At 72.8% G+C, this 45,400-nt stretch carries 40 protein-coding genes and 1 pseudogene; 20 read left to right on the top strand and 21 right to left on the bottom strand.

Annotated features, from left to right (window positions below):
* The first annotated feature begins 208 nt into the window (after positions 1–208).
* Both ACWFR1_RS06730 and ACWFR1_RS06725 read left to right on the top strand, forming a co-directional pair.
* The gene (locus ACWFR1_RS06730) at positions 209–907 is read left to right on the top strand and encodes a hypothetical protein (protein ID WP_453547256.1); all 699 of its coding nucleotides are present in this window, start codon (positions 209–211) and stop codon (positions 905–907) included.
* Between the two features lie 31 nt (positions 908–938).
* Entirely contained in the window at positions 939–1,766 is an 828-nt protein-coding gene (locus tag ACWFR1_RS06725) for an EI24 domain-containing protein (RefSeq protein WP_453547253.1), read from the top strand.
* Between the two features lie 138 nt (positions 1,767–1,904).
* Here the strand turns inward: ACWFR1_RS06725 and ACWFR1_RS06720 are convergent, their stop codons facing one another.
* Positions 1,905–2,876 carry a LysR family transcriptional regulator gene (locus ACWFR1_RS06720; RefSeq protein ID WP_453547251.1) on the bottom strand — a complete coding sequence of 324 codons (972 nt, stop codon included), beginning with the start codon at positions 2,874–2,876 and terminating at the stop codon, positions 1,905–1,907.
* 147 nt (positions 2,877–3,023) lie between these two features.
* Here ACWFR1_RS06720 and ACWFR1_RS06715 point away from each other — a divergent pair, with 147 nt between their 5' ends.
* Positions 3,024–5,240, top strand: coding sequence for a M4 family metallopeptidase (locus ACWFR1_RS06715; RefSeq protein ID WP_453547249.1), 2,217 nt, complete (start codon positions 3,024–3,026; stop codon positions 5,238–5,240).
* A 104-nt stretch (positions 5,241–5,344) separates the two neighbouring features.
* Here the strand turns inward: ACWFR1_RS06715 and ACWFR1_RS06710 are convergent, their stop codons facing one another.
* Together ACWFR1_RS06710 and ACWFR1_RS06705 are read right to left on the bottom strand one after the other, a co-directional pair.
* A complete protein-coding gene (locus tag ACWFR1_RS06710; RefSeq protein WP_453547247.1) occupies positions 5,345–6,058 on the bottom strand; it encodes a carbon-nitrogen hydrolase family protein in 714 nt (237 codons plus the stop codon).
* A 22-nt stretch (positions 6,059–6,080) separates the two neighbouring features.
* The gene (locus ACWFR1_RS06705) at positions 6,081–6,992 is read right to left on the bottom strand and encodes a LysR family transcriptional regulator (protein WP_453547244.1); all 912 of its coding nucleotides are present in this window, start codon (positions 6,990–6,992) and stop codon (positions 6,081–6,083) included.
* An 86-nt stretch (positions 6,993–7,078) separates the two neighbouring features.
* Here ACWFR1_RS06705 and ACWFR1_RS06700 point away from each other — a divergent pair.
* Positions 7,079–7,513: pseudogene (locus ACWFR1_RS06700) on the top strand (NAD(P)-dependent oxidoreductase); the annotation flags it as partial.
* 79 nt (positions 7,514–7,592) lie between these two features.
* Here the strand turns inward: ACWFR1_RS06700 and ACWFR1_RS06695 are convergent.
* Entirely contained in the window at positions 7,593–8,168 is a 576-nt protein-coding gene (locus ACWFR1_RS06695) for a TetR/AcrR family transcriptional regulator (protein ID WP_453547241.1), read from the bottom strand.
* A 144-nt stretch (positions 8,169–8,312) separates the two neighbouring features.
* Between ACWFR1_RS06695 and ACWFR1_RS06690 the strand changes: the two genes are divergently transcribed.
* Entirely contained in the window at positions 8,313–10,811 is a 2,499-nt protein-coding gene (locus tag ACWFR1_RS06690) for a glycoside hydrolase family 3 protein (RefSeq protein ID WP_453547239.1), read from the top strand.
* A gap of 70 nt (positions 10,812–10,881) precedes the next feature.
* Here ACWFR1_RS06690 and ACWFR1_RS06685 read toward each other — a convergent pair whose 3' ends face one another.
* The gene (locus tag ACWFR1_RS06685) at positions 10,882–11,832 is read right to left on the bottom strand and encodes an SGNH/GDSL hydrolase family protein (RefSeq protein ID WP_453547237.1); all 951 of its coding nucleotides are present in this window, start codon (positions 11,830–11,832) and stop codon (positions 10,882–10,884) included.
* Between the two features lie 258 nt (positions 11,833–12,090).
* Here ACWFR1_RS06685 and ACWFR1_RS06680 point away from each other — a divergent pair, with 258 nt between their 5' ends.
* Entirely contained in the window at positions 12,091–12,585 is a 495-nt protein-coding gene (locus tag ACWFR1_RS06680) for a DUF3145 domain-containing protein (protein WP_453547234.1), read from the top strand.
* Between the two features lie 65 nt (positions 12,586–12,650).
* Positions 12,651–14,261, top strand: a complete 1,611-nt coding sequence (locus ACWFR1_RS06675) for an outer membrane protein assembly factor BamB family protein (RefSeq protein ID WP_453547232.1) — start codon at positions 12,651–12,653, stop codon at positions 14,259–14,261.
* Between the two features lie 62 nt (positions 14,262–14,323).
* Here ACWFR1_RS06675 and fabF read toward each other — a convergent pair whose 3' ends face one another.
* From fabF to fasR, 5 genes are all read right to left on the bottom strand, one after another.
* Positions 14,324–15,586, bottom strand: a complete 1,263-nt coding sequence (fabF, locus tag ACWFR1_RS06670; RefSeq protein WP_453547229.1) for a beta-ketoacyl-ACP synthase II — start codon at positions 15,584–15,586, stop codon at positions 14,324–14,326.
* A 79-nt stretch (positions 15,587–15,665) separates the two neighbouring features.
* Entirely contained in the window at positions 15,666–15,914 is a 249-nt protein-coding gene (locus ACWFR1_RS06665) for an acyl carrier protein (protein ID WP_453547227.1), read from the bottom strand.
* A 58-nt stretch (positions 15,915–15,972) separates the two neighbouring features.
* Complete coding sequence (locus tag ACWFR1_RS06660; RefSeq protein WP_453547225.1) at positions 15,973–17,004, bottom strand: beta-ketoacyl-ACP synthase 3; 1,032 nt, start codon at positions 17,002–17,004, stop codon at positions 15,973–15,975.
* Between the two features lie 18 nt (positions 17,005–17,022).
* Positions 17,023–17,940, bottom strand: coding sequence for an ACP S-malonyltransferase (locus ACWFR1_RS06655; protein WP_453547223.1), 918 nt, complete (start codon positions 17,938–17,940; stop codon positions 17,023–17,025).
* An 89-nt stretch (positions 17,941–18,029) separates the two neighbouring features.
* Positions 18,030–19,211, bottom strand: coding sequence for a fatty acid biosynthesis transcriptional regulator FasR (fasR, locus tag ACWFR1_RS06650; RefSeq protein WP_453547220.1), 1,182 nt, complete (start codon positions 19,209–19,211; stop codon positions 18,030–18,032).
* 105 nt (positions 19,212–19,316) lie between these two features.
* Between fasR and ACWFR1_RS06645 the strand changes: the two genes are divergently transcribed.
* A complete protein-coding gene (locus ACWFR1_RS06645; protein WP_453547217.1) occupies positions 19,317–20,069 on the top strand; it encodes a pirin family protein in 753 nt (250 codons plus the stop codon).
* 4 nt (positions 20,070–20,073) lie between these two features.
* On the opposite strand, the gene ACWFR1_RS06640 is transcribed toward ACWFR1_RS06645, so the two are convergent.
* A complete protein-coding gene (locus tag ACWFR1_RS06640) occupies positions 20,074–21,249 on the bottom strand; it encodes an Ig-like domain-containing protein (RefSeq protein WP_453547215.1) in 1,176 nt (391 codons plus the stop codon).
* Positions 21,250–21,456: 207 nt separating this feature from the next.
* Between ACWFR1_RS06640 and ACWFR1_RS06635 the strand changes: the two genes are divergently transcribed.
* The 5 genes from ACWFR1_RS06635 (at position 21,457) to ACWFR1_RS06615 (ending at position 27,260) form a co-directional block, all read left to right on the top strand.
* Positions 21,457–22,647, top strand: coding sequence for a lipid II:glycine glycyltransferase FemX (locus ACWFR1_RS06635; protein WP_453547213.1), 1,191 nt, complete (start codon positions 21,457–21,459; stop codon positions 22,645–22,647).
* Between the two features lie 74 nt (positions 22,648–22,721).
* A complete protein-coding gene (murJ, locus tag ACWFR1_RS06630) occupies positions 22,722–24,341 on the top strand; it encodes a murein biosynthesis integral membrane protein MurJ (protein WP_453547270.1) in 1,620 nt (539 codons plus the stop codon).
* A gap of 50 nt (positions 24,342–24,391) precedes the next feature.
* On the top strand, positions 24,392–25,075 hold the full coding sequence (locus ACWFR1_RS06625) for a response regulator (RefSeq protein ID WP_453547211.1): 684 nt from the start codon (positions 24,392–24,394) through the stop codon (positions 25,073–25,075).
* 8 nt (positions 25,076–25,083) lie between these two features.
* A complete protein-coding gene (locus ACWFR1_RS06620; RefSeq protein ID WP_453547209.1) occupies positions 25,084–26,664 on the top strand; it encodes an ATP-binding protein in 1,581 nt (526 codons plus the stop codon).
* On the top strand, positions 26,661–27,260 hold the full coding sequence (locus tag ACWFR1_RS06615; protein ID WP_453547207.1) for a hypothetical protein: 600 nt from the start codon (positions 26,661–26,663) through the stop codon (positions 27,258–27,260). Before ACWFR1_RS06620 ends, ACWFR1_RS06615 begins: the two co-directional genes overlap by 4 nt.
* Before the next feature lie 9 nt (positions 27,261–27,269).
* Here the strand turns inward: ACWFR1_RS06615 and ACWFR1_RS06610 are convergent, their stop codons facing one another.
* A complete protein-coding gene (locus ACWFR1_RS06610) occupies positions 27,270–28,103 on the bottom strand; it encodes a serine hydrolase domain-containing protein (protein WP_453547204.1) in 834 nt (277 codons plus the stop codon).
* 51 nt (positions 28,104–28,154) lie between these two features.
* Between ACWFR1_RS06610 and ACWFR1_RS06605 the strand changes: the two genes are divergently transcribed.
* Together ACWFR1_RS06605 and ACWFR1_RS06600 are read left to right on the top strand one after the other, a co-directional pair.
* Complete coding sequence (locus ACWFR1_RS06605; RefSeq protein WP_453547202.1) at positions 28,155–28,562, top strand: MerR family transcriptional regulator; 408 nt, start codon at positions 28,155–28,157, stop codon at positions 28,560–28,562.
* Positions 28,559–29,587 carry an aldo/keto reductase gene (locus ACWFR1_RS06600; protein WP_453547200.1) on the top strand — a complete coding sequence of 343 codons (1,029 nt, stop codon included), beginning with the start codon at positions 28,559–28,561 and terminating at the stop codon, positions 29,585–29,587. Before ACWFR1_RS06605 ends, ACWFR1_RS06600 begins: the two co-directional genes overlap by 4 nt.
* 8 nt (positions 29,588–29,595) lie before the next feature.
* On the opposite strand, the gene ACWFR1_RS06595 is transcribed toward ACWFR1_RS06600, so the two are convergent.
* From ACWFR1_RS06595 to ACWFR1_RS06565, 7 genes are all read right to left on the bottom strand, one after another.
* Positions 29,596–30,813, bottom strand: coding sequence for an acyltransferase family protein (locus tag ACWFR1_RS06595; protein WP_453547198.1), 1,218 nt, complete (start codon positions 30,811–30,813; stop codon positions 29,596–29,598).
* Complete coding sequence (locus tag ACWFR1_RS06590; protein WP_453547196.1) at positions 30,810–31,799, bottom strand: alpha/beta hydrolase; 990 nt, start codon at positions 31,797–31,799, stop codon at positions 30,810–30,812. Before ACWFR1_RS06590 ends, ACWFR1_RS06595 begins: the two co-directional genes overlap by 4 nt.
* Before the next feature lie 215 nt (positions 31,800–32,014).
* A complete protein-coding gene (locus ACWFR1_RS06585) occupies positions 32,015–32,695 on the bottom strand; it encodes a response regulator (RefSeq protein WP_453547194.1) in 681 nt (226 codons plus the stop codon).
* Positions 32,696–32,733: 38 nt separating this feature from the next.
* On the bottom strand, positions 32,734–34,056 hold the full coding sequence (locus ACWFR1_RS06580; RefSeq protein ID WP_453547192.1) for a sensor histidine kinase: 1,323 nt from the start codon (positions 34,054–34,056) through the stop codon (positions 32,734–32,736).
* Positions 34,057–34,242: 186 nt separating this feature from the next.
* Positions 34,243–35,148 (bottom strand): DUF4429 domain-containing protein, encoded by a 906-nt coding sequence (locus tag ACWFR1_RS06575; RefSeq protein WP_453547189.1) that lies wholly within the window; start codon positions 35,146–35,148, stop codon positions 34,243–34,245.
* 74 nt (positions 35,149–35,222) lie between these two features.
* A complete protein-coding gene (locus ACWFR1_RS06570) occupies positions 35,223–36,437 on the bottom strand; it encodes an alpha/beta hydrolase (RefSeq protein WP_453547188.1) in 1,215 nt (404 codons plus the stop codon).
* A gap of 75 nt (positions 36,438–36,512) precedes the next feature.
* Positions 36,513–37,169, bottom strand: a complete 657-nt coding sequence (locus ACWFR1_RS06565; protein ID WP_453547186.1) for a TetR family transcriptional regulator — start codon at positions 37,167–37,169, stop codon at positions 36,513–36,515.
* Positions 37,170–37,285: 116 nt separating this feature from the next.
* Between ACWFR1_RS06565 and ACWFR1_RS06560 the strand changes: the two genes are divergently transcribed.
* Together ACWFR1_RS06560 and ACWFR1_RS06555 are read left to right on the top strand one after the other, a co-directional pair.
* Positions 37,286–38,908 (top strand): MFS transporter, encoded by a 1,623-nt coding sequence (locus tag ACWFR1_RS06560; RefSeq protein ID WP_453547184.1) that lies wholly within the window; start codon positions 37,286–37,288, stop codon positions 38,906–38,908.
* 142 nt (positions 38,909–39,050) lie between these two features.
* The gene (locus ACWFR1_RS06555) at positions 39,051–39,530 is read left to right on the top strand and encodes a peptidase inhibitor family I36 protein (protein WP_453547181.1); all 480 of its coding nucleotides are present in this window, start codon (positions 39,051–39,053) and stop codon (positions 39,528–39,530) included.
* On the opposite strand, the gene ACWFR1_RS06550 is transcribed toward ACWFR1_RS06555, so the two are convergent.
* Positions 39,511–40,329, bottom strand: a complete 819-nt coding sequence (locus tag ACWFR1_RS06550; protein WP_453547179.1) for a potassium channel family protein — start codon at positions 40,327–40,329, stop codon at positions 39,511–39,513. The two genes, ACWFR1_RS06555 and ACWFR1_RS06550, sit on opposite strands and share 20 nt — an antisense overlap.
* An 80-nt stretch (positions 40,330–40,409) precedes the next feature.
* A complete protein-coding gene (gene aceE, locus ACWFR1_RS06545) occupies positions 40,410–43,142 on the bottom strand; it encodes a pyruvate dehydrogenase (acetyl-transferring), homodimeric type (RefSeq protein ID WP_453547177.1) in 2,733 nt (910 codons plus the stop codon).
* 436 nt (positions 43,143–43,578) lie between these two features.
* Between aceE and ACWFR1_RS06540 the strand changes: the two genes are divergently transcribed.
* The 3 genes from ACWFR1_RS06540 (at position 43,579) to ACWFR1_RS06530 (ending at position 45,297) form a co-directional block, all read left to right on the top strand.
* On the top strand, positions 43,579–44,001 hold the full coding sequence (locus ACWFR1_RS06540) for a DUF3052 domain-containing protein (protein WP_267043389.1): 423 nt from the start codon (positions 43,579–43,581) through the stop codon (positions 43,999–44,001).
* Between the two features lie 124 nt (positions 44,002–44,125).
* Positions 44,126–44,584, top strand: a complete 459-nt coding sequence (locus tag ACWFR1_RS06535; RefSeq protein WP_453547174.1) for a peroxiredoxin — start codon at positions 44,126–44,128, stop codon at positions 44,582–44,584.
* A gap of 137 nt (positions 44,585–44,721) precedes the next feature.
* Positions 44,722–45,297, top strand: a complete 576-nt coding sequence (locus ACWFR1_RS06530; RefSeq protein ID WP_024761283.1) for a TerD family protein — start codon at positions 44,722–44,724, stop codon at positions 45,295–45,297.
* The last annotated feature ends 103 nt before the right edge of the window (positions 45,298–45,400 follow it).

Raw genomic sequence — 45,400 nt, 5'->3', positions numbered from 1 at the left:
TCGGGACGACCCTCCGCCTTGCGATCGCACGCACCAGACGCCGCCCGGCCTGCCCTTCGGGCAGACGACGCTACTTTCGAAACACGCCCTAGCCGCGTGCGCCGCGGGGGAGGCCCCGGCGAACGGGCCGGCGGCACCCGCCCCGGCGCCGGGCGCGTCCACCCCGACGTTCCACGAGGCCGACACCCCACGCGCCGACGCGTCTCAGATGAGCGACCTCCCGGGCGGCCTCCCCGGCGGGCCTGTCGCGAGGCCGCCCCGGCGCCGGGGCGGCCTCGCGGTGCCTGTCGTCGTCGCGGCCGTCGCGGCCTGCGTCGGCGCGGTGACGGCCGCGGTCCTGATCGCCGGCCGGGACGAGCCGTCGACGGGCGCGGGCCCGACCGCCCAGGGCAGCCCCCGTACGACCTCGGCAGCCCCCGCGCCGGCCCCCGGCTCCGTACCCGACGGCTACACGGCGGTCGACGACGAGCGAGGCTTCACCGTCGCCGTTCCCACCGGCGCACGGCGCTCGACCGACGGCGAGCGGATCTTCTACACGACGGGGGACGGAGCCGTCTGGGTCGGGATCAGGATCCGGGCGATCCCGCCCGGCGGGGCGATCGGCGCGATGCGGACCGCCGACGCGAGCGGCCCGGACAACAACCCGGGTTACCGCGAGGCCGTCGTCGAGGAGACGCGGCACAAGGGACTGCCTGCCGCCCGCTGGGAGTTCACCTGGGACGGCTTCACCCGCGCCGAGGGACCCCGGCGCACCGTGGACCTCTGCTGGGAGCAGGCCGGGACCCTGTACGACGTGTGGGTGTCGGCCCCGGCGGGCCGTGCCGGCGAGGCCGACGAACACTTCGGCGCGGCGCTCGACTCCTTCCGTACGTCGGGCCGTTCGTCCGGTGGTCCGGCGGGCGGATGACCCGTCCGACCAGCCAAGTAGGGTGACTCCCATGCGTGATCTCGGGGTGGGTTTCAGATACCTGGTACAGGGCCAGAAGTGGGTGGGCCGACACGGACGGTGGTTCGGATTCGGGCTGTTGCCCGGGCTCGTGACCCTCGTCCTCTACGTCGGCGCGCTCGTCGGCCTCGGCTACGGCGCCGACGACCTGGCGGCCTGGGCGACGCCGTTCGCCGACGACTGGACCTCGCCCTGGCTCGGGCTCCTCCGGAACACGCTCACCGGCCTCGTCTTCGTCTTCGGGCTCTTCCTCGCGGTCATCACCTTCACCGCCGTCACCCTCCTCATCGGCCAGCCCTTCTACGAGTCGCTCTCGGAGGAGGTCGACCGCAGCCAGGGCGGCGACGTGCCCGAGTCCGGGCTGCCGCTCTGGCGCGAGCTGTGGATCTCGGCCCGTGACAGCCTGCGGGTCGTGCTGCGGGTCGCGTTCTACGGCATCCTGCTCTTCGCCTGCGGTTTCATCCCGGTGGTCGGCCAGACCGTCGTCCCCGTCCTCGGCTTCTGCGTCTCCGGCTTCTTCCTCGCCGAGGAGCTCACGGCCGTCGCGCTCCAGCGCCGGGGCGTCGAACTCAAGGAACGCCTCGTGCTGTTGCGCGGGCGCCGCATGGCCACCCTCGGCTTCGGCGTGCCGCTGACCCTCGCCTTCCTCGTGCCGTTCGTCGCCGTCTTCCTGATGCCGGGCGCCGTCGCCGGAGCCACCCTGATGGTCCGCGACCTGCGCGGCGAGACGGCCGACGACAACGACAACGACGACGACCGCGACCACGATGGCGAGTCCGAGGGGAGCGGCGCCCGCAAGAGCGGCGGCCTCCCCCGCTGAGCGAAGAGCACCCAGCCAAGAGCACCCAGCCAAAAGCACCCGCCAAGAGCACCCGCCAAGAGCACCCGCCAAGAGCGCCAGCCAAAGCACCTGCCACGAGCACCCGGCCCTCGGACGTCCCGGACGCCCGAGGGCTTCTCAGCCCTCGAGGACCGGGTGCAGTTCGGGCCGCGCGTCCCACCAGGTGCGGTAGAAGGCGTTGTTGTCGACGTTCGCCAGATAGGCCCGGCCCGCCGCCCGGTACAGCAGTTCCGCGTGCGGGGCCGGGACCGCCGCCCGGTTCCAGGCGAGCCGGATCCGCCCCAGGACGGGATCGCCCTCAAGCGGGCGCAGGACCGTGCCCGTCGCCGGCGGGGCCGTCGGCTGGCTCATCGAGATGGCCCGGCCCGCCGCGATCAGGTCGTAGTGCATCTTCCGGTCGGCCACCCGGTGCCGCAGCGAGGGCGTGAACCCGGCCTTCGCGCAGGCCGCGACCAGCGCCTCCGGCCCGCCGTCGTCATCCTCCACCAGCGTCATCCAGTCCTCGCCGGCCAGCTCGGCCAGGGCGATCCTGTCCTTCCCCGCCAGCGGATGCGCGGCCGACAGCCGTACGCAGAAAGGCTCCTTGGGCACCAGGGTCCGGGCCGTCGTCCCCTCCGGCAGCGGCACCTCGTGGTCGTTGACCTCGCCGTACAGGACGGCGTCGTACCGTCCCGCGCCGAGCTGCCGGGTCAGGGTCGTCGCCGAGTGCTCCACGGTCACCGCGATCTCCTGCCCCGCCATGACCTCCTCCAGCTGCCCGAGCTGCCCGAGCAGCCCGTCGACCAGGACGAGCAGGATGCAGCCGAGGCGCAGCGGGGTGTGCGGGGCGACGGCCCGCGCCCCGGCGGCCAGCGCGTCCATCTCGCCGAGGACGAGCCGCGCCTTGGAGAGGACGAACTCGCCGAGCGGAGTGGGCTCCACACCGTGCCGGCCGCGGAGGAACAGCTCGCCGCCCGCGACCCGTTCGATCCGGCGCAGCTGTGCCGAGAGAGCCGGCTGCGAGACCCCGAGCCGCCCGGCCGCGCGCCCCAGACTGCCCGCTTCCGCTATCCGGCAGACGGCCTCCAGATGCCTCAACTCCAGCTGCATTTCAGCAGCGTACGCAGCACGGGACGGCCGCACCATAACCCGCGTCTTATGCCGGATGAGATGTCCCGAACTGGCCATGTCCACGCCCATACTCGGCGCGACGATCCGTCTCCCCCACCCTGATCCCCACCCCGATCGGAGCGTACGTTGCACCCCACCAGACTCACGGCCACCAGAGTCACCGCGGCCGTGGCCGCCCTGGCACTCTCGGCGAGCCTCGCGACCGCCCTCGCCGGTATTGCCGCCGCCGCCCCCTCCGCCGCGGCACCGCAGGCGCAGCCCGTACCGCCCGGGCACGGCAAGTCCCTCGCGCTCGCCGCCGCCGACCGGGCCGCGGACAGTGGTCTCGACGAGCTGCGGCACGGCGCCGACGAGGAACTCGTCCGGACGTCCGTCACCCCCTGGGCGAACGGCCTGTACTTCGCGGCCTACGAGCGCACCTACCGCGGCCTCCCGGTCGTCGGCGGGGACGCGGTCGTCGTCTCCGACAGCGCCGGCAAGGTCCGCGAGGTGACCGGCGCCAAGGCCCCCGCCATCAGGGTCTCCACGCAGGCCAAGGTGACCGCCGACGCCGCCCTCGCCACCGCCCGCGCGCAGCTCGCCTCGGTCGAGTCCGCGAGCGCCCCCGAGCTGACCGTGCTCCTCAAGGGCGGCAAGGCCGTCCTGGCCTGGCACACCCGGGTCGTCGGCCGCACCACGGGGAACGCGCCGAGCGCCCTCGACACCTACGTCGACGCGCGTACAGGCTCCGTCGCCCAGGCCGTCGACAAGGTCCAGCACGCCGACGGCCGCGGCTACCACAACGGCAACGTCACCATCGACACCGCCGCGAGCTCCATGACCGACACCAGCCGCGGCGGCTTCAAGTGCGGCGGCCAGAACGGCAGCGCGTACACGGGCTCCTCGCCGTGGGGGAACAACGGCGCCAACGACCTCGTCACCGCCTGCGTCGACATCATGTACGCGGCCCAGCGCGAGTCCGACATGCTCAAGGAGTGGCTCGGCTACAACGGCATCAACGGCCAGGGCGGCATGGTCCCGGCCCGCGCCGGACTGAGCCAGGTCAACGCCTACTACGACGGTACGAAGACCACGTACGGCCGCAACCAGAACGGCACCAACCAGCTCACCGGCATCGACGTCGTGGCGCACGAGTACGGCCACGAGATCTTCGACCGGACCCCGGGCAGCGCCGGCTCGTCCAACGAGAACGGCGGCATGAACGAGTCGACGGGCGACATCTTCGGCGCGCTCACCGAGCACTACGCCAACAACCCGAACGACACCCCGGACTACACGGTCGGCGAGAAGCTCAACTTCACCGGCAACAACCAGCCGATCCGCAACATGTACAACCCGTCGCTCATCAACAACGACCCCAACTGCTACACCCAGTTGACCTCGGGCACCGAGGTGCACGCGGCGGCGGGCCCGCAGAACCACTGGTTCTACCTCCTCGCCGAGGGCTCCAACCCGGGCGGCGGCAAGCCCAGCAGCCCGATATGTTCCGGCGGTCCGTCCTCCGTGACCGGCATCGGCATCCAGAAGGCCGGCAAGATCTTCATGGGCGCCCTGTTGATGAAGACCTCCTCCTGGAACCACCTCGCCGCCCGCAAGGCCACCCTGACCAGCGCCAAGAACACCTACGGCAGCGTCGAGTGCAACGCGGTGAAGGCGGCGTGGAGCGCCATCGGCGTCCCGGCCCAGTCCGGTGAGACCGACTGCGGCGGCACCACCACCCCGGACTTCTCGCTCGCCCTGAACCCGTCCACGGGCTCGGTCCAGCCGGGTGCCTCCGTCACCTCGACGGTGAACACCAGCACCACCGGCGGCAGCGCGCAGACCGTCCAGCTCTCCGCGAGCGGCGCTCCGAGCGGCGTCACCGTCTCCTTCAGCCCCACCTCGGTGACCTCCGGCTCCTCCTCCACGATGACCGTGCAGGTCGCGGCGGGCACCGCCAACGGCACCTACCCGATCACCGTCACCGGTACGGGCTCCGCCACCCACACCGTCACCTACCAGCTGTCGGTCGGCACCACGACCCCGCCCACGGGCTGCGCCGACACCGAGTACGGCTACCAGGGCACCCTGACGTCCGGCCAGGCGGCGGCCCAGCCCGACGGCTCGTACTACTACTCGGCCACCTCCGGCACCCACGTGGGCTGCCTGCGCGGCCCGGCCGGCACCGACTTCGACCTCTACCTGCAGAAGTGGAACGGGTCGGCCTGGGCGGACGTGGCGGTCGGCGGCACCGCGACCGCCGACGAGAACACCAGCTACTACGGCACCGCGGGCTACTACCGGTACGTGGTCCACGCGTACAGCGGCTCCGGCGCGTACACGCTGGGCCTGAGCGCCCCGTAACGGGGGCGGGGCACCGTCACGGGCCGGGGGTCCCGTGACGGTCTTCCCGGAGCCGGGCGGTCTCAGGGCCTGTCCGGCTCCGACGCGTTCACGGTCGAACGACCTCAGCCGACCTCGGCGAGCACGAACCCCGGCCCGTCCGTCCCCGCGTCCGCGAGCCGCTCCCCGTCCGGGCCCCAGACCCCGGCCCGGCCGACCCCCACCCCGTCCTCGTTGGCCCCGAGGACGTTGCCGAGGACCACGTACAGACCGAAGTCCCGGGCCCGTACCGGATACACCTTCTCGAACGAGTCGTTGCCGGCGGAGAGCACCGAACTCGCCAGGTACACCGCGCAGTCGTCGGCCACCGCCCGCTCGGCCAACTCCGGGAAGCGGTTGTCGTAGCAGGTGGCCAGGGCGAACCGGACCCCGTCGAGCGCGAACCGCCCGTCGGCGGCGCCCGGTGCGAAGACCTCCTCCTCGATCCCGTACAGATGCTGCTTGTCGTAACGGGCGAGGAGCACGCCGTCGGGCCCGATGACCAGGGTGGTGACCCCGGTCCGGCCGTCGGCCGTCCGCACAGGGCCGTTGACCACGGCCGCCGCCGAGACCTCCCGGCAAGCCTCCCGCACGGGTGCGAGCCGCGGGTCGTCCTCGGTGAGGACGAGACCGGGGGTGTCGCGGATCAGGGACGGCTCGTACCCGCTCAGACAGAGCTCGGCGAAGACGACCACGCGGGCCCCCTCGCCCCCGGCGGCCCGGACGAGCCCGGCGACCGTACGGACGTTGGCGTCGATGTCCCCGGCGACCGGGGCGAACTGCGTGGCTGCGACGATCATGACCGCCATCATCCCGCACCCCCTACGGACGCCCGGCCTGGGCTTCCCCCAGCGCCTCCGCCGTCTCCCGCAGCTGCTGGAGGAACGCGGTCGCCGCCACCGTCGGCGTCGGCGGGGTCGCCGCGCAGATCCGGCGGTACGGGACGTCGTCCGGGTGGATCGTGACGAGCGTGACGTCCCGGCGCACGGCCGCCGCCGCGAGCGCCGGTACGAGGGTGATGCCCAGACCCGCGGCGACCGCCCCGAGCTTGGCGATCCAGTCGTGGGCCATCAGCCCCGTGCGCGGCCGGAACCCGGCGGCCACGGCCGGCCGGAAGAGGGTGTCCTCCAGGCGCTCGGCACCGACGATCCACTCCTCGTCGGCGAGCTCGGCAAGCCGCACCGCCCGCCGCCCCGCGTACGGATGGCCGCACTCCAGGGCCACCAGCATCGGCTCGTCCAGGAGGTGGTGGAGCGTCACGCCCTCCGGCGGGGGAGCGGCCAGGGCGGGGCTGACCACCGCCAGGTCCTGCTCACCGGCGGCCAGCTGCGCCAGGTGCTTCACCGACGGACCCTCGGTGCGGGTGACGGTCACCTTCGGATGCCGGTCGCGGAACGCGGCCTGCGCGCGGGGAACCAGCGCCGCGTTGGCGCTGGAGAACGAACCCAGCCGGAGCAGCCCGCCCTCCAGGGTGCGCAGCGCGTCCAGTTCGGCCCGGGCCGCGGCCAGCCGGTCCCGCACCGCCTCGGCGTGCGGCAGCAGCACCCGGCCCGCCTCGGTCAGCCGCACCCCGCGCGGGAGCCGCTCGAAGAGCGCCGCGCCCGTCTCGTCCTCCAGGGACTGGACCTGGCGCGAGATCGCGGACTGCGTGTAGCCGAGGGCGCGGGCGGCGGAGGTGAAGGAACCCTCGCGGGCGACGGCGAGGAAGACCTCGTACAGGACATGACCGTTCACCCGGCCATTGTGCATGCCCACGCCGCATGGAAACCATGCGAGACATTCGCTTGTCGCATGTCAGCGCCGGCTCTAGCGTCGACGACATGGACAACACGAAGCGGAAGATCGCCTTTCTCGGTCTTGGAACCATGGGCCTGCCGATGGCCCGCCGCCTCCTCGACGCCGGTCACCCGCTGACCGTCTGGAACCGCACCGCCGCGAAGGCCGACGCCCTCGTCGTCGACGGCGCCGTCCGCGCCGCGAGCCCCGCCGAGGCCGTCCGTGACGCCGACGTCGTCGTCACCATGCTGGCGGACCCGGCCGCCGCCCTCGCCGTCGCCGACGAGCTGATCCCGGCGCTGCGCCCCGGGACCCACTGCATCGACACCTCGACCGTCGGCCCGGACGCCGTCCGCGCGCTCGCCGCCCGCCTCCCCGAGGGGGTCACCCTGATCGACGCCCCGGTCATGGGCAGCGTGGACCGGGCGGCCGCCGGGGAGCTGATCATCCTCGCGGGCGGCGACACCGCTCCGGTCGCCGCCGAGCGGCCGGTCGCCGGGCCTGGCGGCCGGGCCCCGCGGGTTCAAGTCCCGTCCGCCCCGCATCCGAACGTCCGCCTCAGGCCTGCGCCTCGTCCCCGCGCAGCAGCCGCAGGAAGTCGCGGAAGGCGCCCGGCATGTCCACCGCCGCCGGGTCGAGGAGCCACTGGTACTGGAGCCCGTCCAGGACGGCCGTCAGGAGCGGCGCCGCCTGCTCGGGGGTGAGCCCGCTCGGCAGCCGGTCGCCGAACTCCAGGCGCAGCACGTCCGCCATGCTCGCCCGCACCTGCCCGTACCGCTCGGTGAAGAACTCCCGCGCCGGGTGCTCGTCCGTGACGCTCTCGCCGAGCAGGGCGGAGAAGGTCTGCACGATGCCCGGCCGCATGGCGTTGTACTCGACGAGGGATTCCAGCAGGTCGAGCCGCCAGTTCTCGCGGTCCCGGCCGCCGCTGGTGTCCCAGCGGTCGCGCTCCTCCAGGACGGCGATGAGCAGCGCCTCCTTCGTCGGGAAGTAGTGCAGCAGCCCCTGCTGGGTCAGCCCGACGCGCTCGGCGACGGAGCCGAGGGTGGCGCCCCGGTAGCCGCGCTCGGCGATCACTTCGAGGGCGGCGCGCAGGATCTCCACGCGCCGTTCCCCGCTCCTGGCCCGCACCATCGCCGCGGCCCCTCTCTCCTGACACGTCCTGCCGAGACCGTACCCCCTCGTTAAAATTAACAGATAGATAACGTCACCTACCGATCTACAGGTAGGTGGGTGCACGATGGGGCCATCGGGGTACGTCAACGAGGAGGTACGGCCATGGCGGAGACGACCACGGGCACCAGCGCGGGCACCAGCGCGAGCATCGGCACGGACACCGGTACGGACACCGGCGCCGAGGCCCTCAGGGAAGCCGCCGTCGAGACGGCGCTCGCCAAGCTCGGCCTGGACGCCAAGACCCGGCTGCTCGCCGGCCAGGACATGTGGTCCCTGCCCGCGCTGCCGGAGATCGGGCTGAGCTCCCTGGTCATGTCCGACGGCCCCATCGGCGTCCGCGGCGTCCACTGGACCGCCGACGACCCGTCCGTCGCCCTGCCGTCCCCGACCGCGCTCGCCGCCGCCTGGGACCCCGCGCTGGCCCGCCGCGCCGGCCGGCTCCTCGCCCAGGAGGCCCGCCGCAAGGGCGTCCACGTCCTCCTCGCGCCCACCGTCAACCTGCACCGCACGCCGCTCGGCGGCCGCCACTTCGAGGCGTACAGCGAGGACCCGTACCTCACCGGCGAGATCGGCACCGGCTACGTCCAGGGGGTCCAGGACGGCGGCGTCGGCACCACCGTCAAGCACTTCGTCGGCAACGACGCCGAGACCGACCGCTTCACCGTCGACAACAAGATCGCCGCGCGTCCGCTCCGCGAGCTCTACCTCGCCCCCTTCGAGGCCATCGTCAAGAACGCCCACCCCTGGGGCATCATGACCGCCTACAACCAGGTCAACGGCGTGACGATGACCGAGCACCGCTACCTCGTCAACGAGGTCCTGCGCGGCGAGTGGGGCTTCGACGGCTACAACGTCTCCGACTGGATGGCCGCCCGCTCCACCACCGGCGACATCGAGGGCGGCCTCGACGTCGCCATGCCCGGCCCCTTCACCGTCTACGGCGACGCCCTCGCCGCCGCCGTCCGCGCCGGTGAGGTCGAGGAGTCCACCGTCGACACGGCCGTCCGCAACGTCCTGCGGCTCGCCGCCCGCGTCGGCGCCCTCGAAGGCGCGCCCGCGGCCGTCACCGCGTACCCGGCCGCCATCGACGGCGACGCCCTCGCCCGCGAGATCGCCCGCCGCGGCTTCGTCCTCGTCCGCAACGAGAACGACGCCCTGCCCCTCAAGCGCGGCACCGTCGCCCTCTCCGGCGCCGCCGCCCGCGACGCCCGCGTCCTCGGCGGCGGCTCCGCCCAGGTCTTCCCCGAGCACATCGTCTCCCCGCTCGCCGGCCTCACCGCCGCCCTGCCCGACGGCGCGCTCACCTTCACCGTCGGCGCCGACCCGAGCGAGGAACTCGCTCCCGCGGACCAGGGCTTCACCCTCCGCGCCCGCTGCCGCGACGCCGAGGGCCGGGTCCTCGGCGAGGGCACCCTGCCCAACGGCCAGGTCCAGTGGCTCGGCGACCTGCCCGAGGGCGTCGACTACGAGGAGCTCGCCTCCGTCGAGGTCCTCGGCACCTTCACCCCGCGCGAGTCCGGCGAGCACGCCTTCGGCACCCGCGGCCTCGGCGCCTTCACCCTCGCCGTCGACGGCGTCACCGTCTTCGAGGGCGTCCAGGCGATGGGCCCCGAGAGCGACCCCTTCGAGGCCTTCTTCGGCTCCCCGGTCGAGCGCGCCAAGGTCGCCCTCACCGCGGGCGAGACCGTCGAGGTCTCCCTCCGCCAGACCCTGAACAAGGAGTTCTCCGGCCCGCTGCCGGCCGTCATGTTCTCCTTCGTCCACCTCGGTCCGCGCCGTGACCCCGACGAACTGATCGCCGAAGCCGTCGAGGCCGCCCGCACCGCCGACACCGCCGTCGTGGTCGTCGCCACCACCGAGCGCGTCGAGTCCGAGGGCTTCGACCGCAAGGACCTCGCCCTCCCCGGCCGCCAGGACGACCTCGTCCGCGCCGTCGCCGCCGTCAACCCGAACACCGTCGTCGTCGTCAACGCCGGCTCCCCGGTCGAGATGCCGTGGCGCGAGGACGTCGCCGCGATCCTGCTCAGCTGGTTTCCCGGCCAGGAGGGCGGCGACGCCCTCGCCGACGTCCTCACCGGCGCCGAGGAGCCCGGCGGCCGTCTCCCCACCACCTGGCCCGCCGCCCTCGCCGACGTCCCCGTCACCGAGGTCACCCCCACCGAGGGCGTACTCGACTACACCGAGGGCGTCTTCATCGGCTACCGCGCCTGGGACAAGGCCGGCACCATCCCCGCGTACCCCTTCGGCCACGGCCTCGGCTACACCACCTGGTCGTACGACACCCTGACCGCCGGCCCCGGGAAGGTCACCGTCCGGCTCACCAACACCGGTGCCCGCACCGGCCGCGAGGTCGTCCAGATCTACCTGGCGCCCGCCGCGACCGCGGGCACCGCGGACCGCCCGGCGCGCTGGCTGGCCGCCTTCGCGAGCGTCGAGGCCGCGCCCGGCGAGACCGTCGAGACCGAGATCGCGCTGCCCCGCCGCGCCTTCGAGATCTGGGACGAGGAGAAGAGCGACTGGGCCCTCGTCCCCGGCGCCTACGAGGTCCTGGCGGCCCACTCCCTCATGGACGCCCGCCTGACCGCCACCCTGGAGATCTGACCCCCGATCCTCACTGCGAGGCCCCAAGACCGGGCCCCGGGACGGCACCTGACAACCGTCCCGGGGCCCCTCACTCCTTCGTGATCCTCCGGTACGCCAGCTCCGCGAGCCGCGCCTGCCCGTCCCGGCTCGGATGGAACCAGTCCCACGGGCTCAACTGCCCGCCGTCGAAACGGAAACCGAAGACCGCGCCGTCGTCGTACCGGCAGCGCTCGTCCTCGGCGCAGACCTCCTCCAGGACCTCGTTGTACGCCACCACCCGCTCCCGCACCGTCGTCCGCCGCCGCTCCGCCGCCGGACCCAGGTCCTCCGCGTCCGCCAGCATCGAGCCGCAGATCCCCAGCTCCCACACCTTCGGACCCGCCGGGCTGAGCCGCCCCGTCGACCACAGGTGCTTCAGGTCCGGCACGCTCGACACGTACACCTGCGCCTTCGGCGCGCCCGCCCGCAGCCGGGCCAGCGCCGTCTCGAAGGAGAAGCGGAAGTCGTCGACCGGCGTCATCAGTTCCGGCGTGGCCCGGCAGGCGTCGTTGGCGCCCATCATCACGGTCACCAGCTCCGGCTTCTCCGCCGCCGCCCCGGCCATCTGCTCCGGCAGTTCCGCCATCCGCGCACCCGTCCGCGCCAGGTTCCAGCTGCGGGTGGCCAGCCTCTCCGGGCCGAGGAGCCGCAGCGCCAGGCTGTTGACGGCCGCGTCCGTCCCGGTCGCCCAGGACACCTCGGGGCAGTCGGCGAGGAGCGCGCAGGCGTCGAAGGCGCGCGTGACGGAATCGCCGACGGCAGCGACGGAGTCGGGGGAGACGTCCCACAGGGAGTCAGGAGACGGCGTCGGCGTCGGAGTCGGCGTGGGTGTCGGCGCGGGCGTCGGTCTCGCTGCCGCTTTGCCGCTCGGGGCGGGAGCCGAGGCGTCCGGACCGCTCCCGGCCGTGCAGCCCGAGAGCACCCCCGCGCACAGCAGCACCGCCGCGCCGGAGGCGACAGCGGTCCGGACAGTCGTACGGAATCTGCGTCGGCCGCGCATCCCCGGCCCCTCCTTCGGCGTCCTGGCGGGTGAAAGGTTCGTGTTCACCCGCCCCCGGACCGACCGTACGTCACACCGATGACGGTGCGGCACGGTAGCTTTTCCCCCGTCGAACCAGAGGCACCTTCGCCGACGGGCTCCGGTAAATTACCTCACGTCACATGCTGTCCCCTTTTCGAGGGTTTGCGACGCTTTACTCCGGATGCTGTTAACTGAGGCCGCTGGGAAGGCGAACCTCGTCCCACACTGGAGGTCCCGGTGACGACACGTGGAGTCCTGTACGTACACTCCGCACCGCGCGCGCTGTGCCCGCACGTCGAATGGGCGGTCGCGGGTGTCCTCGGCGCGAGGGTCCAGCTCGACTGGATCCGCCAGCCGGCGTCCCCCGGCACCTGGAGAGCCGAGTTCTCCTGGCAGGGGCAGACCGGCACCGCCTCCAGACTCGCCTCCGCGCTGCGCGGCTGGCAGATGCTCCGCTTCGAGGTGACCGCGGAGCCCTGCCCCACGGCCGAGGGCGAGCGCTACAGCGCCACCCCCGAACTGGGCATCTTCCACGCCGTCACCGGCATGCACGGCGACATCCTCATCCCCGAGGACCGGCTGCGGGCCGCCCTGGCGCGCTCCCTCCAGGGCGAGACACAGCTGGAGGCCGAGGTCGCCAAACTCCTCGGCAAGCCCTGGGACGACGAGCTGGAGCCCTTCCGGTACGCGGGCGAGGGCGCCCCGGTCCGCTGGCTCCACCAAGTCGTCTGACGGGCTTCATCCGCGCGCTGTAGATTCCGCCCGGGCGTGCAGGGGGCACGCCGGGCGGGAGAGAAGTGAGATCTGAACGCGGAGGGCCCTCCACGGGCGCCGTCGCATGGTCCGGCGCGGCGTTCGGCGCGGCGGCGGTGTTCCTCGGGGCGGGGGTCGTCGGCGACGACAGGCCGACGGGCTGGGCGGCGGCGGTCTGCGCGCTGGCCCTCGCGGCGGTGGGGGCGACGATCCGCGCGGCCGGCAGCCGTACGGACGCGGGCCCGGGCACCGGGCCGGAGGACGCGAGACCGGGCGACGGCCCGAGCGTCGGCAAGACCACCGGCACCAACAGCACCACCAGTACCACCACGACACTGCCGGTTGCCGCCTCCCGGCGCCGGCCCTCTCTCGTGGCAGCCGCCGCCGTCTGGGCCCTCGCGGTGCTCGCCGCCGGCATCTGGGCGATCACGTCCGGGGACGGCGAGGACGGCGACGAGGCGCCGAAGGACGGCGCTCCCGTGGCCTCGGCCTCGCCGACGACATCCGCTTCCGCCTCTTCCTCCGCCGCCGCCTCGGAACTCGACGAGACGCCGGCCGTCGCCTGGTCGGTCCCGGCCGTCGGCCCGCGGGGCGACACCGGAGTCGGCTACTGGAGTCTCGGCTCCGCCGTCGCCCAGGGGCGGGTCGACGGACTCTTCGCGTACGACGGCGCCGACGGCTCCGTCCGGTGGAGCGTGCCGGCGCCCAGCCGGGAGGCCCTGTGCGCGATGAGCCCGGACATCGGAGAGGGCATCGGGCTCGTCGCCCACGGCCGGCACGAGAAGCCCTGCGCGACCGTGCTCGCCGTCCGCACCTCCGACGGCAAGGTCATGTGGAAGCGGAGCCTCGGCGGAAAGGGCCTCGTCGAGGGCGCGCTCGCCGTCGGCGGCACGACCGCCGTCACCGCCGAGGACGGAGCCGTACGGGCCCGCTCCGCCGAGTCCGGCGAGCAGCGCTGGGAGCGAGCGCACCCCCAGGGGTGCACGGCCCTGGCGCTCGACGCCGACGCGGCCCGCACCCTCCTCGTCGAGCAGTGCGGCAAGGGCGCGCGGCTCCTCGCGCTGGACACCCGTACCGGCGCCCAGCGGTGGAGCCGGGACCTGCCCGTCGAGTCGGCGGCCACCGCGTCGGTGGTCTCCGTCTCCCCGGTGGTCGTCGCGGTCGACGAGGACGACGTCCGTGGCACGCAGGCCTTCCTGGGCTTCGACGACAAGGGAGCCCCGACCGTGACGGTGCCGCTCGGCGGGTCCGAGGGCATCCTCTCCGCCCCGGGGGACGTGGGCGACGGCCGCACCGTCAGGCCGCTCGTCCGCGACGGCCTCCTCGTCACCTTCGCCGAGAGCGCGGCGACCACGCCGAACCGGGTCGTCGCGTACTCCCTGGAGAACGGCCGGCCGGTGTGGGTGCACAGGGACGAGGGCCAGCTGACGGCCTTCGCCGCCGCGCCCGAAGGCCGCGTCGCCTACCTGAAGTACGACGCGACGGTCACCGTCCTCGACGGCGCCACGGGCAAGGTCCACGCGGTCCTGGAGCCCGACCCGGCCCAGCGGGTGGGGATCTCCATCGAACCGGAGCTCGTCGCCGTCCCCGGCGGCCATGTCGTCCTCAACCAGATCCTGGTCGCGGGCGAACCGGCCGCGCTCGGACTGCGCTGAGCCGGTACACGACGGAGGCCCACCCCCGTGCGGGGGGTGGGCCTCCGTCGTGTCGTGCGGGATCAGACCGTGCGGAACGCCAGGACCACGTTGTGGCCGCCGAAGCCGAACGAGTTGTTGATCGCGGCGATCGTGCCCTGGGGGAGCGGGCGGGGCTCGCCGCGGACGATGTCCGCGTCGACCTCGGGGTCCAGCTCGTCGATGTTGATCGTCGGCGGGGCCAGGCGGTTGTGGAGCGCCAGGACCGTGGCGACGGTCTCGATGCCGCCCGCGCCGCCCAGGAGATGACCGGTCATCGACTTGGTCGCGGAGATCGCGACGTGGTCGAGGTCCTCGCCCAGGACCTTCCGCAGCGCCTTGATCTCGGCGACGTCGCCCTGCGGCGTCGACGTGGCGTGCGCGTTGAGGTGGACGACCTCGGAGGGCTTGAGGTCCGTCGCGTCGAGCAGGTTCTGCATCGCGGCGGCGATGCCCCGGCCGGTCGGCTCGGGCTGCGCGATGTGGTGGCTGTCGGCCGACAGGCCCTGGCCGAGGACCTCGCAGTAGACGCGCGCGCCGCGCGCCTTCGCGTGCTCCTCGGACTCCAGGATGACGACGCCCGCGCCCTCGCCGAGGACGAAGCCGTCACGGCCCGTGTCGTACGGACGCGAGGCCTTCGTCGGCTCGTCGTTGTTCTTGGACATCGCCATCATGTTGGCGAAGGCGGCGATCGGCAGCGGGTGGATCGCGGCCTCGGTACCGCCGGCGACGACCACGTCGGCCCGGCCGGTACGGATCATCTCGACGGCGTAGCCGATCGCCTCGGCACCCGACGCGCACGCGGAGACCGGGGTGTGGACGCCCGCCCGGGCGTTCACCTCCAGACCCACGTTGGCGGAGGGGCTGTTGGGCATGAGCATGGGCACGGTGTGCGGGGAGACGCGGCGAACGCCCTTCTCCTTCAGCACGTCGTACTGGTCGAGCAGCGTGGTGACACCGCCGATGCCGGAGGCGATGACGGAACCGAGCCGCTCGGGCGCGATCTTCTCGTCCTCGCCGGCGGGGGCGGTGTAGCCCGCGTCGGCCCAGGCCTCGCGGGCCGCGATCAGCGCGAACTGCGCCGAGCGGTCCAGCTTGCGGGCGAGCGGGCGGGGCAGGACGTCACCGGGTTCGACGGCGATCGTCGCGGCGATCTTGACGGGCAGCTCCGCGAAGCGCTCGCCCTCGAGGGGCCTGACGCCGGAGCGCCCCGCGAGAAGACCTTCCCAGGTCGACGCGGAGTCGCCACCCAGCGGTGTGGTTGCGCCGATACCGGTGACGACCACGGTGCGATTGGTCGAGCTCACAGGAATTCGTTCTCCATGTGTGTGATGGTCGGAATACGGCGCCACCGCCGGGTGGCGGACCGAGTCAGCAGGGGCCGAATCAGGCCTGGTGCTTCAGGATGTAGTCGGCAGCGTCGCCGACCGTCTTGAGGTTCTTGACGTCCTCGTCCGGGATCTTGACCTCGAAGCGCTCCTCGGCGGCGACGACGACCTCGACCATGGACAGGGAGTCGACGTCCAGGTCGTCGGTGAAGGACTTGTCCAGCTGGACGTCCTCGACCGGGATGCCGGCGATCTCGTTGACGATCTCGGCGAGGCCCTTGAGGATCTCTTCCTGGGTGGCGGCCATAGTGGTGCTCCTTCTTGCTGTTACTTCGGTAAAGGGGCTTCCGGAGGATCCGGTGTGCCTAGGGGAGGGTAACGACCGTCGCGGCGTAGACGAGACCCGCCCCGAAGCCGATGACGAGCGCGGTGTCGCCGCTCTTCGCCTTCCCGGTCGCCAGGAGCCGCTCCATCGCGAGCGGGATCGAGGCGGCCGAGGTGTTGCCGGTGGTCTCCACGTCACGGGCGACCGTCACGTGCTCCGGCAGCTTCAGAGTCTTCACCATCGAGTCGATGATCCGCATGTTCGCCTGGTGCGGGATGAAGACGTCCAGGTCGTCCGCCGTGATGCCGGCGGCGTCCAGGGCCTGCTGGGCGACCTTCGCCATCTCGAAGACGGCCCAGCGGAAGACCGCCTGACCCTCCTGCGTGATGGCGGGGAACTTGATCTCGCCGGCCTCGTTGAGGGGCAGCTTCGACGTGTCACCGGCGTGGAACTCGTTCCACGGCACGGTCTGCTTGATCGTCTCGGACTTGTCGCCCTCGGAGCCCCAGACGGTCGGGCCGATGTGCGGCTCGTCCGAGGGGCCCACGATCACGGCACCGGCGCCGTCGCCGAACAGGAAGGCCGTCGCGCGGTCCTCCAGATCCGTCAGGTCGCTGAGCCGCTCGACACCGATGACCAGGACGTACTCCGCCGAACCCTCGACGATCATGCCCTTGGCGAGCGTCAGGCCGTAGCCGAAGCCCGCGCAGCCGGCGGAGATGTCGAACGCGGCGGGGTTCCCGGCGCCGACCTTGTCGGCGATCTCGGTGGCCACGGCCGGGGTCTGCTTGAAGTGCGACACCGTGGAGACGATGACGGCACCGATCTGCTCCGGGGTGATCCCGGCGTCGGCGATGGCCTTGCCGGAGGCCTCCACCGACATGGCGGTGACGGTCTCCTCGGGGGACGCCCAGTGGCGGGTGGAGATGCCGGAGCGCGAGCGGATCCACTCGTCGGACGAGTCGATCGTCTCGAGGATCACCTCGTTCGGCACGACCCGGGTCGGGCGGTAGCCACCGACACCCAGGATCCGCGCGTACGGGGCGCCCTTGCTGGGCTTGATCTTCGACATGCTTCTCGACACTCCTTCTCAGACGGCCGCGTGCTCGGCGATGAGCGTACGGGCCGCGTCGAGGTCGTCGGGGGTCTTGAGGGCGACGGTGGCCACGCCCGGCAGCGCGCGCTTGGCGATCCCGGTGAGGGTGCCGCCGGGGCAGACCTCGATCAGGGCGGTCGCGCCGAGGCCCTGGAAGGTCTCCATGCACAGGTCCCAGCGGACCGGGTTGGCGACCTGGCCGACCAGACGCGCGAGGACCTCGGCGCCGGTGCCGACGGTCTGCCCGTCCTTGTTGGAGACATACGTCACGGTCGGGTCGGCCGGGGACAGCTCGGCGGCCGCCTCCTCCAGCTTCGCGACGGCGGGCGCCATGTGGTGCGTGTGGAACGCGCCGGCGACCTTGAGCGCGACGACCCGGCGGACGCCTTCCGGCTTGTCCGCCTCCAGGGCGGCCAGCTGCTCCAGCGTGCCGGCGGCCACGATCTGGCCCGCGCCGTTCACGTTGGCCGCGGTCAGGCCGAGCTTCTCCAGGTGCGGGACGGTCACCTCGGGGTCGCCGCCGAGCAGCGCCGACATACCGGTCGCGGTGATCGCGGCGGCCTCGGCCATCGCGAGACCACGGGTACGGACGAGACGCAGCGCGGCGGTGTCGTCGAGGACACCCGCGAAGGCGGCGGCGGTGAACTCGCCGACGCTGTGACCGGCGACGGCGCCAGGGGCCACCTCGCCGAGGGCGGCGGCCGAGAGCAGGCCGGCGGCGACGAGCAGGGGCTGGGCCACCGCGGTGTCACGGATCTCGTCCGCGTCGGCCTTCGTGCCGTAGTGAGCGAGGTCGAGCCCGATGGCCTCGGACCACGCCGCGATGCGGTCGGCGGCACCGGGGAGTTCGAGCCAGGGAGTCAGGAAGCCGGGCGTCTGGGCGCCTTGGCCGGGAGCGACGAGTACGAGCACCCTCACACTCTCTCTTGGGGACGGCTCCCGGCGCCCGTGAGGACAAGGACGAAGAACCGTCGGGGGAATTGTTGGTCTTCGACAAAAGTCTAGGACTGGGTATCCCCGTCGGCCAAGCGTCCCAGAATGAGCGCGATCCGCAGCGTGAACGCGGAGCGGACATCAGAGGGTGACCAGCCGGTGACGTCGGTCACACGTCGAAGCCGGTAGCGCACGGTGTTGGGGTGCACGAACAGCATCCGTGCCGCGCCTTCGAGACTGCTCGCCTGCTCCAGATAGACGCTCAGCGTCTCCAGGAGCGCCGAGCCGGCCTCCTCCAGCGGTCTGTAGATCTCCTCCACCAGCTGCTCGCGCGCCGAAGGGTCGGAGGCGATGGCGCGCTCCGGGAGGAGATCGTCCGCCAGGACCGGGCGGGGCGCGTCCTGCCAGGCGAGACCCGCCTTGAGGCCGGCCGCGGCGGCCTGCGCGGAGCGGGTCGCCGCCAGCAGGTCGGGTACGACGGGACCGGCCACGACCGGACCCGGCGCGTACGGTCCGATCAGCGACTTCGCCACGGCGAGGGGGTTGTCGTTGCCGCCGGCGATGACGACGAGCCGGTTGCCGAGGACGCCGGTGAGGACCTGGAGCTTGGCGTGCCGGGCGGCCCGCCGGATCGCCTCCACGGTCAGCTCGCTGTCCCCGTCGGGCGCGGTGCCGAGGATCACGCAGACATGGTCGGGGGAGTTCCAGCCGAGGGCGGCGGCCCGGGAGACGGCGCCCTCGTCGGCCTCGCCGGAGAGCACCGCGTTCACCACGAGCGACTCCAGGCGCGCGTCCCACGCGCCCCGGGCCTCGGCGGCCTGCGCGTACACCTGGGCGGTGGCGAAGGCGATCTCCCGGGCGTAGACGAGCAGCGCCTCGCGGAGCACGGACTCGTCGCCGGGGGCGGCGACCTCCTCGATCGCCGACTCCATGACCTCGATCGTGGTGCGGACCATCTCCACGGTCTGGCGCAGGGTGATCGCCCGGGTCAGCTCGCGGGGCGCCGTGCCGAAGACGTCCGTCGAGATCGCCTGCGGCGTCTCGGGGTGCCGGAACCACTCGGTGAACGCGGCGATACCGGCCTGGGCGACCAGACCGATCCACGAACGGTTCTCCGGCGGCATCGCCCGGTACCACGGCAGCGTCTCGTCCATGCGGGCGATGGCGCCGGCGGCGAGCCTCCCGGAGGACTGTTCGAGGCGCTTCAGGGTCGCGGCGTGGGGATGAGCGGCGTTCGTGGGTTCTGGCACGGGGACAAGACTGCCTTATCGGGGCGCCGACATGCGGGGGCGGGGCGGATTCGTCCCCGGGCCCGGTCGTCGGGCCGGGCCGAGGTCCGCACTACCGTACGTACCGTGACACGCATCCAGCGGGCGGAGCAGCGGTATCCCGGGGGCGACCCGGCGGCCGGGATCGAGACCCGGCACGCCCTCTCCTTCGGGCCGTACTACGACCCCGACAACCTCCGCTTCGGCGCGCTCCTTGCCTGCAACGAGGAGCGGCTCGCGCCCGGCGCGGGCTTCGACGAGCACCCGCACAGCCACACCGAGATCGTCACCTGGGTCGTCGAGGGCGAGCTCACCCACCACGACACGGCCGGGCACACCACCGTCGTCCGCCCTGGCGACCTCCAGCGGCTCGGCTCAGCCGGGGGCGTCCGGCACGTCGAGCGCAACGACGCCGGCGTCCCCCTGGTCTTCGTGCAGATGTGGCTCGCACCGCTGACACCGGGCGGGGAGCCCTCGTACGAGGTGGTGCGCGCGCTCGACGGGGCGTACGACCTGCCGGAGGCGGACGCGCGGCTGCACGTCCACCGCCTGGAGCCGGGCACCCGCGCCGCCGTACCGGACGCCGACTTCGCGTACGTCCACGTCGTACGCGGCACGGTCCGTCTCGACGGCGACGGCGACGACGGTGACGGCGGCGGCGAAGGTGACAGCGGCAGCGGCAGCGGCGGCGACAGTGACAGCGCCGCCGACCGCGAGCTCCGCCCCGGCGACGCCGCCCGGATCACCGACGCCGAGGGGCACACGCTCCTCGCGACGACCGGCGCGGAGGTCCTGATCTGGGAGATGAGGGACTGGCGCAAGGGCCTGGCCGCGGGCTGATCCTTCAGGCGAGGGCGCTCTTCGCCTTCCACTGCGCCCAGCTCAGGTTCCACGCCCCGTAGCCGTTGCCCTCCGCGACCGTGCCCTTGGTGTCGCGGCCGGTGATCTCGAAGGGGTCGCCGACGTTGACCTGGGCGTAGAACGACGCGGCGTTCTCGTCGCTCATGCCGATGCAGCCCGAGCTCTTGTTGGCCCTGCCGAAGTACGGCGCGTTCCACGGGGCCGCGTGCGCGTACATGCCCGACCAGGTCAGCCGCATCGAGTAGTCGACCATCTTGTCGTAGGCGTCGCCGAGGCCCACCGTCTCCGAGTTCATGTTGATGGTGCCCTCCTTCGCCATCAGGACCGCCGTGCCCCGCCAGGACCGCTTGTCGCCGCCCGGGGTGCCGCCGGACACGGGGATCGTGCGCACCGCGCGCCCGTCCCGCTCCACGGTCAGCTTCTGCCGGTCCAGGTCGACCTTGACGACCTGCGCGGCGCCGACGGTGAAGCCGGTGCGGTAGTCCCGTACGAACCAGCCGCCGCCCGAGTCGGTGCCGTCGAGGTCCGCTTCGAGGGTGACCTTCGTGCCGGGCTTCCAGTACTCCCGGGGCCGCCAGTCCGCCCTGTCCCGGCCCGAGTAGTCCTTCACCCAGCCCCAGGAGCCCTCGGTGGCGTTCGAGGTGGTGACCTTCAACTGCCGCTCCACGTCCGCCTTCCGCGTCACCGGCAGGTCGAAGACGATCGACAGGGGGTGCCCGACGCCCACCGTCGTGTTCTTGCCGGGCGCCAGCGTCAGCTTGTTGACCTCCTTCGGCTCCGCCGTCTCGAAGGAGGACCGGGTCGTCGCCTCCTTGCCGTCGGCGGTACGGGAGACCACCTCCACCGTGTACGAGGTACCCGGCACCGCCTTGCGGTCCGAGATCCAGCTCGTCCCGCCCGACCCCGTACGGCCGGTGAGGACGCCGCCCTCCGCGTCGGCGACCTTCACCGTCGCGAGCGTGCCGCCCGACGCGGTCACCGAGACCGGGCGGCCGGCCGCCGGATCCACGACGGTCACCTTCGCCGGGGCCGCCGCCGACGCGGGGCCCCGCGTCGTCGACGGGCCGGGGCCGCTCGCCGCCTGGGCGGAGCAGGCGGTGAGCGAGACGCCCAGCGCGACGGCCGCGAGAAGAGAACGGGATGTGCGTATCGGCAGCACGGAAGACCTCCGCGGAGAGGGAAGGAAAGGGGGATGTTCCGGACTGTAAGCCGCCCGGCCGCCCCGCGGGCCGCCGGAAGCCCGTGTGACGAGGGCTGCGGCGCAACCGTCATCGTCCGGTCACAATGACCGCGCGACTCCGTCGAATTCGGCTGTGAGCCTGCTGTGCGCCCCACGACCGAGGGGCGGAACCAGGAGGCTCCCGTTGTGTCAGCGCTGCTCGTGACGGCCGCACCCACCGACCGCCGTGCCCCCGCGGGCCCGGTCAGGCTCGGCCCCGTGACCCCCGAGACGTACCGCGCGTTCCTCGCCTCCCGGGCAACCGGAGCGGACGGACCCAGCTTCCTCCAACTCCCCTCCTGGGCTCAGGTGAAGGACGGCTGGGGGCACCAACTCCTCGGCTGGGGCCCGGAGTCCGGCGACCTCACGGGCGTCGCCCTCGTCCTGCTCCGCCAGTTCCCCGGCACCCGCAAGTACTTCGCCTACCTCCCCGAGGGACCCGTCGCCGACTGGTCCGACCCCGACATGGACGGCTGGCTCACCCCGCTCCTCACGCACCTCCGCGCCTCCGGCGTCTTCGCTGTACGCATGGGCCCCGGCCCCGCGTACCGCCGCTGGAGCGCCGCCACCGCCAAGGCCGCCACCGGCCCCGGCCGCCGCCTCGCCGACGTCCTCGCCGACGAGGTCGACCCGCTCGGCACCGTCGTCGCCGAACGCCTCCGCGCCCGCGGCTGGCGCAAGTGCGGCGGCGACTCCGAGAACGGCGCCGACGCCCAGCCCCGGCACGTCTTCCAGGTCCCGCTCGCCGGCCGCTCCACCGACGACCTCTGGTCGGGCCTCAACCAGGAGTGGCGGCGCAACGTCCGCAAGGCCGGCAAGTCCGGCGTGGAGATCACCATCGGCTCCGCCGCCGACCTGCCCGAGTTCTACCGGCTGCTCCGCATCACCGAGGAGCGCGACGGCTTCCGTCTCGGCCGCTCCCTCGCCTACTACGAGCGCCAGTACGCCGTCCTCAACGCCGAACAGCCCGGCCGCATGCGGCTCTACCTCGCCCGCCACGAGGGCGAGATACTCGCGGCCCACACCATGGTCACCGTCGGCGCCCGCGTCTGGTACCAGACCGGCGCCTCCGCCGACCACCGCCGCGAGGTCCGCCCCTCCAACGCCCTCCAGTGGCGCATGATGCTCGACGCCCACGCCCTCGGCGCCGCCGTCTACGACCTCCGCGGGGTACCCTCCACCCTCGATCCGGGCGACCGCGCCCACGGGCTCCTGCGCTGGAAGCTCGGCACGGGCGGACAGGTCGTCGAGACGCTGGGGGAGTGGGAGATTCCGATGCAGGGCACGACCAACCAGGCGCTGTTCCGCGCCTTCCAGGCGTATCTGGCCCGCCGGTGACGAGCCCGGCCGCCACGCTCACCGCCGAGCGCCCGAAGACGAAGGCCCCCTCCGCGCTCCGCAGCGGCGCGCTCATGGCGGCGGGCTCGCTCGTCTCCCGCGCCACCGGCTTCGTCCGGGCCTCCGTCGTCGCCGCCGCGCTCGGCGCGGCCGCCGTCGCCGACGGCTACGCGGTGGGCAACTCCGTCCCCACCATCATCTACATGCTGCTCCTCGGCGGCGCCCTCAACGCCGTCTTCGTCCCCGAACTGGTCAGGGCCGCCAAAGAACACGAGGACGGCGGAGTCGCCTACACCGACCGGCTCCTCACCCTCTGCGCGCTCGCCCTCACCGTCCTCACGGCGGCCGCCGTGTTCGCCGCGCCGCTGATCGTCGACACGTACACCGACTACACCGGCGCGCAGCGCGGGATGACGGTCGCCTTCGCGCGGGCCTGCCTGCCGCAGATCCTCTTCCTCGGGCTCTTCACCCTCCTCGGGCAGGTCCTCAACGCCCGTGGCCGGTTCGGCGCCATGATGTGGACCCCCGTCCTCAACAACGTGGTCGTCGTCGCCGTCTTCGGCCTCTTCCTCGTCGTCGGCGACGGCGGCGAGCTCACCTCCGGCGAGACCGCGCTCCTCGGCTGGGGCACCACCGCCGGCATCGCCCTCCAGGCCCTCGCCCTCGTGCCCTCGCTCCGCGCCGCCGGCTTCCGCTGGCGCCCCCGCCTCGACTTCCGCGGCAGCGGCCTCGCCGCGCCGCTGCGCGCCGCCGGCTGGCTGGTGCTGCTCGTCCTCACGAACCAGGGCGCGTACTGGGTGACCACCTGGCTCGCCACCTCCGCGGGTACCGGCACGTCCGGCGGCGGCGGCCTCGCCGCGTACAACAACGCCTACCTCCTGTGGAGCGTCCCGCACGGCATCATCACCGTCTCCCTCGTCACCGCGCTGCTGCCCCGGATGAGCGGCGCCGCCGCCGACGGCGACCTCGCGGGCGTCCGCCGGGACGTCGCGTACGCGCAGCGGACCAGCGCGGCGGCGGTCGTCCCGGCGGCCTGCGCGCTCCTCGCGCTCGCCGTCCCGCTGATGACGGTGGTCTTCCGGTACGGGGCGACCGACGGCGACGACATCCGGGCGATGTCCTGGATCCTGATGGCCTTCGCGCCCGGCCTCGTCGCCCTCTCCGGCCAGTACGTGTGCACCCGCGCCTTCTACGCCCTGCGCGACACCCGTACGCCGTTCCTCCTCAACCTGGTGATCGCGGGCCTCAACGCCGGACTCTCCCTGGCCGCGTACCACTACCTCCCGACGCACTGGGCCGTCGCGGGCATGGCCGCCGGCTACTCGCTCGCCCTGTGGGCCGGCTGGGGCCTCACGGCGTACGTCCTCGGGCGACGGCTGCGGGGCGGCACCGACGCGGCAGGAGCCGGGGCCACGTCCGGGGAGGCCGCCCCCGGCGCGGCGGGAGCCGGGGAGAGCGGCGGCGCGGGCTCCGCGCTCGCCCGGCTCCTCGTCGCCGCCGTCCCCGCCGCCGGGTACGGCCTGTTCGTCGCCGACCTGACGGGCGCGGCCGGGGCCGTCGCCGCCGGGCTCGCCGGCGGCCTCACCGTCCTCACCGTCTTCGCCCTCCTCGCCCGCCCCCTCCACCTCGTCGAGGTACGGTCCCTCCTCACCACCGCCACCACCCGCCTCCGCGCTCTCGCGCACCGGGGCTGACCTCCCGCCCCCACCTCGGGGGCCCCGAACGATCCTGGGATACTCCACAGATGCCCCGCGTGCTCCTCATAGAAGACGACCCCTCCGTCCGCGAGGGCGTCGAGCTCGGGCTGCGCCGCCGCGGGCACGAGGTGCGGACCGCGGCCACCGGGGAGGCCGGCCTGGAGGCCCTCGCGGAGTTCCGGCCGGACCTGCTCCTCCTCGACCTGATGCTCCCCGGCATGAACGGCGTCCAGGTCTGCCACCGGGTCCGGGAGAGCAGCCAGCTGCCGATCATCATGCTCACCGCCCGCGGCGACGACTTCGACGTCGTCATCGGCCTGGAGGCCGGCGCCGACGACTACATCGTCAAGCCAGCCCGTACCGAGGTCATCGAGGCGCGGATACGGGCCGTGCTGCGGCGCATCGAGGAGCCAGGCACGGGCCGCCCGGCCGTCGAGTTCCACGGACAGCTCGCCGTCGACCGGGCCGGACTCACCGTCGCCAAGGCGGGGGAGCGGCTCGCCCTCGCCCCCTCCGAGCTGAAGCTGCTGCTCCACCTCACGGCCGCCCCCGAGCAGGTCTTCAGCAGACAGCAGCTCCTCGAACACGTCTGGGAGCACAGCTACCACGGCGACGCCCGGCTGGTCGACGCCTGCGTCCGCAGACTGCGCAACAAGATCGAGGACACCCCCGGCGAACCCCGCTACATCCAGACGCTGCGCGGCTTCGGCTACCGCTTCGGACCCCTGTGAAGACCTGTGTGGCCGCCGGGGCGGACCCGGAGACGGGCCTGGGAACGGGGGCGGAGACGCGGGCCGGGCACGAGCGGGCCGGGCACGGGCGTACCGACGGCTCCGCCGCCGCACCGGAGTCCTGGCGCGGGAGGAGAGCCCGCCGCTCCCGCCCGCGTCCCTTCGGCCTGCGCACCCGGCTCGTCCTGTCGTTCCTGCTGGTCGCGGCCGTCGGCTGCGGCACCACCGCCGCCCTCACCTACCGGGCCGCCCGCAACGCCGTCCTGGAGCAGACCCAGGACACCGCCGTCTCCGCCTTCCGCGAGCAGGTCGAGGCCCTCAGCGTCACCCTGCCGCCCGAGGCGGACACCCTGCGGAGCCACGTCCTCCTGATCGCCCGGCAGGGGAAGCCCCGCCCCTGGCGCGTCTACGCCGAGTACGGCAGCACGCTCCGGGTCTCCTCCACCGACCGTCCCACCTCCTCCGTCATCACCCCCGAACTGCGGGCCCGGGCCAACGAGGCCGGCGCAGCCCCGCACGCCGGCTTCCAGCGCGTCGTCAAGAACGGCGTCCCGTACCTGACGATGGCCGTCCCCGCCCTCTTCCACGTCTTCTCGGCGCAGGACGCGGCCCGGCCCACCGGCCTCGTCTACTACGCGGTCATGGAACTCGACGAGGAGGAGGCCAACATCGAGGCGATGGTCACGGCCGCCCGCGACGGAGCCCTCCCCGCCCTCGCCGTCGCCCTGATCCCCGCCCTCCTCGCCGCACGGGGCGTCCTCCGCCCCGTACGCGAACTGCGGCTCGCCGCCCACAACATGGGCCGCGGCCGGCTCGACACCCGGATCCACGCCAAGGGCAGCGACGAACTCTCCGACCTCGCCCGGACGTTCAACGAGTCCGCCGCCGAGCTCGAACGGTCCGTCGCCGAACTCCGCCGCGCCGAGGCCCGTGCCCGCCGCTTCGCCTCCGACGTCTCGCACGAACTGCGCACCCCGCTCGCCGGCATGCTCGCCGTCACCGAGGTCCTCGACGAGGACGCCGACGCCGGGACCCTCGACAGCGACACCGCCCGCGCCGTCCGTCTGATCAGCGCCGAGACCGGCCGGCTCGCCGTCCTCGTGGAGGACCTGATGGAGATCTCCCGCTTCGACGCGCGCGCCGCCGAGCTCCACACGGACGAGGTCGACGCCGCCGACTGCGTCCGCAAGACGCTCCAGAACCGGCACTGGACCGACCCCGCGTCCGTCGTCCCGCACCTCGTCCCCGGCATCAGGGCCCGACTCGACCCGCGCCGCTTCGACGTCGTCGTCGCCAACCTCGTCGGCAACGCGCTGCGGCACGGCGGCGCGCCGGTGACCGTCCGGGTGTACGAGGAGGGGGACCGGTTCGTGACGGAGGTCGCCGACCGGGGGCCGGGCATCCACCCCGACGTCCTGCCGCACGTCTTCGACCGCTTCTACAAGGCGGACCCGGCCCGGACGCGCTCGGCGGGCAGCGGACTCGGCCTCGCGATCACCCTGGAGAACGTCCACCTCCACGGCGGCACCGTGGAGGCCGCCAACCATCCCGATGGTGGTGCCGTCTTCACCGTGAGGATGCCGCTGTGACCCGCCGCCGGGTGGCCGCCGCGGCCGTCGCGGCCCTGGCCGGGCTCCTGCCACTGGCCGCCTGCGGCATCCAGGGGACCGATGTCGTCGAGGCGGGCGGCGCCGCGACCGTCCTCGTCGCGCCGAACCCCGAGGCCCGGATGGTGCTGTACTTCGTCGGACCGGACGGCCGCTCCATGCCGGTGGTCCGTGACGTCGGGTTCGGCGACCCGGAGGCCCCCTTCCCGACCGGCGAGCCGGAAGGCGACCACGAGGACGGCGACAGAGCCATGAGCCGCCTGCGCGACGCCGACGACAAGGTGCTCGCCGCGCTCCTCGCCGGACCGAACAGCACCGAGGCCGCCGCGGGCCTCACGACCGCCCTGCCGCTCGGCGCCGGTATTCCGCGCATCAAGCAGGAGAAGGCCGGCGGCGCGCAGAGCCGCCTGCAGCTGCGGCTGCAGGTCCCTTTCGACGTCACGGGCCTGTCGGCGGAGGCCGTCCGCCAGCTGGTGTGCACGGTCGCCTACGCGAGGGACCGGGTCGGCCTCGTGGAGGTGGCCGTCACCGGCCCGGACGGCACCCTGCCCGCCGCCACCTGCGCCGACACGCCCTAGCCCTCCCCGTCAGGAAGCGCGCAGCTCCGCGAGGACCGCGTCCGTGAACGGCGGCCAGGCCTCGACCGCCCACGGCCCGAAGGGCCGGTCGGTGAGGGCCACGCACGCGGCCCGCGCGTCCGGGTCGATCCACAGGAAGGTCCCCGACTGCCCGAAGTGCCCGAAGGTGCGCGGCGAGGACGTGGCGCCCGTCCAGTGCGGGTCCTTGCCGTCGCGGATCTCGAAGCCGAGTCCCCAGTCGTTCGGCCGCTGGTGCCCGTAACCGGGCAGGATCCCGGTCAGACCGGGGTAGGTGACGGTCATCGCGTCGAGGACGGTCCGGGCGTCGAGCAGCCGCGGCGCCTGCACCTCGGCGGCGAACCGCACCAGGTCGTCGACGGTCGACACGCCGTCCTTGGCGGGCGAGCCCTCAAGGCTCGTCGACACCATGCCGAGCGGCTCCAGGACCGCCTGGTGGAGGTACTCGGCGAAGGGGATGCCGGTGGCCTTGGCGACGTGGTCGCCGAGCGCCTCGAAGCCGGTGTTGGAGTAGATCCGGCGGGCGCCGGGCGCCGCCATGACCCGGTTCTCGTCGAAGGCGAGCCCCGAGGTGTGGGCGAGCAGATGGCGGACGGTCGAGCCCTCGGGCCCGGCCGGCTCGTCGAGGTCGATCGCCCCCTCCTCGTACGCGACGAGGACGGCGTACGCCGCGAGCGGCTTCGTGACCGAGGCGAGCGGGAAACGCCGCCCGGTGGGGCCGTGGGACCCGGCCAGGGTGCCGTCCGCCCGGACGACGGCGGCTGCCGCGGTGGGGACGGGCCAGTTCTCGATCGACGCCAGGCTCGGCACGCTGCTGCTCTGCATGAGGCCGAGCCTACTTGCTTGGAGTGCACTCCAACGTTTTAGCGTGGGGTCATGAGCGTGATCGCGAGCACGGCCGCCGGCACGGCCACCAGCTACACCATCAGCGAGGTCGCGGCCCTGACCGGCCTCTCGGCGCACACCCTGCGCTGGTACGAGCGGATCGGTCTGATGCCGCACGTCGACCGCTCGCACACCGGCCAGCGCCGCTTCAGCGAGCGCGACCTCGGCTGGCTGGGCTTCGTCGGCAAGCTGCGGCTGACCGGGATGCCGGTCGCCGACATGGTCCGGTACGCCGAACTCGTCCGCGAGGGCGATCACACCCGGGAGGAACGCCGGGAACTCCTGGAGACCACCCGCCGGGACGTCCTCGCCCGGATCACCGAACTCCAGGACACGCTCGCCGTGCTCGACATCAAGATCAGCCATTACGGGACCGTCTGCGGAGGTACACCCACATGACCAGGATCGACACCGTACGGCTCGGCGGCTCGGCCGTCGACGGCCGAGGGCCGGAGATCGGCGTCCAGGGCTTCGGCGCCATGGGCATCAGCGAGTTCTACGGCGACACCGACGAGGCCGCCGCCCGCGACACCCTCGACGCGGCCCTGGAGGCCGGCGTCACCCTCGTCGACACCGCCGACATCTACGGGAGCGGCGCCAACGAGGAGTTCCTCGCGCCCTTCGTCGCCGCCCACCGCGACGAGATCACCCTCGCCACCAAGTTCGCCATCGAACGGCGCGCCGACGACCCGGCGTACCGCGCCGTCCGCAACGACCCCGCCTACGTCAAGCGGGCCGCGGAGGACAGCCTGCGCCGGCTCGGCGTCGAGACGATCGACCTCTACTACATGCACCGCCGCGACCCCGGGGTCCCGTTCGCCGAGTCCGTCGGCGCCATGGCCGAGCTCGTCCAGGAGGGCAAGGTCCGCTTCCTGGGCCTCAGCGAGGTCACCGGGCCCGAGCTGCGCGAGGCGCACGCCGTCCACCCGATCGCCGCCCTCCAGTCGGAGTGGTCGCTCTTCTCCCGGGACGTGGAGCGCAGCGCCGTCGGCGCCGCCGCCGAGCTCGGCGTGACCCTTGTGCCGTACTCGCCGCTCGGCCGGGGCTTCCTGACGGGGGCGTTCGCGGACGCCGGCACGGACCTGTCGGGCGGCGACTTCCGCCGGCACCAGCCGCGGTTCACCGGCGAGAACGCGCAGCGGAACGCCGCCCTGCTCGACCCGGTCCGGAAGATCGCCGCCGCGCACGGCGCCACCCCGGCGCAGATCGCCCTCGCCTGGGTCCAGCAGCGCTCCGCCGTGCACGGCCTGACGGTCGTCCCGATCCCCGGCACCCGCAAGCGCTCCCGCCTGGAGGAGAACGCGGCCGCCACCCGGATCACCCTCACCGCGGCGGAGCTGTCCGAACTGGAACCGATCGCGGGCCTGGTGGCGGGCGACCGCTACCCCGACATGAGCTCCACCTCCCTGTCCCGAGAGGTCTGACACCGCGTTCACGCGAGCCCCAGGGCGAAGACCCCGAAGCCGGCCGCGAGCAGCCCCGCGAGGACGCGGCGCGCCGGCCCGGTCTTCGCCCACGGGGACTCGAAGCCCCGGGCGAACCGCCCGATGGCGACGAGCATTCCGGCGAAGACGGGCATCCAGGCCAGCCGGGCCAGGATCCAGCCGACCGAGTCCGGCGCGCCGACCAGGCCGGGGATCTCCCCGAGGTACGAGCCGGGGATCGCCGCCGCGAGCATCGCCGTCTGGTGCCAGCACAGGATCGTCATCGCGGACAGGTTGACCACCACGACCGGTGCCCACAGCGCGGGCCGCTTCAGAAGCCTGCCGAGCCGGTCGCGGAGCAGGATCGCCAGGCCGCTCTGCGCGGCGGCGAGGGCGAGGACGAGCAGCGACGGCGGGTGCGAGTTGGTGCGGGCCTCGCCGGGGACGCCGACCATGGACGCCGGGTAGCCGAACCAGACGAGCAGCGCGGCGAAGAGCGCGGCCCCGCCGAGCAGCAGTCCCCAGGCGTGCCGCCGGGTGACCCGGCCCTCGCCCCACGAGACGCCGAGCTGATAGGCGAAGAGCCAGCCGGGCAGGATGTTCAGAAGGCTCAGCCAGGACGGCACGGCGTCGGCGTACGGCCCGTACCGGAGGAAGTCGACGACGGCGACCGAGGCGAACAGCGGAGCCGCCGCCCACACCCCGAGGCGGCGGGCGACCCGGACGCAGTACGGGGTGAGCGCGGTGACCACCGTGTAGACCCCGACGAACCAGAGCGGCTGGACGACCAGGGTGGACGCCGTCCGCAGGCTGTCGACGGGCACTCGGAGCCCGAAGTGGAGCAGCGGGAGCAGCGCCGCCCACACGGCGGTGACGCCGAGCACCGGGCGGCCGAGGCGGGCCAGCCGGCCCTTGAGCCATTCACCGGTCGAGCCCTTGTGGCGCCGGTAGGAGAGGACGGAGGCGTAGCCGCCGACGAGGAAGAAGATGCCCAGCATCTGGAGGACCCAGCTGACCGGGGCGAGACCGGCGAAGGTGCCCAGCGGGCTCGCGTTGTGGATCGCGCCGTCGGAGGAGAGGGTGAAGCCGCCGAGGAGCCAGTGCCCGGTCGGCACGGCGAGCAGGGCGAGGGCGCGGAGGCCGTCGATGGCCCGGTCGCGGTGGGCGGGAGTCCCCGATTCGATCGTCGAGGCCGTCTTCCGGGCCATCGTGGCGAGGGAGCTCATCGGACGTCCCCCTCGGCGATCGCGGCGAACGCGCGCAGGGAGCTGGTCCCGGGCGCGAAGTAGCCGCCGTGGCCGTCGGCGTCCCCGGCCGGGATCCGGCGGGCCCCGAAGTCCGGGTCGGTGGGGTCGGTGCCGTGGCCGAGGCCCGCGAGCTCGACGTTCGGGATCCGGTCGATCCAGTCGGTGGGGTCCTTCGCCGCCCAGACGCGGGCGGAGGTGCCGAGCTCGGCGACGTTCGCGGCGCGCATCCCGGGGGAGCCGAAGACCACGAGGTCCTTCGCCTTGAGGTCGTGGGCGGCGAGACCGCAGACGACGGAGCCGTAGCTGTGGCAGAACACGGACGGCTCGGCCGCGCCGGCGGGCCTGACGGCCGCGAGGCCGTCCACGAACCGGGCGAGCCGGTCCGCCCCGGCCTCGGCGAGCCGGCCGGTGGCCGCGTCGAGGCCGACGCCGACGGGGGTGGTGTACCCGGCCCAGGCGACGGCGGCCGTCCGGCCGCCGGTCGCCCGGTGCAGGGCCCGTGCCATGTCCGCGAGCGGTGTGACGTGGTCGAGGTCGGTGTCGGAGCCGGGCACGATCACGGCGACGTGCTCGGCCCGCGCCAGGTCCCCGTACACGAGGGCGACCTGCCCCCGGCCGCGCGGATCGTGGGCCAGGACCCGCGCTCCGGCGAACCGGCCGTGCGCGGCACGGTCGTTGGCCGCGTACCGCAGGGCCGGGGGAGCGCCGTCGAGGTTCCCGACGACCGTCGGGTGCGTGCGGGCCAGCTCCCTCTGTCGTACGGGAGCGAGTCCCGCGAAGAACCGCGCGGTCCCGGCCGGGCTCATCCGCTCGGGGTCCGGCAGCCCGGCATCCCGCCACGCCCCCGTCCCCGCCGGGGCGCCGGTGACGGCCTCCTGGGCGTCACCGGACGCCCAGCCGGCCGTCCCGGCGATCACGGTCGCCACCACGGCCACGGTGGTCAGGGTCCTCGCGAAGCGGCGCATGACGTCGCCCTCCCTCTCCGGTTCTCGCTCTTTCGTCGGCGAGAGGAAGGTAGGAAGACGACGGGTGACGGCACGTCACACCGGAGGGCCAACCTCGGCTTGATACCGGGGTAGGGGGTGGAGGAGCAGGCAACCCCCTGGCGGGGGTGGGGTTTTCCCCCGGTCCGGGATGCGGACTCAGGTCGGCCTCAGGTCGTGCCGAACCGCGTGGGGCCTCAGGTCGTGCCGGGGGTCACCAGGCCCGACTCGTACGCGAAGACCACGGCCTGCGCGCGGTCGCGCAGGTCCAGCTTGGCGAGCACCCGCCCGATGTGGGTCTTCACCGTCTGCTCCGCGAGGACCAGGTGGTCCGCGATCTCCTGGTTCGACAGGCCCCGGGCGATCAGCTCCAGGACCTCCGTCTCGCGCGGGGTGAGGCCGTTCAGGCGCAGCGCCGTGGTGTCGCGGCGCGGGGCGGGCCGGGAGGCGGCGAAGTCGGCGATGAGACGGCGGGTCACGGACGGGGCGAGCAGCGCCTCGCCCGCCGCCACGATCCGTACCGCCGCGATGAGGTCGGCGGGCGGCGCGTCCTTCAGGAGGAAGCCGGACGCGCCGGCGCGCAGCGCCTCGTACACGTAGTCGTCCACGTCGAAGGTGGTCAGCATCAGCACCTTCGGCCGGTGCGTGACACCGGTCGGCGGGTGGAGGATCTCCCGGGCCGCCGCGAGCCCGTCGAGCTCCGGCATCCGCACGTCCATCAGCACGACGTCCGGATGCGTCGAACGGGTCACGTCCACGCCCTGCCGCCCGTCGGGCGCCTCGCCCACCACGTCGATGTCGGGCTGGGAGGCGAGCAGCGCGGCGAAACCGGCCCGCACCATGGCCTGGTCGTCGACGATGATCACGCGGATGGTCACTCGGGATCCTTGGGGTCGGGGCCGTCGGTCGAAGCGGGTCAGGGCGCCGGATCCGCCGTCAGCGGGAGCCGTGCGGCCACCCGGAAGCCGCCGTCCGGCAGCGGCCCGGTGTCCAGCGAGCCGCCCGTCAACCGTACGCGCTCCCGCATGCCGACCAGGCCGTGCCCGGTGCCGGCCGCACCGCGCTCCACCCCGGAACCCGCCTCCGCGCCGGGCGCGTTGACGACCAGGACCGTCAGCCACCCGTCGTCCGACGCCCGTACCGACACGCGGGTCGCGGCGCCCGGCGCGTGCCGGACGACGTTGGCGAGGGCCTCCTGCACGATCCGGTACGCGGACAGGTCCACCGCCTGCGGTACGTCCCCGAGGTCGGCGGCGAGCGACAGCACGGCCGGAACCCCGGCCCGCACGGTCGCCTCGACCAGCTGCTGGACCCGGTCCAGACCCGGCTGTGGGGCCCGCTCGCCCTCGCTGCCGTCGCTGCGCAGCACCGAGAGCAGCCGCCGCATCTCGGCCAGCGACTCGCGCGCGCTCGCCGCGATGGAGGTGAACTCCTCCCGGGCCGCGTCCGGGAGGTCGGGGATGCGGTACGGGGCCGAGTCCGCCTGGACGGTGATCACGGACATGTGGTGGGCGACGACGTCGTGCAGCTCGCGCGCGATCCTCGCCCGCTCCTCCAGGAGCGTGCGGCGGGAACGTTCGGCCTCGTTGATGATCTCCTGCTCGACGAGCCGCCGCTGCGCGTCGCCCCGGGCGCGTACGGCCGAGGTGAGCAGCAGCAGGACACCGCTCAGCACGAGCAGCAGCGTGTGGACGCTGGTGTCGCCGTCGGGACGGAAGACCTCCAGGACGAACCCGGCCGTGCCCGTCGCCAGCCAGACGCCGAAGAGCGCCCGGCGGGACTCGCGCAGCCCGAGCGCGACCATGAGCGCGCAGTAGCCGACGACGACCGGCGGGGTCCAGGGCCACAGGTCCGCGTGGACGCCGTCCGAGTGGACGAGGGGGAGCGCGCCGAGCACGTCCGCGGTGAAGATCACCCACCAGGCCTGGAGGGGGCGGGAGACGGCGAGCAGCAGCGGCGCGGTCTGGGCGGTGGCGAGGGCCCCGGCGAGGACGCCGTTGATGCCGTAGTCGTTGGCGAGGACGTTGATGGTGCTGGGCAGGAGCGCGGAGACGAAGGCGACGGCGACGACGTACGGCAGCAGCCGCACCCACCGCGAGGAGGCCTCGGAGAGCAGGGGCGCGCCCGGGGTGGTCGGGGTGGTGAGCGCGGCCCCGAGGCCCTGGAACAGCGCGCGGGATCGCGCGCCGGACCGGCTGAGGCGGCGGAGGGGCGGCTCGCGCCGCTGTTCGGTAGCCATGACCCGCCCAGGGTAGGCAGCGGGCACGGCGGCGGGCGTCATACCGGGGAGGGGCCGCGACCCCGTACCGGGGTATGACATCGGGCCTGGTGAGGGGCGGCTCTCCGGGCTCCGGGGCCGGAGCTCCGGGCCAGAGCTCCGGGGCCAGAGCTTCGGGGGCAGAGCTTCGGGTTCAGAGCTCCGGGTTCAGAGCTCCGCGAGGAGTTCCGCCTTCTTCGCCGAGAACTCCTCGTCCGTCACGAGCCCCGCCTGGTGCAGGTCGCCCAGGTGCCGGATCCTCTCCGCGACCGCCGCGGGGTCGCGGTGCGCGGCGTCCGGGGCGCCGGCCGGGACGGCGACGGGCACGCGGGCCCTGCCCCGGATCGCGGCGAGGACCGCCGCGGCGAAGGGGAGGGACTCGTGCACCGGCCCGAGGCCGAGACCGAAGACGACCGAGGCCGGGTCCCGGTCGGGCTGGGCGTCCCGGGGGCCGCCGTCCCGGGGCACCAGACGCAGGTACCCGTCGAGGATCTCCGGCGAGCGCCACTCGACGTCGCTGAGATCCCGTACGGAGAAGGTCTGGTCGCCCGCCTTCCACTTCTCCGAGGACGCGCCCGTCCAGGACCAGCGGAAAGCGACCTCCGACGTCCCGTCGAAACTCGCCCTCCCGTCGTACGTCTTGAAGGACTGCGGCCCCGTGGGAGCGGCCACCAGGAAGCCGTCGGCGGGCGGCACCGCCGCACCGTCCTCGCCCCCGGCCGGATCCGCCGCGTCCCACGGCAGCAGCGCCCGCAGCTCGTCCCGGTAGTACTCGGCGAGCGTCTCCCGATCCGCCGGCAGCACCAGGCGGTACGGGTCGCAGGCCTCCTTGAGCTGCCCCGCGGCCGCTTCCATCAGGGGATCGGCGCCGGGCCTCGGCACGGCGTGCAGCACGACGGTGCCCCGCTTCCCGGGCGTGAGCGTCACGGACGCCAACGCCTCGTGCGGGACTCGTCGTTCTCGTAGCGCGCTGAAAAGCTTCGGCGTGTTGCGGTTCCCCCGGTCGAAGCGGATGACGAGAGCATCGCTCTCGAACTCCCAGGTGGCATGAATTCCGGCCAGCACATCACCCATACGCCTCATCGTAAGCGGCGCGTGGCCATGCGTCGCCCCCGTGAATGGTGGGGAAAATCCGTGATCTACGCGCGTCAGGCCCCTTCTGCGCCGGATATTCCATGGTGGCAAGCGCTGTCGGCACGTGCGCAGACGAGGTCCCGGTACGAACCGACCCCTATCGCGGCGAAGTTGCCGAGGCTCTCCGTCCCCGGCTCGAAATAGCCGCTGTGGCCGAGCGCTCCGCGCGCCGAGAGCAGACGGGCGCCGAATTCCGGTTCCACCGGGTCCGCGCCGTGCCCGACCCCGCCCACCTCCAGGTGCGGCACGTCCGCGATCCAGTCGTCGGCGTCCCGCATGGCCCACACCCGCGCCGGGGTGGCGAGGTCCGCCGCGCGATCCACCCGCATGCCGGGGCTGCCGGCGACGGCCAGGTCCGTCACCCGTGCGGGCAGCCGGGGCGCGGCGAGCCCGCAGAGGACGGAGCCGTAGCTGTGGCAGAAGAGCGCCACCCGGGCGTCACCGGGCAGCGCGGAGGCCATCTCCACGAGGCGTACGGCTCCGTTGGCGGCGAGCCGGCCGGTCATCGCGTCGACGCCGACCCCGGCGGGCGCGGTGTAGTCGGCCCAGGCGATGACGGCGACCCTGGCGCCGGGGGAGGCCCGCCGCTCGGCGGCGAACAGCGACTGGGCCATGCCGGCGGGAGCCGCGTACCGGCCGTGGGTCTTCTGGAAGGTGAGCAGGGTCGTGTCGACGCCGGGCACGATCACCGAGACCCGCCGGGCCCGCTCCAGGTCGCCGAGGACCTCGGCCGCGCGCCCCTTGCCCGTCGGGTCGAAGGCGAGGACCTGGCGGCCGGGCCGCATCAGGGAGGCGAAGCGGTCGGCCCGGCGCCGCGCCTCGTGCCGGCCGTCGGCGGAGAGCCGGGAGTCGTCGACCCTGCCCCGCTCGGCGGCGAGCGCCTGGCCGAGCGTGAGCCGGTTGGCGCGGTAGCGGAGGGCGACGGGGGCGCCGTTGAGGTTGCCGACGACGAGGGGGTGCCGCTCGGCGAGCCGGAGACCGCCGGCCGGTCCCAGCCGGGCGAAGAACGCGGCGACCGCGCCGGCCGGTGTGGCGTCCGGGTCGGGCAGCGGGCGGTGGCCGACACGGTCGCGCGCCCACGCGGCGAACGCGGCCTCGCGGGACGGGCCGGGCTCGGGCCGGTGCCGGACCGTGGTCCACCCGGTCGTCGCGAGCAGCACGAACACGACGGCGAGCGCGAGGAGCGCGCGGGTCACGGCGAGGGCGGGCGAGGCATCGGCGGAGGTCACGGGCCGCCACCCTACGGGGGCCGACGCGGCTGACCCAAAGGGTGTCCCCCCGCACTTCGGAGCGGTACGGAACGCCTACGCGGCGTCGCCGGCCGGGCCCTTCCGCCAGTGGGAGGCGAGCGCCGGGCCGAGGTGGTCGAGGTACCGCTCGGTGAGGGCGCGGATGGCCTCCAGGCTCTGGTCCGTGCCCCGGACCCACATCTGGCCGGTCACCCGCATGACCCCGCTGAACGCCGCCACCGCGATCCGGGGGCGCGGGTCCTCGTCCACGTCGAGGCCCTCCCGCGCGGCGATGATCCGGCCGATCGTCTCCTCCGTCTCGGCCGAGCGGCGCAGGTGGACGGCGAGGAGCGCGGGCGTCGACTCGATCATCTGGAAGGTCAGCAGGTACAGCTCGATCGGGACGACCTCGGCGATCGCCTCGCCCGCGTGGTCCCAGGCGCTCAGGACGGCGTGCCGCAGCGCGTCGAAGGGGCCCTCGGCGGGCGGCCGCTGTTCGAGGGCGGTCACGAACAGCGTCTCCACCATGTCCTGGACGGCGAAGGCGACCTCCTCCTTGGAGGCGAAGTACCGGAAGAAGGTCCGCTGGGAGACCTCGACGGCGTCGACGATCTCGTCGACGGTCGTCCGCTCGTACCCCTGGGCGGTGAAGAGCTCCAGGGCCACCCGGATCAGCGCGTCGCGCGTGCGCTGCTTCTTCCGCTCGCGGAGCCCGGGGGCGGGGACGGCCAATTCGAATCCTCTTTTCGGGCGTTTCGTCCGACTCAGGGTACCTGTGAGCTACGTGACAGTTACCGGCGTGTGAATCGCTTTGTCAATTGTCAGTCGCTGACATTAGCTTGGTGCGCATGACTAGTCAGACCACCGTGGAAAAGGCCCCGCAGGGTCAGGGGGGCGTCCGGGAACCCGTTCCGGGCCCGGCGAAGGGACTGCGCGGCCACCCCTGGCTGACCCTGTTCGGCGTCGCCGTGGGCGTGATGATGGTCGCGCTCGACGGCACGATCGTCGCCATCGCCAACCCCGCCATCAAGACCGACCTCGGCGCCTCGCTCGCCCAGGTCCAGTGGATCACCAACGGCTACCTGCTCGCGCTCGCCGTCGCCCTGATCACCGCAGGCAAGCTCGGTGACCGCTTCGGTCACCGCCAGACCTTCCTCATCGGCATCGCCGGCTTCGCCGCCGCCTCCGGGGCGATCGGCCTGTCCGACTCGATCGGCGCCGTGATCGCCTTCCGCGTCCTCCAGGGCCTCTTCGGCGCCCTGCTGATGCCGGCCGCGCTCGGCCTGCTGCGCGCCACCTTCCCCGCCGAGAAGCTGAACATGGCCATCGGCATCTGGGGCATGGTCATCGGCGCGTCCACGGCGGGCGGCCCGATCGTCGGCGGCCTGCTCGTCGAGCACGTCAGCTGGCAGTCCGTCTTCTTCATCAACGTGCCGGTCGGCGTCGTCGCGCTCGCCCTCGGCCTGGTCATCCTCAAGGACCACCGCGCCGAGAACGCGCCGCGCTCCTTCGACATCCTCGGCATCCTGCTGCTCTCCGGCGCCATGGCCTCCCTCGTCTGGGGGCTCATCAAGGCCGGCGAGTCCTGGGGCTGGACCGGCGGCAAGACCTGGGGCTGTCTGATCGGCGCGGTGCTGCTCTTCGGGCTCTTCGCCTTCTGGGAGACCAAGGTCAAGGAGCCGCTGATCCCGCTGGGCATGTTCCGCTCCGTGCCGCTCTCGGCCGGTGTCGTCCTGATGGTCCTGATGGCCTTCGCCTTCATGGGCGGCCTGTTCTTCGTGACCTTCTACCTCCAGGGCGTGAAGGGGCTCAGCCCGGTCGACAGCGGTCTGCGCCTGCTCCCGCTGACGGCCATGATGATCGTCTCCTCGCCGCTGGCGGGCGTCCTGATCACCAAGTTCGGCCCGCGCGTGCCGCTCGTCGGCGGCATGGTCTGCACCGCCGTCTCCATGTTCGGCATGATCACGCTCTCGGCCGGCACGAGCACGCTCGTGATGTCCCTCTGGTTCGCCCTGCTCGGCCTGGGCCTCGCCCCGGTCATGGTCGGCGCCACCGAGGTCATCGTCGGCAACGCGCCGCTGGAGCTCTCCGGCGTGGCCGGTGGTCTGCAGCAGGCCGCCATGCAGGTCGGCGGCGCGCTCGGTACGGCGGTGCTCGGCGCCGTCATGTCGTCCAAGGTGGCCACGGCCTTCGAGGACAACTGGAAGGAGGCCGGCATCCCGGCCCCGGTCAACCCGCAGCTGGAGCAGGCCGCCGAGTTCGGCATGGCCCCGCCGGAGCTGGCCCAGGCACCGGGGATGACCCCCGACCTCTTCGGCAAGATCTCCGGGGTCATCCACGACACCTTCCTGGACGGCATGGGCCTGGCCTTCACCGTCGCCGGCGTCGTCGCGGTCGTCGCGGCCCTCGTCGCCACGCTCACCAAGCGCGGCGAGAACGCGGAGGCGGGCGGCATGGGCGGTCACATCTGACGCCCTTCGGGCTCGCGTAGTCGGGGTTCCCGTAGGGGGCCGTCACCCGTTCGCGTGAACGGGGGCGGCCCCTCTTCCGTTCCTCCGGTGACCTCCGGCATGCTCGTGATTACGGAGAGTGACGAAGCGGGGGTTCATCGGCATGTACACGTATACGAAGACGGTGCCGGTCACGGCGGCCACGAAGACGGTGCCGGCCACGGCGGCCACGAAGACGGTGCCGGTCGCGGCGGCCACGAAGACTGTGCGCGCCACGGCGGCCGCGACCATCCTGACCGCCCTGCTGACCGGGCTCCTGGTGGCCCCGGCTCCCGCGGCGGCCGCTCCGCCCGGGACGGCACTAGGGGCCTGCGGTCCCGGCCGGCTCTGCCTCTGGCCGAAGCCCGACTTCAAGGGCCGGACCCAGAGCCACGAGCTGGCCACCACCGACATCGAGAGCTGTGTCGCCCTGCCGCCCGGCACCTCGGCCCAGTCTCTGGCCAACCGCACGGGGCGGCCGGTCACCACGTACCAGTCCGCCGAGTGCGAGGAGACGGGGGAGTTCGAGACCTACCCGGGGCGCGGGACCTGGGTGCCGCAGACGCCCTACGAGGTCAGAGCGTTCAAGCTCTGGGAGCGGTAGGCGTGGGGACGTCCGGCGTGGAGGCGCCCGGCGTGGGGACGTCCGGCGGCCCGGCGGGGGCGGCCGCCGTCACCGGTACCGCGAGCCGTGCGACCTCCGCGCGCAGCTCGCGGACCTCCCGGGTCAGTGCCTCCAGGAGCTCGGTCTGCCTGCGCTCCACCGCGTCGTCCCGGTCGAAGCGGGAGATGAACCAGGCCGCGATGTTGGCGGTCACGACACCCAGCAGGGCGATGCCCGACAGCATCAGACCGACCGCGAGGACCCGGCCGAGGCCCGTGGTCGGGGCGTGGTCTCCGTAGCCGACCGTCGTCATCGTGGTGAAGGACCACCAGACCGCGTCCCCGAGCGTCTTGATGTTGCCGTCCGGGGCGTCCCGCTCGACATGCAGTACGGCCAGCGAGCCGAACATCATCAGCCCGACCACCGCGCCCGCCACATAGGTGGTGAGCGTTATCTGCGGGGCCATCCGGGCCCGCCGGCCCACGAGGAGGAGCGTGGAGACGAGCCGCAGCAGCCGCAGGGGCTGCACCATCGGCAGCAGGACCGCGAGCAGATCCAGGGGGTGGGAGCGGACGAAGGCCCAGCGGGCCGGGGCGAGGGCGAGCCGCACCAGATAGTCCAGGGCGAAGGCGCCCCACACCACCCACTCGACATGGGTGCACAGCCGGTGCACCCACGGGTCGGCGTCGGGAGCCACGATCGGCACGGCGTAGGCGATGCCGAAGGCCGCGGCGAGCGCCAGCAGCGGCGTCTGCGTGCGCTTTTCCCAGCTCTTCCAGCGAACCTTCATGCCGGGCATCGTAGAGAACGCCGAAGGGCGGCGAGACCACCGGTCCCACCGCCCCTCACCACCCCGTTCGTGCTACGAGACCCGCCCGATCAGGCGTCGCCGCCCGCGGCGCCCGGGTCGGCGGCGGCCACGTCGAGCAACTGGTAGCGGTCCACGGCCTGCTTCAGGGCCGACCGGTCGACCTTGCCCGCGCGGGCGAGCTCGGTCAGCACCGAGAGCACGACCGACTGGGCGTCGATGTGGAAGTAGCGGCGGGCCGCACCCCGCGTGTCCGCGAAGCCGAAGCCGTCCGCGCCCAGTGAGGTGTACGCGCCCGGCACCCAGCGGGAGATCTGGTCCGGGACCGCACGCATCCAGTCCGAGACCGCCACGAACGGGCCCTCGGCACCCTGGAGCTTGCGCGTCACGTACGGGACACGCTGCTCCTCGTCGGGGTGGAGCAGATTGTGCTCCTCGACGGCCACGGCCTCGCGCCGCAGCTCGGTCCACGAGGTCGCGGACCAGACGTCGGCCCGGACGTTCCACTCCTCGGCGAGGATCCGCTGCGCCTCGACCGCCCACGGCACGGCGACACCGGAGGCCATGATCTGCGCCGGGATCGCACCGGCTTCGGCCGGCTTGAAGCGGTGGATACCGGCGAGGATGCCCTCGACGTCCACGTCCGCCGGCTCGGCCGGGTGCTGGATCGGCTCGTTGTAGACGGTCAGGTAGTAGAAGACGTCCTCGGCGGCCGGGCCGTACATCCGGCGCAGTCCGTCCTTGACGATGTGCGCGATCTCGAAACCGAAGGCCGGGTCGTAGGCGATGCAGGCCGGGTTCGTCGAGGCGAGCAGGTGCGAGTGGCCGTCCGCGTGCTGGAGGCCCTCGCCGGTCAGCGTCGTACGGCCGGCGGTGGCGCCGAGCACGAAGCCGCGCGCCAGCTGGTCGGCCATCTGCCAGAACTGGTCGCCGGTCCGCTGGAAACCGAACATCGAGTAGAAGACGTACACCGGGATCAGCGGCTCGCCGTGCGTGGCGTACGCCGAGCCCGCGGCGATCAGCGAGGCCGTGCAGCCGGCCTCGGAGATGCCGTCGTGCAGCATCTGGCCCGTCGGCGACTCCTTGTAGGCGAGGAGGAGTTCACGGTCGACCGCCTCGTACTGCTGGCCCAGCGGGTTGTAGATCTTGGCGCTCGGGAAGAAGGCGTCCATGCCGAAGGTGCGGTACTCGTCGGGGGCGATCAGCACGAAGCGCTTGCCGATCTCCTTGTCCCGCATGAGGTCCTTCAGGATGCGGACGAAGGCCATCGTGGTGGCGATCGACTGCTGCCCGGAGCCCTTCTTGGCGGCCGCGTAGGTCTTGTCGTCGGGGAGGGCCAGCGGCTTCGCCCGCACGACACGGGTCGGTACGTACCCGCCGAGACCGTTGCGCCGGTCGTGCATGTACTGGATCTCCTCGGAGTTCCGGCCCGGGTGGTAGTACGGCGGCAGGCCGTCCTCCAACTGCCGGTCCGTCACCGGGATGTGCAGCCGGTCGCGGAAGCGCTTGAGGTCGTCGACCGTCAGCTTCTTCATCTGGTGGGTCGCGTTGCGGCCCTCGAAGTTCGGGCCCAGCGTCCAGCCCTTGACGGTCTGGGCGAGGATCACCGTCGGCTGGCCCGCGTGCGCCTTCGCCGCCGCGTAGGCCGCGTAGATCTTCTTGTGGTCGTGGCCACCGCGCCCCAGGTGCAGGATCTGCTGGTCCGACATGCCCTCGACCATCGCCCGCAGCCGGTGGTCGTCGCCGAAGAAGTGGTCGCGGATGTAGCCGCCGGTCTCCGTGGCGTACGTCTGGAACTGGCCGTCCGGCGTGGTGTTGAACTTGTTGACCAGGATGCCGTCACGGTCCTGCGCGAGCAGCGGGTCCCAGGAACGGTCCCAGATCAGCTTGACGACGTTCCAGCCGTTGCCCCGGAAGATCGACTCCAGCTCCTGGATGATCTTGCCGTTGCCGCGCACCGGACCGTCGAGCCGCTGCAGGTTGCAGTTGACGACGAACGTGAGGTTGTCCAGGCCCTCGCGCGCGGCGATGGAGAGCTGGCCGACCGACTCGACCTCGTCCATCTCGCCGTCGCCGAGGAACGCCCAGACGTGCGACTTGGAGGTGTCGGCGATGCCGCGCGCCTCCATGTACCGGTTCATCCGGGCCTGGTAGATCGCGCCGAGCGGGCCGAGGCCCATCGACACGGTCGGGAACTCCCAGAAGTCCGGCATCAGCCGGGGGTGCGGATAGGACGAAAGGCCGTTGGGGTACTTCGACTTCTCCTGGCGGAAGCCGTCGAGCTGGGTGTCGTTCAGCCGGTCCAGGAGGTAGGCGCGGGCGTAGATGCCGGGGGAGGCGTGCCCCTGGAAGAAGATCTGGTCGCCGCCGTCGCCCTCGTCCTTGCCGCGGAAGAAGTGGTTGAAGCCGACGTCGTAGAGGGAGGCCGAGGAGGCGAACGTGGCGATGTGGCCGCCGACACCGATACCGGGCCGCTGCGCGCGCGAGACCATCACGGCCGCGTTCCACCGCGTGGCGTTGAGGACCTTGCGCTCGATCTCCTCGTTGCCGGGGAAGAAGGGCTCGTCCTTGGTGGCGATGGTGTTGACGTAGTCCGTGCTGCGCATCTCGGGCACGGCCACGCGCTTCTCGCGCGCCCGCTCGATCAGGCGGAGCATGAGGTAGCGGGCCCGTTCCCGGCCACGCTCGTCGACGGCCGCGTCGAGGGAGTCGAGCCATTCCTGGGTCTCTTCCGGGTCGAAATCCGGGACCTGGCTGGGAAGGCCGCCAATGATGATCGGGTTGCGATCGGATCCGGGAGCCACGCTCTTCCTTCGCTGTTCGGGGGTGCCCACGGGCCACGAAGTGGTCGGGATGTCCATCGTGTACCCCGTCGACGCCAGACGTCACATTTACCGACGGGTAACCCCTACGAGGCCCCAGCGGTGTCCGCGCTGCCCTCCATGTGTTCGGATGTGTTCAAATCGCAACCTTACGCCCAACTCGCGCATGCGTTTCGGTCGGACGTTCGGCAGACTGAAGCTGCGGAAGTCCGTAAACCGGGATGAATCATGTGTGACTGATCACGAAGGGTGGTCAGAGCGTGCCGGAAGTTGGGGCGAGACGGCCCCAAACGTCACCGTTTCGGCGGTCTCCGAGGCCCAGTACTTGCGCGATGAGCCCCGGCACGTGTGGACTACGGCCAGCGCCGCGCGCATACGCGTGGCCCACAGCATTTACCGAATGAGCAGGAGGCAAGCCGTGAGCGCGACCGCGGACCACGCGGAGGAGCGGACCAACCCGGCAGCGAGGCTGGGGTTCGAGCCTGGCCAGGTGGTCCAGGAGATCGGCTACGACGACGACGTCGACCAGGATCTCCGTGAAGGCATCGAGTCCATCATCGGCGCCGAGCTCGTGGACGAGGAGTACGACGACGTCGCCGACGCCGTGGTCCTCTGGTTCCGCGACGAGGACGGCGATCTCACCGACGCACTGGTGGACGCCATCGGTCTTCTGGAGGACGGCGGCGTGATCTGGCTGCTGACGCCGAAGACCGGCCGTGACGGCTACATCGAGCCGAGCGATATCAACGATGCCGCGCAGACTGCTGGTCTCTCCCAGACCAAGAGCATCAGCGTCGCCAAGGACTGGGCGGGCGCCCGTCTGGTGGCCCCCAAGCGCTGATCACCATGTTGCGAGAAGCCCCCGCCGGTACGCCGGCGGGGGCTTTCGCGCACAGGCCGTAGGCTGGGCCTCACCGATTCGGCCCAGTGATCCGGGCCGGGCTCCGACGAAGGAAGCGTGGGCGATGGCGATCGAGGCCGGCACCGAGGCCCCGGAATTCGAGCTGAAGGACAACCACGGACGCACCGTGAGGCTCTCGGAGTTCCGCGGCGAGAAGAACGTGGTGCTGCTCTTCTACCCCTTCGCCTTCACCGGCGTCTGCACCGGCGAGCTGCGCGAGCTCCGGGACCACCTCCCGAAGTTCGTCAACGACGACACCCAGCTCCTCGCCGTCTCGAACGACTCGATCCACACCCTGCGCGTCTTCGCCGACCAGGAGGACCTGGACTTCCCGCTGCTCTCCGACTTCTGGAAGCACGGCGAGGCCTCCCGGGCCTACGGCGTCTTCGACGAGGAGAAGGGCTGCGCGGTGCGCGGCACCTTCATCATCGACAAGGAGGGCGTGGTCCGCTGGACCGTCGTGAACGCCCTGCCGGACGCCCGCGACCTCGGCGACTACGTCAAGGCGCTCGACGCCATCTGAGCCGGCCCGCGGCCGACACCGTCGATTCGCCGGGCGAATCGACTGTTTCGACCGGGAACCCGTCACTAGGATCCACTCGTTGATCCGATGCCAACGCACGACTGGGGCGCTGCCCCTGAAAACGTATGGAGGGACTCGTGGGAGTCAGCCTCAGCAAGGGCGGCAACGTCTCGCTGACCAAGGAGGCCCCTGGCCTCACCGCCGTGACCGTCGGTCTGGGCTGGGACGTCCGTACCACCACCGGTACGGACTTCGACCTCGACGCCAGCGCCATCCTGGTGAGCGAAGAGGGCAAGGTCCGCAACGACCAGGACTTCGTCTTCTTCAACAACCTGAAGAGCGCCGACGGCTCGGTCGAGCACACCGGTGACAACCTCACCGGCGAGGGCGAGGGCGACGACGAGCAGGTCAAGGTCAGCCTGGCGACCGTGCCGGCCGACGTGTCCAAGATCGTCTTCCCGGTCTCGATCTACGACGCCGAGAACCGCCAGCAGTCCTTCGGCCAGGTGCGCAACGCGTTCATCCGCGTCGTGAACCAGGCCGGCGGCGCCGAGATCGCCCGGTACGACCTCTCGGAGGACGCCTCCACCGAGACCGCCATGGTCTTCGGCGAGCTGTACCGCCACGGCGCGGAGTGGAAGTTCCGTGCCGTCGGTCAGGGGTATGCCTCGGGTCTCCGCGGTATCGCCGCGGACTTCGGCGTCAACGTCTGAGCCGAACCGTTCCAACCGTCCGGCGCCGGCCCTTGCCTGCGGGGGCCGGCGGTGCGGATAACCCCCGGGGTGGTCTAGGCAGGATGGGGGGAAAGGTAGCCAA

This window comes from Streptomyces sp. NPDC055103 (assembly GCF_053607625.1).
This window is presented reverse-complemented; position numbering and strand designations above follow the sequence as displayed.

Excerpts from the sequence above, each read along its gene's own strand:
- ACWFR1_RS06600 (WP_453547200.1), top strand. The coding sequence starts at position 28,559 with ATGACCAGGATCGACACCGTACGGCTCGGCGGCTCGGCCGTCGACGGC.
- ACWFR1_RS06690 (WP_453547239.1), top strand. The coding sequence starts at position 8,313 with ATGGCGGAGACGACCACGGGCACCAGCGCGGGCACCAGCGCGAGCATC.
- ACWFR1_RS06550 (WP_453547179.1), bottom strand. The coding sequence starts at position 40,329 with ATGCCCGGCATGAAGGTTCGCTGGAAGAGCTGGGAAAAGCGCACGCAG.
- ACWFR1_RS06625 (WP_453547211.1), top strand. The coding sequence starts at position 24,392 with ATGCCCCGCGTGCTCCTCATAGAAGACGACCCCTCCGTCCGCGAGGGC.
- ACWFR1_RS06590 (WP_453547196.1), bottom strand. The coding sequence starts at position 31,799 with ATGCGCCGCTTCGCGAGGACCCTGACCACCGTGGCCGTGGTGGCGACC.
- ACWFR1_RS06605 (WP_453547202.1), top strand. The coding sequence starts at position 28,155 with ATGAGCGTGATCGCGAGCACGGCCGCCGGCACGGCCACCAGCTACACC.
- ACWFR1_RS06665 (WP_453547227.1), bottom strand. The coding sequence starts at position 15,914 with ATGGCCGCCACCCAGGAAGAGATCCTCAAGGGCCTCGCCGAGATCGTC.
- ACWFR1_RS06575 (WP_453547189.1), bottom strand. The coding sequence starts at position 35,148 with ATGGGTGATGTGCTGGCCGGAATTCATGCCACCTGGGAGTTCGAGAGC.
- ACWFR1_RS06595 (WP_453547198.1), bottom strand. The coding sequence starts at position 30,813 with ATGAGCTCCCTCGCCACGATGGCCCGGAAGACGGCCTCGACGATCGAA.
- ACWFR1_RS06560 (WP_453547184.1), top strand. The coding sequence starts at position 37,286 with ATGACTAGTCAGACCACCGTGGAAAAGGCCCCGCAGGGTCAGGGGGGC.
- ACWFR1_RS06660 (WP_453547225.1), bottom strand. The coding sequence starts at position 17,004 with ATGTCGAAGATCAAGCCCAGCAAGGGCGCCCCGTACGCGCGGATCCTG.
- ACWFR1_RS06695 (WP_453547241.1), bottom strand. The coding sequence starts at position 8,168 with ATGGTGCGGGCCAGGAGCGGGGAACGGCGCGTGGAGATCCTGCGCGCC.
- ACWFR1_RS06555 (WP_453547181.1), top strand. The coding sequence starts at position 39,051 with ATGTACACGTATACGAAGACGGTGCCGGTCACGGCGGCCACGAAGACG.
- ACWFR1_RS06720 (WP_453547251.1), bottom strand. The coding sequence starts at position 2,876 with ATGCAGCTGGAGTTGAGGCATCTGGAGGCCGTCTGCCGGATAGCGGAA.
- ACWFR1_RS06580 (WP_453547192.1), bottom strand. The coding sequence starts at position 34,056 with ATGGCTACCGAACAGCGGCGCGAGCCGCCCCTCCGCCGCCTCAGCCGG.
- ACWFR1_RS06710 (WP_453547247.1), bottom strand. The coding sequence starts at position 6,058 with ATGATCGTCGCAGCCACGCAGTTCGCCCCGGTCGCCGGGGACATCGAC.
- ACWFR1_RS06730 (WP_453547256.1), top strand. The coding sequence starts at position 209 with ATGAGCGACCTCCCGGGCGGCCTCCCCGGCGGGCCTGTCGCGAGGCCG.
- ACWFR1_RS06685 (WP_453547237.1), bottom strand. The coding sequence starts at position 11,832 with ATGCGCGGCCGACGCAGATTCCGTACGACTGTCCGGACCGCTGTCGCC.
- ACWFR1_RS06725 (WP_453547253.1), top strand. The coding sequence starts at position 939 with ATGCGTGATCTCGGGGTGGGTTTCAGATACCTGGTACAGGGCCAGAAG.
- ACWFR1_RS06535 (WP_453547174.1), top strand. The coding sequence starts at position 44,126 with ATGGCGATCGAGGCCGGCACCGAGGCCCCGGAATTCGAGCTGAAGGAC.
- ACWFR1_RS06610 (WP_453547204.1), bottom strand. The coding sequence starts at position 28,103 with ATGCAGAGCAGCAGCGTGCCGAGCCTGGCGTCGATCGAGAACTGGCCC.
- murJ (WP_453547270.1), top strand. The coding sequence starts at position 22,722 with ATGGCGGCGGGCTCGCTCGTCTCCCGCGCCACCGGCTTCGTCCGGGCC.